This is a genomic window from Bradyrhizobium sp. USDA 241, from assembly GCF_049739505.1.
Lineage (GTDB): Bacteria > Pseudomonadota > Alphaproteobacteria > Rhizobiales > Xanthobacteraceae > Bradyrhizobium > Bradyrhizobium liaoningense.
The window spans coordinates 1,594,184-1,650,857 of sequence record NZ_JBMGPZ010000005.1 but is presented as its reverse complement, the minus strand read 5'-3'; the positions used below and the strand labels follow the sequence as shown (position 1 = coordinate 1,650,857).

Genomic DNA, 56,674 nt, shown 5'->3' with positions numbered 1-56,674 from the left:
TTGAACGGTTCGAGCTCGCTTGCGAGCTGGAGGATCGCTCGCTTCAGGTCACCGCCATATTCGGCCAGCAACAAGCGGCCTGCATGCGCGCATTGTGACATTGCCAGATGGGCGGCCGTCCTGTCTTCGGCAGAGATCATCTGCTGGAGACCGGCGAGAATACCGAGTAGCGTGTCCGACGGGCGCGAGAAATAGTTGACGCCGAGGTACCGACCGCGTCCCGCCGGGACGATGGTCGTCGTGACGACGCCGGCACGAACCGCCTCCAGCAACAAACGGACGCTCTTTTCGAGCAACCGAACCCGCCGCACCGCATCCTGCGGATCCATGATGGTTTCGGGGTCAAGAATGTCGGGATAGAACCACGCGAAGTCTCGCGGATAATAAGCGGAGGCGTGCGGGGCGCCTGTGACGAGGAAAGCCTCGGTCACCGAGAACGCGCTGTCCATCGAGTGCCGATAGAGGTCCTCGATAACCGACAACGAATGATGCGACTTTCTCAGGAACCGATCACCGAGAAAATTGACCGCCTGAAGAGCGTTGGCGACAAGGGTCGCAACCCCGCCCTGGTAAAACCGGTTTCCGCGATGTGACGGCAGGGGAATATCGCTCTTCATGTGCACCTGATGTCTCGCGATCCCGGCGATGGCCGCTCACCATTCCAAGCGTGACTGATTCGTGTCTCGCCACGATGACGAGCGGGAAGCCGGCTGTTCAGCTCGCGGCGGCGCGGCTCTCCCGCGTCTGAAAATTCTCGATCACCCGCAGCAGCACCCGCGCGCCGGCATCGGCATCGGCGAGCTCGACATGCTCATCCGGGTGATGGCTGATGCCGCCGCGGCAGCGAACGAAGATCATGCCGACGTCGGCAATGTCGATCATCGCCATGCCGTCGTGCCCTGCCCCGCTCGGCAGCTCGAACACGGAGAAGCCTTCGGCTCCGATCGCCTGCGCGATCTGCTCCTTGAGCCACGGCGCGCACGGCGCGGTGCGGTTCTCGTGGGTGACGTCAAGCTGAAGGGCCAGCTGCCGGCGCTTGGCGATCGCCTCGATCCGGCGGACGATATCGGCCACCGCACGCTTGCGGTGAATATCGGTGGGGGCGCGCATATCGATGGTGAAGGATACTTCGCCCGGAATGACATTGGTCGCGCCGGGCCTCGCCTGGATGTAGCCGACGGTGCCGACCAGGCCGCCCTCGTCGGTGCGGCAGAATTGTTCGATCGCACCAATGCATTCGGCCGCCCCGGCGAGCGCGTCGCGCCGGAGCTCCATCGGTACGGTGCCGGCGTGACCGGCCATGCCCGTCAGCCGTGCGGCGAGGCGTGTGGCGCCAGCAATCGCGGTGACGACTCCCACGGGCAGGTTCTGCGCTTCCAGCACGGGCCCCTGCTCGATGTGCAATTCGAGGTAGGCGAGCAGCTCACGCCGCGCTCGCGCGGCCGCGCCGACATGGTCGGGGTCGAGCCCGAACTGCACGAGCGCATCGCGCATCGACACCCCATCGCGATCGCGCGTGCTCAGCACATTCTCGTCAAAGGTGCCGGCCACCGCACGGCTGCCGAGCAAGGTCGAAGCGAAGCGCACCCCCTCCTCATCGGCAAAACCGACCACCTCGATCGCAAACGGCAGGCGCCTGCCGCGGCGGTTGAGATCGGCGACGCAAGAGATCGCCGTGATCACACCCAGCGGTCCATCCCATTTGCCGGCATCGCGCACGGTGTCGTAGTGCGAACCGAGCATCAGGCAGGGCGCGCCTGGCCGGTCGCCTTCGTAGCGGCCGCAGACGTTGCCGATCGCGTCGATGCGCGCGCTCATGCCGGCCTCTCGCATCCAGCTCAGGATGAGGTCCGCTGCGTCGCGCAACTCCTTGGTGAGATAGATGCGGGTGAGTTTGTCACCCTCTTCCGAGATCGCGGCCAGATCGTTGATCCGACGCACGATCACTTCGCCGAGCGATGCATTTTGAACGGCGTTAACTGACCCCATCTCGACAAACTTCCTCTTCTCTGGACCGCGGCGACGGCCGTCCTGGCGATCGGCACGAGCTCGGTCCCAGCGAAAAATCACGTACCGGCGCCTGCCCCAACAAGCGCGTGATTAGCATGAATGCGAGTACGCGCCACGCTGCCTCGCGCCGGTCATGCGCGCGGGCGCCCCAACGCCTGCAATTGCGTCTGGCATTTCTTCCCAATCAGGTATCTGACGGGCCGCATTACCGATATTTTTCAATCGGTTATCCGGAAACCGCCGTCGTCAGCAACCGTCCGGCCGGCTGGTGATGTTTCACGGCAAATTGTGTATGAAGCACGGATGAGCGAAGCCGACATTCATCGTGGTCGGCCGGCGCATGGCGGGCATTGACCGCGGAGTAGCGATGGACGCCGCGTCCGAACGTGACGAACACTTCCTGCGCATGTCGTTCGCGGTCGCCCGCCGCTCGCTTAGCCATGGCAATCATCCCTTCGGCTGCATCGTTGTCGCGGCCGACGGCCAGGTTCTCATCGAGAGCGAGAATGGCTACATGCCGGATCATGACGGCACCGCGCATGCCGAACGGCTCGCGGCCACCCAGGCCTGCCGCACGCTCGGGCGCGAAGTGCTGGCGAAGGCCACGCTCTATTCGTCGGCCGAGCCCTGCGCGATGTGTGCCGGTGCGATCTACTGGGCCGGCATCGGCCGCGTCGTCTTTGGCCTCAGCGAGCATCGCCTGCGCCGCCTCACCGGCAACCATCCGGAGAACCCGACCCTCGACCTGCCGTGCCGCGAGGTCTTTGCCCGCGGCCAGCGCCCGACGGCGGTCATCGGCCCCCTGCTCGAAAAGGAGGCTGAATCGCTGCACGACGGCGCTTGGACGAAGTAGCAGCACACCCAAAGGGAGATGACGCCGTTTTTCTGATCGCGCCCTATGCGACTGCCGAGTTGGAGCAGCTGTCGCGACCTGGTCGCTCAGCACGGTTGACGCCCCACTGGACCGATCGCCCGCCGAAACGTTGAGCAAGGGATGATGCTTTTTCACATCTTTCAGCGCGGTTCAAACTGGCCCACTATCGAAACACGGCACGAATGCAAGCGCATCAGCGAATGTTAGATCCGACGCCCAACGGCCGGCAGTCCGGCGATTCCCCGCTCCTGAGGACGATCGGCCTCACCAAGCGTTATGGCGATTTCCTCGCCAACGATTCCATCGACATCGACATCTGGCCGAGTGAAATTCACGCCCTGCTCGGCGAGAACGGCGCCGGCAAGTCGACGCTGGTCAAGGCCATCTACGGGCTGATCCAGCCCAGCGCCGGCGAGATCCGCTGGCAAGGCCAGCCAATCGTGCTTTCCGGTCCCTCGGAAGCACGCCGCCTTGGCATCGGTATGGTATTCCAGCATTTCTCGCTGTTCGACAATCTTACCGTCGCCGAGAACGTCGCGCTCGGCCTCGACGGCAAAGAGTCCTTCAAGAACATGTCGGCGCGGCTGGAGCAGGTGTCGAAGACCTATGGACTGCCGCTCGATCCCAAGCGCGAAGTCTGGCAACTGTCCGTCGGCGAGCGCCAGCGCATCGAGATCGTCCGCGCCTTGATGCAGGATCCGAAATTCCTGATCCTGGACGAGCCCACCGCGGTGCTGACGCCGCAGGAGGCAGATCAGCTCTTCGTCGTGCTGGAGCGGCTCAAGGCCGAAGGCCGCGCCATCCTCTATATCAGCCACAAGCTGGAGGAGGTGAAGCGCCTCTGTGACACCGCGACTATCCTGCGCGGCGGCAGGAAGGTCGAGACCTGCAACCCGCGGCTCGAGACCGCGGCCTCGCTCGCACGGATGATGGTCGGCGGAGAGATCAAGGAAGTGAAGGCCGCATCCGGCCGCAAGACCACAGTGCCGCGGCTCGTGGTCGATGATCTTTCGCTGGCCCCCGCAGACGCGCATGGTGTGCGGCTTGAGCACATCTCGTTCGAGCTGAAGGGCGGCGAGATCCTCGGCATCGCCGGCGTCGCGGGCAACGGGCAGGACGAATTGTTCGCCGCGCTCTCCGGCGAGCGCCTCTCGAAGGACCCTAGTACCCGGAATCAGAGCTGAGTGATACGGCGGCCTTTGAAACGGCGTTGACGGACCTTTTTCTTGGTCCAGACGAAGGGCTCGGCTCTGTCGTTGTATGCGTTGACGTAGGCATCGATGTGTTCCTGAAGCTGCTTGAGGCTCGTGAAGGAGGTGCCGCTGAGCGACTGCCCCTGCAAGATGGAAAACCATACTTCGACCTGATTGAGCCATGACGCACTTGTCGGCGTGAAATGAAATTGCACGTTGGGGTGGGCCTTGAGCCAGTCCTCGTTCTTTTTATGGGTGTTGAGGTTGTCGAGGATGACGTGAAGCTTGCGGTTCGGAAAAGCCGCGGTGACGCTGTTCATGAAATCGAGAAACTCGACGCGGCGCCGGCGTTTTGAATGGGTCGCGATGATCTTTCCGGTGGCGACTTCGAGCGCCGCAAACAATGTTGTGGTGCCATGCCGCTTGTAATCGTGGCTTTGGCCGGTCAAGGCGCGGCCATTGGGCAACTTCAGATAACCCTGCGCTCGCTCCAAAGCCTGGATCGAGGGCTTCTCGTCCACGCACAGCACAATGGCCTTCGCCGGCGGCGCGACATAGAGGCCGACAACATCGGCGGCTTTGGCCGTAAAGTTCGGGTCGTTGCTCTCGCACCAGGACTTGCGAGCCACCAGGTCAATCTTGTGGCTGCGCAGGAACCGCCAGACATATTGGACATCGACATCGCCCAGCGCCTCGGCCAGCAGGGGGCCGGTCCAGCGCGCAAACCCTTGCGGTGGCGGCTTATCCAGCAGCTTCAGAATCCGCTTGTCGGTCGTCTTCGTATAGATCGGCTGCTTGCCAGGCCGCGGCTTGTCTTGCAGCCCTTCAAGGCCATGGTCGGCATAGCGATGCCGCCAAAGGCTGACAATCCGCGGCTGGACCCCAACTTCCTTGGCGATCGACCGGGTGCTGCGCCCATCCGCCGCCAACAGAACTATCCGCGCCCGCTTCAAATCGCGCTGCAACGTCACCGGTGAGCGACAGCACGCCTCAAGCACCTTGCGATCTTTCCTCGAAAGGTGGACTTCTCTTGCTTCGGGTATCATCCCGACCTTGAATCACGACTCACGTTCCAAGAAAAGTGGGTACTAGCACGGTGGTGATCGAAGGCATCGCCGCCGGCCATCTCTCGATCACCCGGCGGCGCAGGCTGGGCGCTGCTTTCGTGCCCGAGGAGCGGCTCGGCCACGGCACCGCGCCGCGCATGAAGCTGTCGGAGAACGCGCTGCTCACCGGGCACGCCGCCAGCGGCATGGTCCGTCGCGGCTTCATCGATACCGCGGCCACGCTGAAGGCGGTCGACCGCGCGACCGAGACGTTCGACGTCCGCAAGGCCAAACGCGATCCGGAAGCCGCGAGCCTGTCCGGCGGCAATCTGCAGAAGTTCATCGTGGGACGCGAGATCCTGCGCTCCCCCGCGGTGCTGGTGGTGAGCCAGCCGACCTGGGGCGTCGATGCCGGCGCCGCCGCCGTCATCCGGCAGGCACTGCTCGATCTCGCAACCGCAGGCGCCGCCGTCCTCGTGACCAGCCAGGATCTCGACGAGCTCGCGGAGATCGCCGACCGCATCGCCGTGATGTTCCACGGCAGGCTTTCGGCTCCGCTCGCAGCCAGCGAAGCGAGCCGCGAAAAGCTCGGCCTCCTGATGGGCGGCAGCAGCCTGGAGCCGGAGGAGGTCGCGCATGCAGCTGGTGCTTGAAAAGCGCGTCGAGCGCTCCAACACGATAGCGCTGGTCTCGCCGCTGATCGCGATTGGCCTCACGATCCTGACCATGGTCATCCTGTTCGCGATCCTGGGCAAGAATCCGCTGCTCGCCCTGCACGCCTATTTCGTTGCACCTTTGACCGACAGCTATTCGCTCCAGGAGATCGCGGTGAAGGCAACGCCGCTGGTGATGATCGCGATCGGGCTGTCGCTCTGCTATCTCGCCAATGCCTGGAACATCGGTGCCGAGGGACAATTCCTGATCGGCGCCGTCGCCGGAAGCTGGATCGCGGTGAAGACGCAAGGCACCGATGCCGGCGCCTGGGTGCTGCCGGCCATGCTCGTCCTCGCCGCCGCAGCGGGCGCGCTCTATGCGCTGATCCCGGCGATCTGCAAAGTCAAGTTCGGCGCCAGCGAGATCCTGACCAGCCTGATGCTGGTCTATGTCGCCGACCTCTTCCTCGACTATCTCGTGCGCGGCCCATGGCGCGACCCGCCGGGCTTCAATTTTCCGACCACGGCGGAATTCGATCCGGTGGCGACCGTCCCCCTGCTGATCGAAGGCGGCCGGCTGCATCTCGGCTCGATCATCGCCCTGCTCATCGTCGCAGCGGCGGCGATCCTGCTGGGGCGCACCATCAAAGGCTTTGAGATCCGCGTGGTTGGAGCTGCCCCCCGTGCGGCACGGTTCGGCGGCTTCAATGCCAATCAGCTGATCATCCTGACCTTTGCGGTATCAGGCGCACTGGCGGGCCTTGCCGGGATCATCGAGGTTGCGGGTCCGATCGGGCATCTCCAGCCCGGCATCTCGCCTGGTTACGGCTTTACCGCGATCATCGTGGCCTTCCTCGGCCGTCTGAACCCGCTTGGAATACTCATCGCAGGCCTTTTCCTGGCATTGACCTTTATCGGCGGCGAGCAGGCGCAGATCGCGATGAAGATCCCGTTGGACGTCACCAAGGTCTTTCAGGGCATCCTTCTGTTCTACGTGCTCGCCTGCGATTCTCTCATCCTCTACCGCTTCAAGCTGGTCTTCCCGAACCGACAGGTGACTCGTGGAGCTGGTTGAGGCCATCATCCTCGCGGTGCTCGCCGCGTCGACGCCGCTGCTGATCGCGGCGACCGGCGAGCTCGTGACCGAGCGCTGCGGCGTGCTCAACCTCGGCGTCGAGGGCATGATGATCGTCGGCGCGGCCTGCGGCTTTGCCGGCGCCTGGCTGACCGGATCGGTCTTCATCGGCGCGCTGTTCGGCGTGGTCGCGGGCACACTGATGTCGCTCGTCTTCGCGCTGATGGCGCTCGGGCTTGCCGTCAACCAGGTTGCGACCGGGCTCGCGCTGACCATCCTCGGCGTCGGGCTCTCCGGCCTGATCGGCGCCGGCTTCGTCGGCGAGCGCATCACGCCGGCAATGCACCTCTATATTCCCGTCTTGACGGACATTCCGCTGATCGGCCGCGTGCTGTTCGGCGAGGACGGCTTCGTCTATTTCTCGGTCGCGCTGATCGCCGGCGTCTGGTGGTTCCTGTACCGCACGCGGGCGGGGTTGATCCTGCGCGCCTGCGGCGACAATCATGTCTCCGCACATGCGCTCGGCTATCCCGTGCTGCGCATCCGCACCTTCGCCGTGATGTTCGGCGGTGCCTGCGCCGGGCTTGCCGGCGCTTATTTGCCGCTCGCCTATACGCCGTTCTTCATCCCAGGCATGACCGCCGGCCGCGGCTGGATCGCGCTGGCGCTGGTGGTGTTCTCATCCTGGCGGCCCGGCCGGCTCGTGGTCGGCGCCTATCTGTTCGGTGCGGTGACGATCCTCCAACTGCACGCGCAAGGCTGGGGCGTCGGCATTCCCTCGCAATTCATGTCGGCACTGCCTTATCTGGCGACAGTCATCGTCCTGGTCCTGCTCTCCCGTGCACGCGGCGGTGGCTCGACCGCGCCGGCCGCGCTCGGCACGGTGTTCGTGCCTGACCGTTGAACTCATTCCACGGCGGGCGCGATGGGGCGCGCGCGTTGCGGATCGTGGCTTTCCCCTGATGTTGGAGATCGATGATGAGGAAATCACTTCTTGCGCTGACTGCCGGGCTTTTGCTTGCCGGGAATGTCAGTGCAGCCTCCGCCGCCGACAAGCTGAAGGTCGGCTTCGTCTATGTGGGTCCGATCGGAGACCTCGGCTGGACCTATCAGCACGACCTCGGTCGTCAGGCGCTGGTGAAGGAACTGGGCGACAAGATCGAGACCACCTACCTCGAAAACGTGCCCGAAGGCCCCGACGCCGAGCGCTCGATCGAGCAGCTGGTCCGCGCCGGCAACAAGCTGATTTTCACCACGTCCTTCGGCTACATGGACTCGACGCTGAAGGTCGCCAAGAAATACCCGAACGTGCATTTCGAGCACGCCACCGGTTACAAGCGCAACCCGAACATGTCGACCTATTCGGCGAAATGGTATCAGGGCCGCTACATTCAAGGTCTGATCGCAGCCAAGATGTCGAAGTCCGGCGTGCTCGGCTACATCGGCTCGTTCCCGATTCCGGAGGTCGTCTCCGGCATCAACGCGACGATGCTGGCGGCGCAGACCATCAACCCGAACATCAAGGTCAAGATCATCTGGGCCAACACCTGGTTCGATCCCGGCAAGGAAGCCGACGCCGCCAAGGCGCTGATCGACCAGGGCGCCGACGTCATCATGCAGCACACGGATTCGCCCGCCGCCATGCAGATCGCCAGCGAACGCGGCAAGCTCGCCTTCGGTCAGGATTCCGAGATGATCAAGTTCGGGCCCAAGACCCAGCTCACCTCGATCCTGGATACCTGGAGCCCCTACTACATCGAGCGCGTCAAGGCCGAGCTCGCCGGAACCTGGAAGTCCGAAAACACCTGGGGCGGCCTCGACAGCCACATGTTCGCGATGGCGCCCTACACCAACATGCCTGACGATGTGAAAAAGATGGCCGAGGATGCCCAGGCCGCGATCACTGCGGGCAAGCTGCATCCGTTCAAATGCCCGATCGTTGGGCAGGACGGCAAGCCGGTCGAGTGCAAGGGCGGCGATCACCTCGACGACGGCCAGATCCTTGGCATGAATTTCTACGTGAAAGGCATCGACGACAAGCTGCCGGGCAAGTAGCACGCTTCTTGCATTCCCCAATTCACCTGCTCCTCCCGGAGGAGGTTCGGAGGGGGTGGCCAGAAGCACCCGGCACTTGTGGCTGCCCCCTCTTTCCATCTTGCCTGGCCTAGCCCGCCCGCATGGCCCGCGCCGCGGAACTGTGGCGGCGGATGAGGTCTGCCACGTCCAGGCCCGGAATCGCGCCGTCGATCACCGTCCATTTTCCGGCCACCATCACCCGATCGGCCCGATGCGCCCCGCACAGCACCAAGGCAGCCAGCGGATCGCCGTGACCGGAGAAGCGCAGCTCGTCGAGCCTGAACAGCGCGAGATCGGCGGCCTTGCCGACGGCGATCGCACCGAGTTCCGGCCGCCCGACACAGGCCGCCGAGCCCTTGGTCGCCCAGCGCAGCGCATCCTTGTGGCTGACTTTCGCTACCCCGTAGCGCGCCCGTTGCAGCAGGAAGGCGGCGCGTACCTCCTGCATCAGGTTTGAGCCGTCGTTCGACGCCGAACCGTCGACGCCGATCCCGATCCCGACGCCGGCCTCCTCCATCTCGCAGACGGGACAGCAGCCGGACGCCAGCAGCTGGTTGCTGCAGGCGCAATGGCTGATGGTCGTCTTCGCCTTGGCGAGGCGCTTGATCTCGCCGTCGTCGAAAAAGATGCCATGTGCGAGCCAGGTTCGCGCACTGAGCCAGCCGCATTGCTCGAGATAGTCGAGCGGGCGGCAGCCATACATCTGCTGACAGAATTTGTTCTCGTCCTCGGTCTCGGCGAGGTGGGTGTGCAGCCGCACGTCGAGCTTGTCGGCGAGATCGGCGGTCGCGCGCATCAGCGACGTCGTCACCGAGAACGGCGAGCACGGCGCGAGCGCGATCTGCACCATCGCATCCGCACCGCGCTGGTGATGCTTTGCGACCACGCGCGCGCTGTCGGCGAGAATCGTATCCTCGTCCTGCACGACGCTGTCAGGCGGCAGGCCGCCGTCGCGCTGCGACAGGTTCATCGAGCCCCGGGTCAGCAGCACCCGCACACCCAGTCGCTGTGCCACCGCCACCTCGATATCGACGGCGTCCTCGAGCCCTGCCGGGAAAACATAGTGGTGATCGGTCGTGGTGGTGCAGCCGGAGAGCACCAGCTCGGACATCGCCACCGTGACGCCGAGCTCGAGCGCCTCAGGCGTCAGCCTCGCCCAGACCGGATACAGCGCCTGGAGCCAGGGAAACAGCTGCCGGTCCATTGCAGCCGGCAGCGCCCGCGTCAGCGTCTGGTAAAAATGATGATGGGTATTGATCAGGCCCGGCAGCACGACATGCTCGCCTGCATCGAACACTGCGACATCCGCGGTTGCAGGCGCACCGCCGGCCGGCACCAGCTCGACGATCAGGCCGTCCTTCAATACGATGCCGCGTTCGGCACCATCGGCAAGGATGGCGAGGGGATCCTTGATCCAGATGGGCTTCGCATCGCTCATGATCCTGCTTCTCCACACCGAATGACGACCAGCCTGCAAGGGGAACGCCAGCCCAAACACGATATTGCTACGACTTGTTTGTTGCGGCTTGGCTCCGGTCTTGCAAGACTCGTCTGCACGATTCACCCGCAGAAGCGCGGGCGCAGCCATGGATTTGAATACCATCACGACGGTGGCCCACCCGCAAACGCGCGCGCAACTGCCTGCCTGGACGACAGGTGATGCCTGGCTTGCAGGGGGCACCTGGCTGTACTCGGAGCCGCAGGACCACCTGAGGCGACTGATCGATCTCACCGATCTGAGATGGCCGGCGCTGACGATCACGGACAGCCATCTCTCCATTGCCGCCACCTGCACGGTTGCACAGCTGGACGGTCTATCCTGCCCGCCCGACTGGCTCGCAGCGCCATTGATCGGCCAGTGTTGCCGGGCCTTCCTCGCCTCCTTCAAGATCTGGAAGACAGCCACGGTCGGCGGCAATCTCTGCATGTCGCTGCCGGCGGGGCCGATGATCTCGCTCACATCGGCGCTCGACGGCGTCTGCACCATCTGGAAGGCCGGCGGCGGCGAGCAGAACATTCCCGTCGTCGATTTCGTCACCGGCAACCAGAGCAACCGTCTCATGCCCGGCGACCTGCTGCGCCAGATCGATATCCCGATAGCGGCGTTGCGCCGCCGCACGGCCTTTCGCCAGATTTCGCTGGCCCCCGTCGGCCGCTCGGCAGCGCTTCTGATCGGCAGCCTCGATCCGGATGGCAAACTGACATTGACGATCACCGCATCAACGGTGCGGCCGGTCCAGCTCTCGTTTGCCAAGGCGCCGGACGCCGCTGCGCTCCGCGCCGCCGTCTCGGAAGGGGTCACTGAGGAGTTGTACAGCACCGACATCCACGGCAAGCCGATCTGGCGCAAGCACATGACGCTGCGGCTCGCCGAGGAAATTCGCGGTGAGCTCCTGGGAGCAACGCGGCCATGAGCTTCGAGGTCAACGGCAAGGCATTTTCTCAGGAGCCGCGCGCCGGCCAGTGTCTGCGCACGTTCCTGCGCGAGCTCGGCCATTTCGGCGTCAAAAAGGGCTGCGATGCCGGCGATTGCGGCGCCTGCACCGTGCTGCTCGACGGGGAGCCGGTGCACAGCTGCCTGATCCCGGCGTTCCGTGCCGAGGGACGCGCCGTCACCACGATTGAAGGTCTTGGCGGAGATGACGGCACGCATCCGATGCAGCGGGCCTTCCTCGATGCGCAGGGCTTTCAATGCGGCTTCTGCACCGCCGGCATGATCCTGACCTGTGCCTCGCTGAACCAGGCCCAGCGGACCGATCTCGGCGCAGCGCTGAAGGGCAATATCTGCCGCTGCACCGGTTATCGCTCGATCGAGGATGCGATCCTCGGCATGACCAATGTCGAGGCGAGCGTCGAGGCCGGCGCCGCGTTCGGCCGTAGCCTGCCGGCGCCGGCGGGCCCCGACATCGTGCGCGGAAAGGCGCGCTACACCTTCGATACCGCCATCGACGGACTGCTGCACATCAAGCTGCTGCGTTCGCCGCATGCTCACGCCAGGATCCTCACGATCGACAGGTCGGAAGCCCTTCGCGTAGCCGGCGTGCATGCGGTGCTGACGCATGAGGATGCGCCATCCGTGCTGATGTCGACCGCGCGGCACGAGAAGGACTGGATGGACCCCGAGGACACCCGAATCCTCGACGATGTCGTGCGTTTCATCGGCCAAAAGGTTGCCGCCGTCGTCGCCGAGACCGAAGCCGCCGCCGAGGAGGCATGCCGCAGGCTGAAAGTCAGCTACGAGATTCTGCCCGCGCTGATCGATCCGGAGCAGGCGATGGAGCCGGGCGCGCCAATCATTCATCCTGACCGCACCATTGCGAACCGCGTCGCGGACGCGCAGCGCAATCTCGTCGCGGAAACGCACGGCGAGTTCGGCGATGTCGCGGCCGCGCTCGCCACGTCCGCCGTGACCTACGAGGCCACTTTCCACAGTCACCGTGTACAGCATGCGGCACTGGAGACCCATGGCGGCCTCGCCTGGCTCGATGACGCAGGCATACTCAATGTCCGCACCTCGACCCAGGTCCCATTCCTGACCCGCCGCGCGCTGTCGGACATCTTCCAGCTTCCCATGGACAAGGTCCGCGTATTCTGCGAGCGCGTCGGCGGCGGCTTCGGCGGCAAGCAGGAGATGTTCGTCGAGGACATCCTGGCGCTTGCTGCGCTGAGGACCGGGCGGCCCGTGAAATTGGAGCTCACCCGCGAGGAGCAGTTCATCGCGACCTCGACGCGGCATCCGATGCGGGTCCACATCAAGGCGGGCGCCGATGCCGACGGCAAGCTCACCGCGCTCCAGCTCGACGTGCTCTCCAACACCGGCGCCTACGGCAATCATGCCGGCCCCGTGATGTTCCAAGCGCTGGGCGAGTCCATCAGCGTCTACAATTGTCCGAACAAGCGGGTGGACGGCGTCGCCGTCTACACCAACACGGTGCCGGCGGGCGCGTTTCGCGGCTACGGCCTGCCGCAGACACTGATCGCGGTGGAAGCCACGATCGACGAACTCGCCAGGCAACTCGGCATCAGTCCCTACGAGATGCGCCGGCGCAATATCGTCAAGCCTGGCGATCCCATGCTGTCGCCGCCGCCGTCCGAATATCACGACGTGCTCTACGGATCCTACGGGCTCGACCAGTGCCTCGACCTCGTCGAGCGCGGAATGCAGGCTGATGGCCCGCACCCGGACCTGTCGCCAGAATGGCTGATCGGCGAGGGCATCGCGCTGGCCATGATCGATACGGTGCCACCGGCCGGCCACATCGCCGACGCGACGATCGCGCTCAACGACGACGGCGGCTTCGACCTCACCGTCGGCACGGCCGAGTTCGGCAACGGCACCAGCACCGTGCACCTCCAGATCGCCGCGACCACGCTGGCGACCACGGTCGAGAGAATCCGCCTGCGCCAGTCCGACACCGCCCATGGCGGCCACGACACCGGCGCCTATGGCAGCGCCGGCACCTTCGTCGCGGGCAAGGCCACGCATGCGGCGGCCATGCAGCTTGCGACCGAGCTGAAGGCGGCGGCCGCCGGCGCGTGGCTGTGCGACGTGAAAACCTGCGTGCTCGATGGGGACGCCGTCGTCAGCGGCGTACGGCGCATGCCCTATACGGAACTTGCAAAGCTCGCGCACGACCGCGGACGCCCGTTCGCAGGCACCGGGAATTCCACCGGCACGCCGCGTTCGGTCGGCTTCAACGTGCAGGGTTTTCGTGTCGCCGTGAACAAGGGCACCGGCGAGCTCAGGATTCTCAGGAGCGTGCACGCCGCCGACGCGGGCGTCGTCGCCAATCCCACGCAATGCCGCGGCCAGGTCGAAGGCGGCGTGGCGCAGGCGCTCGGCGCTGCGCTCTACGAGGAGATGGTGATCGATGCGAACGGCCGCGTCATCAACCCGAAATTTCGCGACTACCACCTGCCCTCCTTCGCCGATGTTCCGCGCACGGAGGTGCACTTCGCCGAGACGTCCGACACGATCGGACCGCTCGGCGCAAAGTCGATGAGCGAGAGCCCGTACAATCCGGTCGCCGCTGCACTCGGCAACGCAATTGCGGATGCCACCGGCATTCGCTTCACCGCACCGCCCTTCAAGCCGGATCGGCTGTTTCCGGCGCTGCACGAGAAGTTCGGCGACTAGAGTGGGTTCGGTTCACCTCTCCCGTAGGGAGAGGTGAACCAGCCCGCCCGACCTACGTGCTTTAGCTGCCGCGATAGGTCGAATAGCTCCAGGGCGTGACCAGCAGCGGCACGTGGTAATGGCTTTCCGGCTCGCTGACCGCAAAGCGGAGCGGGATTTCGTCGAGAAACGGCGGATCGGACAGCGGCACATTGCGCTCGGCGTAATATTTGGCAACGCGGAATCTGAGCTCGTAGCGGCCGATCGGCAGCGGCCGACCGCCTATCAGCGGCTGGTCGGTGCGTCCGTCCGCATTGGTCACCGCGCGCGCGATGACGCGGTTCTCGCCAAGACTCGCAAGCTCCACGAGCTCGACCGGCACGCCCGGCGCAGGCTTGCCAATGTGATTGTCCAGCACATGGGTCGAGAGCCGGCCGTGCACCTTCAGCCTGTCATCGGCAACGACGAGCTGATCCAGCCGCAGCGCGGAGATGCGGCCAATTTCTTCGATCGCACGTCGCGTCTCGGTCTTGGCGATATTGAGCAGTCGCGTCTCGAAGTCGCGCAGCACGGAATCCCTGGTGTGTCTGCGCACGCAGACGATATAGGGAAAGCCGAACTTGTCGCGGTAGGCGTTGTTGGCACGCTCGAACGCCGCATATTCGGCCTCCGATAGCCGGTCGAGCCCGGCGCTGTTCTGCTCGTCGGTCGATTCCGCGGTGAGGCCGGCGGCGCGCTGCGTCTTGTCGGCGAGATCGGGATGCGCCCGGATCAGCGTCAACTGGACATCAGGCTCGGCACCCTGGATCGCCGCCATCAGCGCGGCGTGCAGCTGATTGATGCCGGCGAACGGCCGCCTTGCCGCGAGTTGCTCGGCGATCCATGGCGAATATTCGACGACATTGGCGAGCGCGGCGACGAAGTCGGCCCTGCTTGCGGCGTTGAGGTCGGTGAGCGAGATCTGCGACATAGCCCCTCTCACCCGATCTCGAAGGCGTCGGCGGCGAGATGGGCGTGCTTGTCGTGCCAATGCTGCGCGATCTGCAACCGCGTCGGCACCCAGACGCGCTCATGCTTGCCGACATAGTCGAGGAAGCGCATCAGTCCCGCCGCGCGGCCGGGCCGGCCGGCAAGGCGGCAGTGCAGGCCCACCGACATCATCTTCGGCGCGGTCTCGCCCTCGGCGTAGAGCACGTCGAAGGCGTCCTTCAGATAGGTGAAGAACTGCTCGCCTTCCGCGAACCCCTGTGGGTTGATGAAGCGCATGTCGTTGGCGTCCAACGTATAGGGAATGATGAGCTGCTTGCCGCCCGGACCCTTCACCCAATAGGGCAGATCATCGGCATAGGAGTCGCAGAGATAGAGGAAGCCGCCCTCCTCCATCAACAGCCGGTTGGTGTTGATCGAGGAGCGCCCGGTGTACCAGCCGAGCGGCCGCGAGCCGGTCGCCTCGAGGTGGACGCGGACCGCTTCGGCGATCTCGGCACGCTCCTGCGCTTCCGTCATGTCCTTGTGCTCGATCCACTTCAGGCTGTGGCTCGCGATGTCCCAGCCTGCCTCCTTCATCGCCGCGACGATCTCGGGATTGCGCTTGAGCGCAGTGGCGACGCCGAACACGGTGGTCGGCCAGTTGCGCGCGGTGAACATCCCCCACAGCCGCCAGAAGCCGGCGCGCGAGCCATATTCGAACATCGATTCGATATTGGCGTGGCGCCGGCCCGGCCAGGGCTGCGCGCCGAGCACGTCCGACAGAAACGCCTCCGAGGCGGCGTCGCCGTGCAGGATGTTGTTCTCGCCGCCCTCCTCGAAATTGACGACGAACTGCACCGCGATCCGCGCGTTGTCGGGCCATTGCGGATGCGGCGGATTGCGGCCGTAACCGCGGAGATCGCGAGGGTAGCTTGTGTCAGTCACTCAGACTTCCTCGAACCGGATCGGCAGGGCGCCCTTCCACAGCACGCTCTTGCCCAGTGTCGCCAGATTCTCCAGGCCCGAGGTCAGCGTGATGAAATGGTTGCCGGCGAGCTGGCCCATCTTGCTCGCGAAATGCACGCCGCCATAGGCGAGCAGGATCTCGGTCTCGCTGATGCCGCCCGGGTAAAGGATGATCTGGCCAGGCGCGGGATAGCTGGTGTGGTTCTCGTAGCCGACGCCGAAATCGAGGTCGCCGAGCGGCATCCATACGGCCTCACCGCTCCAGCGCACATGGATGATGTGGCTTTCGAACGGCAGTGCCTTGCGGAACGCGGCGACGGTCTTCGGCGCCAATTGCTCTTCGAAGCGGGCATCGAAGGTGAAATCGCCGGCGCTGATAACGAGTTTGCTCATCTCATCTCTCTGAATCGGGGCCGGTGGCCCCACGGATAACGCTCAAGCAAAGAGCATTCCCGACAGTTTCACGCAAGTGGTGGGGTCCATCACCTGCGATCGCAGGACCCGCCGAAAATGTCGCTCCGGCGTGTCTGGCTCCGGCCCGGCGGCTGGCGGAGGCACCCCTTTGGGTCTCGCATGTCATGGCGCCATCGCTGTCGCCCGGGAAACTCAAACTGGCTCCATTGAACCGGATTGTGGCGGGCAAGTCCACCGGCGCCGCCGGCGGAATTGCCGAATAGCTGGCCGGCGCCAAGCGACGTCTGCGGGGGGCGAGCTCGAGCGCGGCAATGCAGCTGAAGGAGCGCTGCGCTGCGTCCGGGGCACGAGAGCAGAGTATGGCGCAGGCTTTCTCCTCCTCGTCATTGCAAGGAGCTCTTGCGACGAAGCAATCCAGGCTGCCGCTGCGGAAAGATTCTGGATTGCTTCCGCCTTCGCCGAAGGCTTCGGCGGACAAGTCGCTGCGCTCGCAATGTCGGAGCAAGGGGCGGCATCGCCGCTCTTCCAACACGCATTTCAAATGGCAGGCACTGCTTCGCGTTCTCGCGGCTGAATTCGCCCGAGCTTTGCTTCGTCGCTCACCCTCTCGAGCCAAGAGGGCGCAGGGAAGACCGGGTGCTGACCTCGCACCCGCGGTCCGCTGCGCGAAAGTGTAGCGCAAAGAGACCGCACAGCAGCATACAGGTGGTGCCAATCACTCGGCCTTCCCTGCGCGATGGTCGGACGGCTTATGCCGTGCTCTCCCGGGAGCCGAGTTCGTTCTGGCCTCCCTCACTCCCGCGGAATTCACCGGCGCCGCGCCGGTTGACGCGACTGCCGCCTCCGCGAGGGCTTGACCGTAGCAACGACGGCCAGGACCACACGGTTTTGCCGTACGCGCGGCCCGCCATTTCGCCGCAGTTTTCCCAGCCCTGTCGACGGAGCCGGAAACTTACAGGCGAGACGAAGCCTAGCAGCGCCGCTCGTCCGCACGCAGCTTCGGGCTCACGGAGAGCAATCCGCCCTGCCCTTCACCTCTCGTGCACGACGCTGCCGCGTCCACCGCAAGCCCGGCTCGCGACGATGACGACCTCATGATCGCCCCACTTGGATGAGCCGGGATGGGCGACACATACGCCATTTCCGAATTTCGGTAAAGTAGAATATTTTCGCGCGATAGGATTGACAGAGTAGCAAAACACCCCAATCGCCAGCGAAGCCCATTGAAGCCTGATGGGATGAGGCTTGATCGCTGCAACGAGGGAGGTGCACTCCCTCTCCCGCTTGCGGGAGAGGGCTGGGGAGAGGATGTATCCCCAAAGGGACAATCCCCAAGAGGAGAAAGCCCTCTCCCGCAAACGGGAGAGGTGAACGACCCGCGGCACTCGATTCGAGCTAAGCCATTCGGCTTTAGCTGCGTTCGGACCTCCGGTTCGCAGGTTGGCAGAGGGAAACGATGCCAAAATCAAAAAGGGGCGGTGCAAAGCACCGCCCCTTGGCTAACGCGACCGCTCAATACGGCGCGTAACCATAGCCCGGACCGTAATAATTAGGACCGCCGCCGTAGTAACCCGGACCGCCGTAATAGCCCGGGCCGCCATAGTATGGACGCGGGCCATAATAGTAGCGGTTCTCATAGTACTCGCGGCGGCGGCTCTCGGCGATCGCGCCTCCGATCAGACCTGCCGCCATGCCCATGAAGGCGAGACCTGCGGCGTTCGGCCCACGTCGGTGGTAATGGCGACGCCGGGCTGCGCTGAAATCAGTGACGTCGGACACGGCCTGGCCGGCAACGGCCGCCTTCACGGCCGGTGTCCCGGCCGAGGCGGCCGTTGACGGGGATGCGGAGGCTGCGATCAGGGCGAGGCTTGCGAACGCGGCCACGACCGTGTTGCGGCCGGCTGCGGAAATCATCGGTCCAATACTCATTTCGACCTTCCTCTGTTCTCGCCAAAAAGACATAAGCAAACCTCCGACAACGCGCAAACCATTGAAGTAGTTTCATGATCGCGGCGATCTGCCACGCTTTGAAGATTGTAAACCGAACGATCAGGTCCAGCTTGAACCATCCAACCTGAGCGGTTAATGAACAGCCGCGCCGTTTCTCGGTCGCCGTAAGCGTTTCACGTGAACCAACGCATCAACCGACGCCGTCGGGATCGATGCAATTTTCAAGGTTTCAACGTGATCGACGCGTCCTTTTCCTCGAAAGAAGTTCAGATGATTGCGGTTCGCAAACTGCCGGCGCGCTATGCGCCGATCGTCATGCCATTCGTGCTGTCCATCCTCATGACCGCGGTGGTCTCGGTCATATCGACGCTGCGAAGCCTCGGCGCAACGCCGGCGTTCCTGGCGACCTGGCCAGGCGCCTGGGCGCTGTCCTGGCTCGTCGCGTTTCCGACGCTGCTCATGGTCCTGCCACTGGTCCGCCGGATCGTGGCCTACCTCGTCGCAGCACCACCCGGCCGATAGCCGATCCTTACGAGAGCGCCCCAAGCACGCCCCTCGTCGCCTTGTCGATCTCCTCGACATAGCGGCGACGGGCGAAGCTCTCGGTGAGGAAGCCGACCACCTTGCGGCTGTCGGTGGAATCGACCACCGCCAGCATCTCGGCCTCGGCCTCGTCGAACACCGCCATCGCCGATTTCACGTTCATTTCCGGGATCAGCACGATGTCGATCAGGCGGGCGAGCTCGATCACCTGGATGTCGTCGGCGATGCTGTCGAGATCATTGGAAAACAGGTCGGGCAGCATGACCAGCCCGACATATTCGTCCGCATTGTTGACGATCACGATTCCGGGCCGCGAGCCCAGCGCGAACTCGCGGCGGACCGCGGCGATCGTCGTGGTCGACGGCACCTTGCCGACGTCGGAGCGCATCAGCCGTTCGACCGTCAGGTTGCGCAGCCAGCCGACGTCGTTGGCGCTTCGGATGGTCTCGCCGCGCAGATGCAGCCGCCAGGTCGAGAAGGAGTGGCCGAACATGAAGCGGACGCAGATCGAGGTGACGATGCAACCGGCGAGCACCACGGCGGTGACGTCGACATTGCGGGTCATCTCGAGCACGAGGAACGACATCGTCAGGGGACCGCCGACGATGGCGACACCGAGCGTTGCCATGCCCGTCAGCATCGCGACCAGCGGATCGATCGCGAAGTTCGGGCTGATCAGGAGCAACACCGCGGCGAAGAACTTTCCGATCAGGCTGCCGACGAACAGCGAGGCGAAGAACAGGCCGCCGCGGAAACCCGAGGCGAGCGAGATCAGGCAGGCCGTCACCTTCAAGGCGATGACCAGCGCGATCAGGCCGATCGTCATCTCGTGAAAGAGATCGAGCACCATGGCACCGTGGCCGGCTGCCAGCACCTGCGGCGTGATGATCGCGAAGCCGCCGACGATGAGGCCGCCGATCACCGGACGCAGCCAGACCGGCATCCAGGCGAACAGGCGCTCGAACATCGGCGAGGAGCGCATCACGGCGATGCCGACGCCGCTGGTGATGAGGGCGAGCCCGATCAGGGCCAGGTACTGCTCGACGCCGACGGCGCTGACCTTCGGGATCTCCAGCGAATAGGGTGCGCCGCCCAGCCATTGCGCGGTCAGGGCGCCCGCCAGCGAGGCCGCCAGGATCGGCGCGGCGCTGCCGACCGAATAGACGCCGACGATCAGCTCGCAGGCGTAGAAGGCGCCGGTGATCGGCGCGCCGAACGCCGCCGCGATCGCGGCCGCCGCGCCGCAACCGACCATCAGACGCAGATCGTTGCGGCGAAGATTGAAGAACTTGCCGAGCAGCGAAGCGATTCCCGAACCGATCTGGGTATAGCCGGCCTCGAGGCCGACCGAGGCGCCGCAGCCGTTGGAGATCAGCGTCTGGCTCGACACCACCACGCTGTCGCGCATCGACAGATTGCCGCCGCGTAGCGCATTGGCCTCGATCGGGTCCACCGCGTTCGAGATCTTCATGCGCCGCCGCGACCATTCCATGATGCCGAGCGAGAGCCCTCCGAGCGCAGGTGCGATCAGCGCCGCCAACGGGCTGACGCTCTCGTGAGCCGACAGGTGAACATCAATGGGAATGCCGTAGATTACCACATGCGCGAGCTGGGCAATCTGGGCCATCAACGTCACGACCGAGCCCGCGAGCGTGCCGATCACGAGCGCAAGCGGGATCAGGTAGAACTCGTTGCTGCGCAGCAGGGCGCGCAGCCGAACCATGGTGCGGTTCGTCCCCTTGCGATCGACGAGATGCTTGATCCGCACGAACACCTTCTGCCCGCCCCTACCCTTCCGCCAGTCCGTAGCCGGCCATGCGCTGGCGGACCCGCTCGATCTCGTCGCTGGAGAGCAGCGGCGGCCGTCCGATCTGGAGGCAGCCGTGATATTGCCGCGCCAGCGTCTCGACCTCGACGGCGAGCCACATCGCCTTGTCCAGCGTCTTGCCGATCGCGATCATACCGTGGTGGTCGAGCAGGCAGGCAAGCCGGCCTTCCAGCGCCCGCACCGCATGTTCGGACAGCTCCGCCGTTCCGAACGTCGCATAGGGCGCGCAGCGGATGCTGTCGCCGCCGGCCGCCGCGATCATGTAGTGCACGGGCGGGATCTCCATGCCCATGATCGCCAGAATGGTGCAATAGGTCGGATGGGCGTGCACCACGGCATTGACGTCGGGCCGCGACTTCAGGATGTCGCGATGAAAGCGCCACTCGCTGGACGGTTTCTGATCGGGCGCGTGTGTGCCGTCCATGGCCATGAAGACGATCTGGTCCGGCGACATGGCGTCATAGGGCACGCTGGTCGGCGTGACCAGGAGCCCGTCCACATGCCGGACACTGATATTGCCCGAGGTGCCCTGGTTGATGCCGAGCGCGTTCATGCGCCGGCAGGCGTCGACAATGGCCTGTCTCTTGGCGAGTTCGTCTGCTCTCATCGACATTGCGATTTCCTGACGAAGGGCTTGCTGGACCGGAAGTACGTCAAAGCAACATGGCAGCGCAAGCGAAAGAGTCCCGGATCCTCTCCGTCTCGGCGACGCCCCTGCCAAACCACGAAACGGACGGAAATATGAAAGAATCTAAGGATTGTCGCGGCCAATGGCAGGGTCGTTCGGGCCGCAGCAATCCCGGTGATCACGAACCACACTGAGGAGACCGCGAGCAGCATCCGAGAACGCGCGCGAGCACGGCACTTCCAGTGCGACCAAGGGTGCGCGCGATCACCGTCAGGATCGAGGCGGCAATCAGCGGCGCGCGCAGCGCGATCTGGCTCCATCGGCCTTGTCGCGGCTGGGCATCGAAGACGATATCCGGGGCAGCGAGCCCAAGGGTGCGCCGGTCCAGCCACCGCTTGCGGATCTGGTCCGACGCCGCAGGCGCATGGAACGAGGTTTCGGCCGCCGACTTAGCTCAGCATGACCACAATGGACATCGATGGAGACCAATCATGAGCGACAGCGGAATTGGCATGCTGCTGGGCCATGCCTCGGCCCAGATGCTTTGGCTCTGGTTCATCGGCGCGTTCGTGCTCGGCGGAGCCCTCGTTTACGGGGTGATGAAGGCCGGCCATCTGCGCGGCAGCGAGCGGGCACGCCTCGATCGCGCGACGGAAGAACGGCAGCGCCAGGAAGACCCGTACAAGCGCCCGACCTGAGCGATCCGCGAACGCGGGGTTGCAGTTTGGAACTTTCGTTCTCCGAAGGTTTTGATCGCCCGAGGATTGAGGAAGGCGACGCCTTCCCGTGTCACCTCAAGAGGAGGACGTATGGCTAAACGAGCAAAGAAGCGCGCGACCAGGAAGACAGCGGCGCGGCGACCGCGTCAGGCGCCGAAGATGCTCAGCGACCTGTTTCTGGAGACGCTGAAGGACATCTATTTCGCCGAGAACAAGATCATCAAGACCTTGCCCAAGATGGCGAAGGCAGCGCAGTCGAAGGAGCTGACCGCCGCCTTCAACAAACATCTGAAGGAGACCCAGGGCCAGGTCAAGCGGCTGGACCAGATCTTCAGGATGCTGGGCAAGCCAGCACGCGGCAAGCCCTGCGAGGCGATCAACGGCATTACCGACGAAGGCGCCGAGATCATGAAGGAGTTCAAGGGCGCGCCGGCGCTGGATGCCGGATTGCTCGCGGCCGCCCAGGCTGTCGAGCACTACGAGATCTCCCGCTACGGCACGCTCCGCACCTGGGCCGAGGAGCTCGGCATGCAGGACGCAGCAAGGCTGCTCCAGGCGACGCTGGACGAGGAAGAGGCGACCGATCACATACTGACGGAGCTCGCCACCTCCGTGATCAACCTGGAAGCGGAAGAAGAGTACCGCGCCGCGGCCTGACCCGCGCCGGCCAATGACGAAACGCCGCGGCCCGTGCCGCGGCGTTTTCTCGTTCGACGCTTTCTTGTTCGATGGCACGACGGCGCATGGCACACCGGCGCCACCGCACTGGATTTCCCGGGAACCAGCCCCATATGCAGGCTTTCCCACCCCCGAGCCCGCATCATGCAACCCAAAAATCCCCTCAACTGGATGCTGTCCGAAGCCCTGGACTCGCTGACCCGCGCCGACCGGCTGCGCCAGCAGTTCGGCCGCCAGGAAGCCTGCTGGGAGCCGCCGATCGACGTGCTCGAAACCGAGCGCGAGCTCCTGATCCTGGTGGCGCTTCCCGGCGTCAATCCGGACAATGTCGAGACGGTCATCCATGACGGCGTTCTCGTCATCTCCGGTCAGCGCACCCTTCCGCCCGAGCTTCGCAACGCCCGCATCCATCGGCTCGAGCTGCCGCAGGGCCGCTTCGAGCGGCGCATCGCGCTCCCCCTTGGCCGCTACGCCATCAGCCGCTTCGTGATGGACGGCTGCGTCGCGCTGCGCCTCGCCAAATCCTGAGGTCGATCATGGCCAACGAACAGATGAACAACGAACAGACCAATAACGACGTGAAGATCCCCGAGGACGCGCTGATCATCATCCCCGTGCGCGAGATGGTGCTGTTTCCCGGCGCCATCGCGCCGATCACGATCGGCCGGGCGAAGTCCATCGCCGCCGCGCAGCAGGCGCTGCGCGAGCAGCGCCCGATCGGCATCGTCCTGCAACGCAGCCCCGAGACCGAGGAGCCCGGGCCGGACGACCTCTACAGGGTCGCCACCATCGCCAACATCGTGCGCTACATCACCGCGCCCGACGGCACCAACCACATCGTCTGCCAGGGCGTGCAGCGCGCGCGCATCCTCGACTTCCTGCCGGGGACGCCGTTCCCGGCCGCCCGCTTCCAGCAGATCCCCGAGCCGACCACGACCTCGCCCGAGATCGAGGCGCGCGCGCTGAACCTGCAGCGTCAGGCGATCGAGGCGATCGAGCTGCTGCCGCAGGCGCCGCCCGAGCTGGCCGCGGTCTTCCAGGGCACCAGCGCGCCCGGCGCGCTGGCGGATCTGGCGACCTCGTTCATGGACATCAAGCCGCAGGACAAGCAGGAGGTGCTGGAGACCATCGACCTCGCTCTCCGCGTGGAGAAGGTGTCGAAGCACCTGGCCGAGCGGCTGGAGGTGCTGCGCATCAGCAAGGAGATCGGGCAGCAGACCAAGGCCTCCTTCGACGAGCGGCAGCGCGAGGCGATCCTGCGCGAGCAGATGGCGACCATCCAGCGCCAGCTCGGCGAAGGCGACGGCAAGGCGGCCGAGGTCACCGAGCTGACGGCGGCGATCGCCAAGGCCAACATGCCGCCGGAGGCGGAGGCGCACGCCAAGAAGGAGCTGCGCCGCTACGAGCGCATGCCGGAAGCCGCCGGCGAAGCCGGCATGGTCCGCACCTATCTCGACTGGCTGATCGAGCTGCCCTGGGCGCTGCCCGCGGAGAAGCCGATCGACATCAAGGAGGCGCGCCGCATCCTGGACGCGGATCATTTCGGCCTGGAGAAGATCAAGAGCCGGATCATCGAATATCTGGCGGTGCGCAAGCTCGCCCCGCAGGGCAAGGCCCCGATCCTCTGCTTCGTCGGCCCGCCCGGCGTCGGCAAGACTTCGCTCGGCCAATCCATCGCACGCGCGATGGATCGCCCCTTCGTGCGCGTCAGCCTGGGCGGCGTGCATGACGAGGCCGAGATCCGCGGTCACCGGCGCACCTATATCGGCGCGCTGCCCGGCAACATCATCCAGGGCATCAAGAAGGCCGGCGCGCGGAACTGCGTCATGATGCTGGACGAGATCGACAAGATGGGCCGTGGCGTGCAGGGCGACCCTTCCGCCGCCATGCTGGAGGTGCTCGACCCCGAGCAGAACGGGACGTTCCGGGACAATTACCTGGGCGTGCCCTTCGACCTGTCGCGCGTGGTGTTCATCGCGACCGCCAACATGCTGGACCAGATTCCGGGTCCGCTGCTGGACCGCATGGAGCTGATCAGCCTCGCCGGCTACACCGAGGACGAGAAGCTGGAGATCGCGCAGCGCTATCTGGTGCGGCGACAGCTCGAGGCCAATGGCCTTTCGGCCGATCAGGCCGAGATCGAGCCGGAGGCGCTGAAGCTGGTGGTCAAGGGCTATACCCGCGAGGCCGGCGTGCGCAACCTCGAGCGCGAGATCGGCAAGCTGTTCCGCCACGCCGCGGTGCAGGTCGCCGAAGGCACGGCCACGAAGGTCGTGATCACGCCGAAGGACATCGCCACCGTGCTCGGCCAGCCGCGCTTCGAAGGCGAGATCGCACTGCGCACCAGCGTTCCCGGCGTGGCCACCGGCCTTGCCTGGACGCCGGTCGGCGGCGACATCCTGTTCATCGAGGCGACGCGCGTGCCGGGAAAGGGCGCTCTGATCCTGACCGGCCAGCTCGGCGACGTCATGCGCGAGAGCGTGCAGGCCGCGATGACGCTGGTGAAGAGCCGAGCCGCCCAGCTCGGCATTGATCCCCAGCTGTTCGAGAAGAGCGACATCCACGTTCACGTCCCCGCGGGCGCAACCCCGAAGGACGGGCCGAGCGCCGGCGTCGCGATGTTCACGGCGCTGACGTCCCTGCTCAGCAATCGCACGGTGCGCAGCGACACCGCGATGACCGGCGAGATCTCGCTGCGCGGCCTGGTGCTGCCGGTCGGCGGCATCAAGGAGAAGGTGGTGGCTGCAGCCGCCGCCGGATTGAAGCGGGTGATGCTGCCGGCACGCAACAAGCGGGATTATGATGACATCCCGAAGAGCGCGCGGGACAACCTTGAATTCATCTGGCTGGAGCGCGTCGACGAGGCCATCGCCGCGGCGCTCGAGCCGACCGAGTTCAAGGTCGAAGCTGCGGAGTGAATGCGATGAAGAAACTGCTGGAGAAAGCGAAGAGATCGCGGAAGACGCAGCGGCTGCGCCAGTTGCTCGATCGCGCGATCGACCGGGTTCGCGATGCGCTTGCGGCGCCTGAGCCGCGGCTTCAGCCAGTCCCGGTCCGGGTGAAGCGCCGCAAGGGTTGAGCCCTCCGTCTCAAGCCCCCGCGGCTGCCCCAAACAAAAGGCCCCCTCCTTGAAGGGGGTCTTTGCGTTCTTAGGACACGGCGTCCTTGGCGGCCTTGACCGGGCGGGCGCGGACGATCTTCCGGGCCGGCTTGGCCTTGAACATCATCTCTTCACCCGTGAACGGGTTGGTGCCCTTGCGCGCCTTGGTCGCGGGCTTCTTGATGACCACGAACTTGGCGAAGCCCGGCACCAGGAACAGGCCGTTCTTCTTGAGCTCCTTGTGGCCGACGTCGGTCAGCGTCTCCATGACGTTCTTGACGTCGCGCTTGGAAAGCTCGGTGGCGGTCGCAATCTTTTCGATCAACTGCGATTTGGACATTTGGGTTGGCATCGTGTCTCCTCTGATTCGTTGCCGGTTGCATATTAGACCAACCGTTGAAGGCCTATAGCCTTCTGCACAGTTTTGTCGCGAATTTACGGGCTTTTCTGTCCCCCTGTGGCAAAAAACCCTGCTTTTTAGCTACTTCCGGAGCGGGAAAAGCCTCGAGCAGCGGTTTTTGCCTTGTTTCAAAGGCCCGTACGCCATCTTGCTAGAACTGATTCGCGGCTTTCGACAAGCGACGACCGGCCTCTTTGTCGGAGACCGGTCGCGTTTCACCCTGAAAAATAAGGACTGGATCGCACCGCAATGCCCTCCCTCTCCCCGCTTCTCACCAGAGCTTTCGTGCGGCGAGAGGGGAAGAGGAGGCCGGCTAGACGCGCTCGATGATGATGGCGGGCGCCATGCCGCCTGCGGCGCACATGGTGACGAGTCCACGCCTGAGGTCGCGCCGCTCGAGCTCGTCGAGCACGGTGCCGATCAGGATCGAGCCGGTGGCGCCGATGGGATGGCCGAGGGCGATCGAGCCGCCATTGACGTTGACCTTGGCGCGGTCGAGCTTGAGGTCGCGGATGTATTTTTCCGTCACCACCGCAAAGGCCTCGTTGATCTCGAACAGGTCGATGTCGTCGATGGTGAGGCCCGCCTTCGCAAGCACCTTGCGCGTCGCCGGCACCGGCGCGTTCAGCATCAAGGTCGGCGAGTCCCCCATGTTGGCCATCGCGACCACGCGGGCGCGCGGCTTCAGGCCATGCGTCTTGGCGTAGGCGGGCGAAGCCAGAAGGATCGCGGCGGCGCCGTCGACGACGCCGGAGGAATTGCCGGCGTGATGCACGAAGTCGATGTTCAGATCGGGATATTTTTGCAGGATCAGGCCGCGATAGGTCGTGCCCTTGTCGTCGAGCGCGTAGTCCGCAATCGCGGGGAATGCCGGTTTCAGGCTACTGAGCCCTTCCATCGTGGTCTGCGGCCGCGGATACTCCTCGTGGTCGAGCGCGAGGCTGCCGTCCTCGCGGTGGACGGGCACGAGGCTCTTCTTGAAGTGGCCGTTCGCGATCGCATGCGCGGCGCGCTTCTGGCTCTCCAGCCCGAGCGCGTCGACATCCCTTCGCGTGATGCCTTCCATGGTCGCGATCGCATCGGCGCAGACGCCCTGATGCGACTGCGGATGCCGCGCGCGCAGACGGAGATTGCCGCCGTCCATCATCATCGGACCGCCGCCACGGCGTCCGTCCATCGACATCATCTCGCAGCCGCCGGCGATGACGAGGTCTTCGGCGCCGGCCATGATCGAACTTGCGGCCATGTTGACGCTGGTGATGCCGCTTCCGCAGAAGCGGTCGAGCGTCACCGCGCTGGCGCGCACGTCATAGCCGGCATCGAGCGCGGACATGCGGCCGAGATCGCCGCTTTGCGTTGCGACCTGCGCGCTGCAACCCCAGACGATGTCGTCGACGTCGGCCGTATCGATGCCGGTGCGATTGGCAAGCGCGCGCAGCACGGTTGCGCCCAGTTGCTGCGGATGAATGCCGGAGAGCGCTCCCTTGCCGGCCTTGCCGATGCCGCGTGGGGTCCGGCAGGCATCGATGATCAGCGCGTCAGCCATTGGCGTTGTCCTCTCGTTTATGGATGTTGAGGGCGTTGTGAATCAGGGGAGGAGTGGAGTCAATGCGCGGCGTTTGCGCCCTCACCCGATTTTCCGCCGCGCGTAAAATCGAACCGACCGCACGATGCCGCCGCAACGTCATGCCCGGGCTTGACGGACCCCGCGCGCGATCGGGCTTCGAAAGAGAGGAGAGCTACACGCCCGCCGCGTTCTTCGCGATCACGTTGCGATAGAAGCTGGCGCTGAGTTTGGGCGTGCGAACCTGGGTGTCGAAATTGACGTGGTAGAGCCCGAAGCGCTTGTTCAGGCCATAGACCCACTCGAAATTGTCCATCAGGCTCCAGAGAAAATAGCCGCGCACCGGCACGCCCTCGCTGGTGGCGCGCTGGAGCTGGGCGAGATAATTGCGCAGATACATGATGCGGTCGGTGTCGTAGATCTTGCCGTCGGGCGTCACCGCATCGTCGCCGGATGCACCGTTCTCGCTGATATAGATCGCATCCGTCTTCCAGATCTTTGCCGCCAGCTTCGGCACCCAGTAGATCGTCTCGGGCCCGACGCGCAGCCAATCCGAATTCATGTGCGGAAACGATTTCGGGATCGGCAGCGGCATGAAGCCCGCGCCCTGGTCGGAGGCCACGACGTAATTCTGTGGCGCATAGATGTTGAGGCCGAGGAAGTCGACCGGCGAGGAGATGATCTTGAGCTCCGCATCGGTGAATTTCGGCGCGTTGGGCCCGGCGAATTTCAGGAAGGCGTCGGTATAGCGCCCCGTCATGATGACGTTGAGATAGCCGGCATTCATCTCGCGCAGCGCGATCTCCGCGGCGCGAACGTTCTCCGGCGTGTCGATCGCGGGGGCGCAGGCATCGACGTTCTCGGCCGGCCCCACCCTGGTGCCGCGGCGGCCATGGGCGCGCACCGCCTGCACCGCGAGCCCGTGCGCCAGCGCGCTGTTGTGCCTGATCTGGTTGACATCGGCCTGCGGCAGCGTCAGGCCCGGCGCGTCGATGCCGATGCCGTAACCGAAATAGACGAAGCGGCCGCTCTCGTTCAGCGTGAACACGTTCCTGACCCGGTCGGTCAGTCGCTCGGCGACATAGGCCGCGTAATCGCCAAAGATCTTGCAGGTTTCCGTCGAACGCCAGCCGCCGAAACGGTCCTGGAGCGATTGGGGCAGGTCCCAATGATAGAGCGTCAGCCACGGCTCGATGCCGTTCTTCAGGAGCTCGTCGACGAGACGATTGTAGAAGTCGAGCCCCTTCGGGTTGGGCTTGCCGTCGCCGTCCGGAAACAGCCGCGGCCAGGCCACCGAGAAGCGATAGGCCCTGCAGCCGAGCTCCTTGATGAGCGCGATGTCCTCCTTGTAGCGGTGATAGTGCTCATTTGCGCGGTCGCCCGTGGTGCCGTCCTCGATCTTGCCGGGAATGCGCACGAACTTGTCCCAGATCGACGGCCCTCGCCCGTCCTCGTCGACCGCGCCTTCCACCTGGTAGGACGAGGTCGCCGTGCCCCAGACGAAGCCCGACGGAAAGCTGCTTCCACCGCGCAGCGGCCGGGCCGGCTTGGCTTCGGCTGCGTCGAGCGCGCCAGTCATCCCGGCTGCGGACAGCCCCGCGATCTTCGCAAGCTGGCGACGCGAGACCTTGTCCGTCATGGATGCTTCTCCGCTTCCGGTGGTTGCGGACGCACAATGGCGAGTCGCGGGCCGTTTGAAAAGCAAGCTTTGGCGAAGGCCGGATGCAGAAACTGGCGGCCTTGGCGCGACATATGGATGCGGGCCAGCCGACGCGGCTGCTGTCCGATCAGCGCGAGCGCTTCGGTAATTTTCGCAGCTTGTCGGGATTGAACGCCGGCACCTGCTCGGCTTGTTCGCGTGCAGGCGGCTGCTGTTCCGTCAGGATGAGCGTGCCATGAAGGATCATTCCCGGCACCTGTTGTGCCGTCGCGGTGTAGCTCGCGATCTTGCCGGGGCAGCGTCCCTCGATGTCCAGCGTGAGCTCATCCTCAACGCCAAAGACCGTTGAACGCCCATCGGTATGACGCTTCGTCGATACGGTCGCGGTGAAGCGCTCGCCGTCGACCGAGCACGAGCCGTGATATGTCATCAGGCTGTCACGGCCCCAAATCTGGCCGTCTGCGACATGGACGATCCCGGTACCCTGGTCGAGGGGCGTCCTGTACCACGCCGCGTAGGTGCCGTCCTTCAGCATGGGAGCAGTCTCTCCTGGTATTCCCACGCGGACCATTGGCACGATTTAATGCCAAGAAACCGTTAATGGCCGTGCCCGTGCCAATCCGGTCTTTCCTTACGCAGCTCGGCCTCAAGCTCCTCGATGATGCTGTGAAGCAGATGCGCGGCAAGCGGGTCGGTGACTTCGCGCTCCAAATGCCGGTAACGCGCGATCAGGAATTCCTGCTCTCTCAACTGGCGTTCTGTCATCAGACGGGCCCTCCGGCAAACCGACGCGCAGAAGACCGAGCAGTTTCATTACAATTTTCAGATCATTTTCCATGGTTTCTGATCGGTTAAGGGCGGCGCCAAGCCCGCGGCGCCGGGCGACAGCTCAACGTCGCTCATCGTGCATTCGTGCAACCGCACGATTGCCCGGAGCAGGATCGGGCAAAACAGAACCGTTCCAGGCAAGACCCGGAGCCTCTGCGCCGCATAGAACTCGCGCCGACCCGTAAAAGCACGGGCACCTGATCTGAAGCAGCAAGCGATCAGAAGGAGCCACGACATGACCGGGAGCACCGCACTCATGCGCAATCACCCGTCCAGGGGCCAGCCACCCCTGCCCAGCGCACAACCCGTCGACATCGCCATGTCCGAGCGACGCACCGCCGAGGCGGAGATGGCGCGGGTGCTCGGGACTGAACCGACCCGCATGGCGCTGGACGCCTCCGGCGCCGGGATCGCGCACTGGAAACACGATCCATTGCATGACGTCGTCGAACCCATGAGCCACCACGTGATCATGGCCTATAACGGCGTGATGCAGCGCATGGAGCGCCGGTCGGGAAAATCGGTTTCGATCGGCACGTTTCGTCCTGGAGTCGTGATCATCATCCCGGAAGGATCGAGCTCACGATGGGACATTCCGAAGCCCGTTGATGTCGTTCAGCTCTACCTTCCGAATGCGACACTGAAGCGCGTTGCCGGCGAAGCCGGGATCACAGGAGCGACCGACCTGCTGGAGCGGACCGCGCACCCTGACCCCATTACGTCCCGACTGCTCTTGAGCGCAGCGGATGCGCTCGAAGGCAATGGGGTCCTCGACACCCTGTTCCGGCACCAGGTGACGGATCTTCTTGCCACGCGCGTCCTGGCTGCGCACACGGGTGCTCCGGCCACGTTCCAACCGACCATGGGCGGGCTGTCGCCGAAGGTCCTGCTCCGCGCGATCGAACGGTTGCGCTCGGACAGCGATGCGGACGTCTCCCTCGATGCGCTGGCGTCCGATGCCGGCCTCTCGCGCTTTCACTTCTGCCGCGCCTTCAAGGAGAGCACCGGGCTCTCGCCGCATGCCTGGCTGCGCCAACACCGGCTCGAGCAGGCCATGAACATGCTACGGGAGAGCGACGACCCGGTCGTCTCGATCGCTGCGGCACTTGGCTATTCCTCGCAGACGGCGTTCGCCGCGGCCTTCAGGAAGCTCACCGGCGAAACGCCGAGCGAATGGCGCAGGCGCATGCGTTAGCAGCAATCGCTCGATGGCAACAGCAATCGCTCTGGGGCAGCGGCACGCCTGATCGGTTAGACCGTCACCATGTCCAATCCCATGACGGAGGCAAATGATGATCGGGAAAGACTTTGTCCACCGGTTGGCCATCACCTCATCACGCAAGGGTCTCGCCACCGCGGTCGTGTACGGACTTACGCTGACTGTTCGCCTCACTTCAGCAACAGGTGACGACATCCCGCCGCAATCCGCACAACACGCCCACCCGGTGATTTCGGTGATCAGCGGGGACAGCTTCCGCCTTCCCTACCAGGACTGGAGCCGCAAGTCCGCGCGGTCGATCGTCTTTCGTCAGGACTGGCCGACCGGCTGCCCGCTCCAATAGGCGTCAGCAAGCTCGCTTCAATCATTCGCGTCGTCGCTGACCGCGACAGGACTTGCCGCAAACCCGCGGCGGCAGCGGCAACGCGCCTGTGCCCAGGAAGATCAACCAAAGGAGACCGTCAATGCGACTAGTCATCATCGGCGCCGGCTTCGCCGGCATGAGCTATCGCCAAATTTTGGTGACGGCCGGGCCGGTCAGGCGGCGGCGGTTTTGGGCTCACGGTCAGCCGTGCTTGGCGATGACCTCAATCCCGTCGTTGAATGTCACACCGAGCACGAGTTTTGGCAACTGGTTGTGACCATCGAGTCGACGCCAACTTTTCTGCGCGGCCTCGGCCAGTTTGAAGACCATCGCGAGCGCCGTCCTGTTGGACAGGCAACCCTTCGATCGGATCGAGCGGTGGCGCACGGTGGCGAAGGTGCTTTCAATGGGATTGGTCGTCCGCAGGTGTTTCCAGTGCTCGGCGGGGAAGTCGTAGAAAGCCAGCAGCGTGTCCCGATCCTTGCCGAGGCAGTCGGCCGCCTTTTCGTATTTGAGTGTGTAGCTCTCGATGAAGGCGTCGAATGCCAGCTCGGCGGTGGCCTTGGACTCCGCCATCCAAATCTCCTGCAGCGCGCGTTTGGCTTTCGGCTGCTGGCTCTTTGGCAGCTTGGCGAGCACGTTGGTGGTCTTGTGCACCCAGCAGCGCTGCTCGCGCGTTGTCGGCCAGACCTCACCGGCGGCCTTCCAGAACCCGAGCGCGCCGTCGGCAATGACGAGCCGCGGCGACACGTCGAGCCCACGCCGCTTCAGATCGAGCAGCAGATCGCGCCAATCGTGCGCGCTCTCGCGGGCGCCATCGGTGAAGCCGACCAGTTCCTTGCGGCCTTCCGGCGTCGCGCCGATCAGCACCAGGATGCACTGCTTCTCGTCCTCGAGGCGAGCTTCGAGATGGATGCCATCGGCCCAGATGTAGACATAGCGCCTGGCCGAAAGATCGCGCTTTTGCCACGCGGCGTACTCGTCGAGCCAGCCGTCCTTCAGGCGACCAACGGCGGATGCCGACAACCCGGCAGCATCCTTGCCGAGCAGCGCCGCCAGCGCCTCGGAGAAGTCGCCGGTCGAGATCCCCTTCAAATAGAGGATCGGCAGCAGCGTCTCGATCGACTTCGACCGCCGCATGTAGGGCGGCACGACCGATGGCGAGAACCGGATACGGTCGGGATCGGCGGCGGCGGCCTCGCGATCGCGCACACGCGGCTGGCGGACGGAGACTGGACCGATCCCGGTCATCACCTCGCGCTCCGGCAGGTGACCGTGGCGGACCACACGCTGCTGGCCGTCCTCGGTCTTCACATCGGCATGCTTGCCGAGAAAGTCCGCGACCTCGGCCTCGACCGCCTGCGCCAACAGAGCGCGGGCCCCGTTACGCAAGATTTCGGTGAGTTGGTCGTCGAACACTCCTGGCTGAATCAGCTTGGTGACGTTATCGTTGGACACGGCATATCGCTCCTTCGGTGGAGAAGTGGAGGCGTCAAGCACCCCCACGATATGCCGCCTTCCCGATTCCCGCCGTCACCAACTTTCAGCGATAGCTCCCGGCATGTACGCCGCCCTTTCCGCCGCCCGCCTGCGCGAGATCCAGGGCGTCTCGCCCGACGAACTCGAGATCACGCTGGTCGCACCCGAACCGACGCTGGTCGTCCGGCCGCGGCTCTACGAGAAGAATCCGGAGACCTTGACGGCACCGCTCCTCGATGTGCTCGAGGCGATCGACGTCACCTATGTTCAGGGCAGCGTCGAGACGGTTGGAACCCAATCCCGCATGGTGAGGATCGCCACGGCGCAGGGAACCAAGAAGACGCTCTCAGAGCTGGCCCCGGTTGTTTGGACAGCGCCCCGCTGGATTTAAGTGGATTCCTGCCGGGTTATGCTGAACGCGGGGCTTTACGGTTTTGTCGTTGCGTCGGGAGGGCGTAGCCCGACCAGAGCGACGACAAAACCGTCGGCGACGGTCATGCGGCCATCACCATAGCTTGCGTGCCGAAGTAAGCCTCGTCGGGCGTGCGCCCGTCAAGGCTCGAGTGAGGGCGTCCCTGATTGTAGAAGGCCAGATACTTGGCAATTGACGCTCGCGCCTCGGACACGCTGTCGTAGGCGCGGAGATATACTTCTTCGTATTTGACCGTGCGCCAGAGCCGCTCGACAAACACGTTGTCGCGCCAGGCGCCCTTGCCGTCCATGCTGATGGCGATCTTCGCGTCCAGCAGCACATCGGTGAACTCGAGGCTGGTGAACTGGCTGCCCTGATCCGTGTTGAAAATCTCGGGCCTGCCGTGCTTCGCCAACGCCTCCTGGACCGCTTCGACGCAGAAGGCCGCCTCCATTGTGATCGAGACGCGATGGGCCAGGACCCGTCGGCTGAACACATCGACGACCGCCGCGAGATAGACGAAGCCACGCCGCATCGGAATGTAGGTGATGTCCATTGCCCACGCATGGTCGGGCCGCTCGATCTTCAATCCGCGCAACAGGTACGGGTAGATCTTGTGACCCGGAGCCGGCTTGCTCGTGTTCGGGCGACGATAGACCGCCTCGATCCCCATGCGCTTCATCAGCGTCGCGATGTGGCGGCGACCGGCGTATACGCCCTCCCGCCGCAGCAACGATCGCAGCATACGCGCTCCCGCGAAGGGATAATCGAGATGCAGCTCATCGAGCCGACGCATCAAGGCAAGGTCCTCGGCCGAAACTGGCCGAGGTTCATAGTAGACCGTGCTGCGAGCCAGCTTCAGGACCTTCGCCTGGCGCACGATAGAAAGATCATGATCGCGGTCGATCATCGCTTTGCGCTCAGCAGGCCCGCCTTGGTGAGCGCGCCGGACAAAAAATCGTTTTCCAACGCCAGCTCGCCGATCTTGGCATGTAACGCCTTCAAATCGACCGGCGTCTCGGCCGATGTCTTGTCATGCCCAAACACGCCGGCGGCGCCTTCCAGGAGCTGGTTTTTCCAGATCGTGATCTGGTTCGGATGAACATCAAACAGTTGCGCCAGCTCCGCCAGTGTCTTGTCGCCTTTGACCGCAGCCAAAGCAACCTTCGCCTTGAATGCCGGAGAATGCGTCCGGCGGCTCTTCTTCGTCATCTTCGCTCCTGATTCGCAGCAAGAATCCTCGCCGCTGTCAGGCAGAAAATCCACTCAAGCTACTGTCCGAATTTGCGGGGCCAGCTCTCTCCTACGATCGGCTCGTGGTCGCCACCGGCAGCCGGCTGTTCCGCCCGAACATCCCGGGTCTTGCCGAGCACGGGTTCAGCGTCGACTCGCTCGGCGATGCGATCGCGCTCGACAGGCACCTGCATGGCCTTGCCAAGCGGCCGGCCGCGAACGGACGCGACACGGTCGTCGTCGCCGGCGGCGGCTTCACCGGCATCGAGGCGGCCACCGAAATGCCGGCGCGGCTCCGCGCAATCCTCGGCCCGAATGCCAGGACTCGCGTCATCATCGTCGAGCGCAACAGCGCGATCGCACCCGACATGGGCACAGGTCCGCGGCCGGTCATCGAGAGCGCCCTCCACAAGCTCGGCGTGGAGACCCGCCTCGGTGCCGGCGTCGCCTCGCTCGACGAGTCCGGCGTCACGCTGTCCAGCGGCGAACACATCGAAGCCGAAACCGTGATCTGGGCGGCGGGTATTCGTGCCGCCCCTCTGACGGCGCAAATCCCCGCCGAGCGCGACAATTTCGGCCGGCTGCTGGTCGATCGCTGTCTGCGGGTGCCAGGCGTCGAGGGCGTCTTCGCGACCGGCGATGCGGCCCGCGCCGCCTGCGACGACGAGGGCAATTACGCACTGATGTCGTGCCAGCACGCCACGCGCATGGGCGCCTTTGCGGGCAACAATGCCGCCGCCGAACTGCTCGGCGTTCCGACCAGGCCCTACCACCAGAAGGCCTACGTCACCTGTCTCGATCTCGGCGAAGCCGGCGCCCTGTTCACCCGCGGCTGGGATCGCAAGGTCGAGATGGTCGGTGATGTCGCCAAGAAGACGAAGCAGGAGATCAACACGGTCTGGATCTACCCGCCGAAGGCCGAACGCGCCGCTGCGCTCGCGTCTGCCGATCCGGAACGCGTGACCAGCCTCTAACGCACGACGCGATGACGGCCGCGCTCGCTGGCTGCGCGACCGGATCGACCAAGACCAGCCAGAAGCATTGAAACAGGAGATCAACATGAACCTGCACAACACCTCCTACCCCGCGACATCGAAGCCCGAAGAGCTTGTCCCGTCGCGCTATGCATTGAAGGTCGGCGACATCGACGTGCTGGTGGTCAGCGACGGCGTGCTGCCGCTGCCCGCCGAGATGATGGCGCACAATGCCGACCCCGCGGTCCGCGCGGCCTGGCTGGATGACATGTTCCTGCCGCCGGACGCGTTCGACTGGGCGTTGAACGTGGTCGTGGTGCGCAGTGGAGAGCAGACCATTCTGATCGACGCCGGGCTCGGATTGGACCCGGACCTGCACCTCCCGCGAGCCGGGCAACTGGTCAAGCGACTGGAGGCCGCCGGGATCGATCTGGCATCCGTGACCGACGTGGTGCTGACCCACATGCACATGGACCATGTCGGCGGGCTGCTCGTCGAAGGCGTGAAAGACCGGCTGCGTCCGGACCTGCGGATCCATGTGGCAGCCGCCGAAGTCAAGTTCTGGGAGTCGCCCGATTTCTCCCGCGTCTCCATGCCACCGGGATTCCCCGACGCACTTCGACAGACGGCCAAGCGGTTCGCGCACGAATATCACAACCAGCTCCGGACGTTTGAAGCCGAATTCGAGGTCGCGCCGGGGGTGGCGGTCTGCCGCACCGGCGGTCACACCCCCGGGCACAGCGTGGTCCGCCTGACCTCCGGCGGCGAGCGACTGACATTCGCCGGCGACCTCGTGTTCACCGTCGGGTTCGAACACCCTGACTGGCACAACGGCTTCGAACACGATCCCGAGGAAGCCGCCCGCGTCAGAGTGAACCTTTTGCGGGAGCTTGCGGCGAACCGCGAGCTGCTGGTGGCCACGCATATGCCGTTCCCGTCGGTCGGTCATGTCGCGGTCGCCGGCGACGCTTTCCGCTGGGTGCCCGTGTCCTGGGACTATTGAGCGCTTGCCGGACCGAATCCAAACCGGGGCGCGCGCTCATCGCGATGAGTTTGCGCCCTGGGACTCCACATGCACTGAGCCGTCGAAGCCGAAGCGTTGGTCTACGGTCGCTCCGGCGATTTCGAACGGCGCAACCACGCGAACGAACATGCAAGAAAACAAAGTCGTGATCATCACGGGCGGCAGTTCCGGCATCGGTCGAGCCGCAGCTCTCCGTTTCGCCAACCAGGGCGACAAGGTGCTCATCACCGGCCGTCGTGCCGGGCCTATTGAGAATACGATGGCGGAGCATCAGAACATCGCGGGCCTGATTGCGGATACCGCTTCCGCAGAAGACGCCGAGCGGACCATCGCCGAGGCGATCGGCAGATGGGGCCGGCTGGACACGCTCGTCAACAACGCCGGCGCCGGAGCCATCCTTCCGTTGTCGGATGTCGCGGCCGAGCGGATCGCGGACATATTTTCCGTCAATGTGGTCGGTCCGAGCCTGCTGGCCCGCGCCGCCCTTCCTCACCTGCAGTCTACGCGGGGCACCATCATCAACATCTCCTCGACGTTTGGTCACCGGCCGGCCGCGGGACTGTCCCACTACGCCGCGAGCAAGGCGGCGCTGGAACACCTGACCCGCTGCTGGGCACTCGAGCTAGCCCGTCCTATTCGTGAGAGTGCGGCTTTTGGGCCCGATTGATGCGGCCGCACATCTTGTCTGACGAGGCGCACAGGATTGCCTTCGGCTTTTCGCCGCCTGACGACCGGTACTTTGCAACGCGCTTGAGGGATGGGTTGGGCGAACGGGGGCGGACGCCCCGCCGGTCAAGGACCGAGCGGCAGCAGCGCGCCGGGCAAGCCGCAGATCAGGTCGGCTTCGGGACATGCCGCGGCAAACGCAAGGCGAATGCGGCTCGTGGTCTCGACGACACGGGCGGCGATTTTCAAGAGCCGAAGACGCAGCGTCGCGAACTCGGCAGCGGCCAATTCCCGGGCTTTGGGAATGGCGTCGCGCACGGTCAGCATCAGCCAATAAGCGGCCGTATGGAGCACGAGACGGACCTGGTTGGCGAGCGCCGAACGGCAGCTGGTGCGATCGGAGGCGAGCTGCGTCTTATGCAGCTTGATCAGATTCTCGGCTTGGCCGCGCGCGCAATACAGGCTGTCGTAGATCCACTCGGCCGAGCCGACATCGAGGCTGGTGACGACGAAGCGGATGTCGAGGCCGAGCATCGTCGCCTCAATACGGGCGACAGTGCGCCGTTCGCGATCCCAGGACTTTGCCTTGTGGCGCGTCTCGGTATAGCCACGCAGAACCGGCAGGTTCTCGATGGCGCGTCGCGTGCGGATGTCGTCGGCGACCTCGTCGACTTTTCTGGCGAGAGGCTTGGTGCCGGACAGACCGAAGATGTAGTCGATGCCGTTGGTCTCGCACCACGCCATTGCCTCCGGCCGGGCATAGTGCCCGTCGCCACGGAACGTAATTTGCGTGTTGTGCCATCGCGTCCGGATATGCCGTACCAGGCGGCGCAGATGGGCACGCACCTCGACGCCGCCCGGCGTCTTGCCGGGCCGCAGCACGACGGCCACGGGCCGGCTCTTCTCCGTGTCGTAGACGTGGATCGGCAGGAAGCAGCGTTCGTCATAATGAGCGTTGAACAGCGAGAGCTGCTGATGGCCGTGGACGACGTCGCAGGTATCATCGATGTCGAGCGTGACGGATGCCGGCTCGCGCGGGTAGCTATCCATCCATGCGTCGACCAAAGTGTAGGTCAGCCGGATCACGTCGCGCAGGCGCGGAGCATTCTCCAGCCGCGACAGCGTCGGCTGGGAACACAAATCCCGGCCCGTGTCCGGTAGGCGACCGCAGGCCAGTTTGAATGCCGGATCGGACCTCAGATGATCGAGGTCGTCGGCGTCCTCGTAGCCGCAGCAGATCGCGAACATGCGAGCGCGGAACATATCGACCAGGCTGTGCACGACCCGCGTCGGATCGCGCCGATCCGGGAACACCCGGGCCAGATTGTTGGCCAAACCGAGACGCCGCTCGGCCATCGCCAGAAGCATCACGCCCCCGTTCGAGGTTAGGCGCCCACCATCGAAGGCAGCTGTGACTTTCTTGGCGTGAACGGCTGGAAACGAGAAGGGCGGAATCGTATCGTCGGTCATGGCGGGCGTGGCGTTCGCGGTTGGAGGTGATGGGGTTGGCTTCGCAACCGAATCCTACGCCGCATCAGCGCTTTACCCCTCAGGCGCACTCTTACGAATAAGACGGGTTAAGTTGAAGAAAGATTGAGTGACTCCCGATCATTTCTGTGCCGAAACGTGGAGTCGCGGTCGTGCCGCGTCCAAAGAAACCGGCGCGAGCGGCCTATTAGACGCGGTAGGTGCTCAGCCTCCGAAACGAGACTATCAAGCATGAAGAGATCGAGCGCGAGGCAGAGGTTTTATTTGTGTTGAATTCTTGCTTCTCGATAGTGGTCTGAAATCGTATCATCGGTCATGGCGGGCGTGGCGTTCGCGGTTGAAGGTGATGGGGTGGCTTCGCAACCGAATCCTACGCCGCATCAGCGCTTTACACCACGCTCGCCAGCCTCTCAGGCGCCCTCTCGCGAATAAGACGGGCTAGTACCCGGAATCAGAGCTGAGTGATACGGCGGCCTTTGAAACGGCGTTGACGGACCTTTTTCTTGGTCCAGACGAAGGGCTCGGCTCTGTCGTTGTATGCGTTGACGTAGGCATCGATGTGTTCCTGAAGCTGCTTGAGGCTCGTGAAGGAGGTGCCGCTGAGCGACTGCCCCTGCAAGATGGAAAACCATACTCCGACCTGATTGAGCCATGACGCACTTGTCGGCGTGAAATGAAATTGCACGTTGGGGTGGGCCTTGAGCCAGTCCTCGTTCTTTTTATGGGTGTTGAGGTTGTCGAGGATGACGTGAAGCTTGCGGTTCGGAAAAGCCGCGGTGACGCTGTTCATGAAATCGAGAAACTCGACGCGGCGCCGGCGTTTTGAATGGGTCGCGATGATCTTTCCGGTGGCGACTTCGAGCGCCGCAAACAATGTTGTGGTGCCATGCCGCTTGTAATCGTGGCTTTGGCCGGTCAAGGCGCGGCCATTGGGCAACTTCAGATAACCCTGCGCTCGCTCCAAAGCCTGGATCGAGGGCTTCTCGTCCACGCACAGCACAATGGCCTTCGCCGGCGGCGCGACATAGAGACCGACAACATCGGCGGCTTTGGCCGTAAAGTTCGGGTCGTTGCTCTCGCACCAGGACTTGCGAGCCACCAGGTCAATCTTGTGGCTGCGCAGGAACCGCCAGACATATTGGACATCGACATCGCCCAGCGCCTCGGCCAGCAGGGGGCCGGTCCAGCGCGCAAACCCTTGCGGTGGCGGCTTATCCAGCAGCTTCAGAATCCGCTTGTCGGTCGTCTTCGTATAGATCGGCTGCTTGCCAGGCCGCGGCTTGTCTTGCAGCCCTTCAAGGCCATGGTCGGCATAGCGATGCCGCCAAAGGCTGACAATCCGGGCTGGACCCCAACTTCCTTGGCGATCGACCGGGTGCTGCGCCCATCCGCCGCCAACAGAACTATCCGCGCCCGCTTCAAATCGCGCTGCAACGTCACCGGTGAGCGACAGCACGCCTCAAGCACCTTGCGATCTTTCCTCGAAAGGTGGACTTCTCTTGCTTCGGGTATCATCCCGACCTTGAATCACGACTCACGTTCCAAGAAAAGTGGGTACTAGCGCCACTTGGAATAAGGGTGAATGCGATCGCGGCCGGTCCGACCGAATCCGGCGCCTTGACCGGAATGATGGGGCTGTCCGCGGAAGCTGCAGAAGCCGTCAAGGACGAAGAGCGCGCGCGAATTCCGCTCGGTCGTCGCGGCGTTCCCGACGACATTGCGCGATGGATCGTGCAGCTTGCAGGTCCCGCCTCGCAATGGATGACGGGCCAAGTTCTCGCAGTCGATGGTGGCCTGGGATTGGCCTAGTTTAGATCATGATCGGGAAAGGTGAGCTGCCTTCCGAAAAGGTCATGCTCGAAGAATAACCCAAAGCGCGACAACGAATCATCCAGTCGCACCGCGCTTTGAGTCCTGCGGCGATATTGAATCCGCCGCGCTTCGTATGCGCCTAAAGCGCGATGCGATTAGGACTAATCGTCATCGCGCTTTAAGTTGTTGTTTAGGCGTGATCTTTTCGGAAAACCGCTGCGCACTTTTCCGGATCACGCTTTAGAACGTCACGCGCATGCCCGCATAGAACGCGCGCGGCCTCGCCGGGCTCAGCGAGCGCGGGTCGACGAACTCCGCGCCGCCATTGGTAAAGTTGGGCAGGGCCTCGCGGTCGAAGAACTGGCCGTAAGTGGCGTAGCGCTTGTCGAACACGTTGTCGACGCGGCCGTAGAGCTGGATGTTCTTCGTCACCTGGTAAGACGTGTGGAGATTGAACACCGTATAGGACGGCAGCTTCGCGAACTGGTTCGACTCGTCGCCAACGATGTATTGGCTGGAGACGTATAGCGCGTTGCCGCCGACCTTCCAGACATCGGTCACGGCGTAGTCGACGCCGACCTTGACGCGGTGGCGCGGGATCGCGGGGATCTGGTTGCCGGGTCTGACCTGGATGGTCTCGGGGGCGTCATCGGCGAACGGGCTTTCCGAGCCGAGTTCGAGCGGATCAAGGAAGCGCGCATCGACGAAGGCGTAGCTCGCCTGGAATTGAAGCGTGGGCGACTTGATGTTGACCTCCGCTTCCAACCCTTGCCGCCGTGTCCGGCCGACATTGGTGAAATAGCCAAAGCCCGTCCGCCCGACGGCGGGCACCGCTACGATGTCGTCATGGTTGGTGGCGCGAAAGCCGCCGATTTTCCATCCGAGAGTGCCGATATTCAGCTCCCTGGTGCCGCGGAAGCCGGCCTCCACGGTCTTGGAGACGACCTGCTTCAACGGCGGATCTGCAACCAGGAAGGCCGCGATGAGGCAGGGCCGGGCGGGATCCGCGCAGCCGAGCTCGAGCGGCGTCGGCACGCGGTTGGCCTCGGAATAGCCGGCATAGGCGGTCAAACCCGGCGTGATCTTGTAGGTGCCGCCGATCATCGGATTGAATCGGGTATAGGTGTGATCGCCGTTCAGCGCGGTCCCGAGCTGGTCTTCGAGCGTGATCCGCGCCGCGTTGAAGCGGCCGCCGCCCGTGATCGCGAAGGCGTCCGTGACGTTGAACGTATCCATCGCGTAGAGGCCGTTGTATTGATTGACGGTCCGCAACGAGACGGGGCCGGCAACGGGATCTGCCGTGGGAGTCGCCCCCAGGAAGACACCGCTACCGCTGACGACGTAGTTCTCTCCCATCGAGCCGATCTCGGAGCTGGCGTTGTAGCGCGTGGTACTGGCGTCATAGGTTGCGCCCATCACGAAGCGGTTGTCGTGGCCGAACAGTTGATCGGTGTTGGTGGCCTGCCCCGACACGCCGAACGTAGTCGAACGGGTCGAGCTCCGGTCGATCGCGCCCAAAATTGTTCCCGGTGCGAAGGGGTTGGCGAGTTGCACGCCGCCCGCGCCGTTGGCAGGTGTGGTGTCGTCGCCGAAGCAGAGCAGCGCCGCATCTGCAGCGCACTCCTCCACGTCGGTTGGATTGCCGTCGACGATGTTCTGCTCGAACCTGCGCACATGGGCAGTGCCCTCGAGCGTCCAGGTCGGCGTCGCGTCGACCTTTCCGGTCAGGTTGAGATAGCCGACGCGGTTTGCGGTGGTCTGCGGTGTGGTGTAGGTCGCGCCCCAATATTTATCCAGCAACTCGGCCGGGACGGTGGCGCTGGCGCCGAAATTGTTCTTGGCGACCCCCATGTTGGCGTGGAATTCGCTGTCGCCGGCCTTGTAACCGACGTCGCCGTAGAAGCGCCGTACGTCCGATTGAGAGAAATTACGAAAGCCGTTGTCGTGCAAGCCTTCGAGCGCGGCATAGACGGCGTAGTTCTTGTCGACCTGCTTGCCCCATTGGGCCGAGCCCTGGATGCGGCCCGAACGAGCCACCCATCATGTCGATCTCGGCGCCCTGATAGGTGAAGCCGTCATTCATTTGCAGGTTGATCGCGCCGCCCAGCGCGTTGAGACCGAAGGCGGGGTTGTTGGTCACCAGCGTCACCGACCTGATCGCAGCAGTGGGGATCAGATCCCAATTGACGGCGTCCGAGAACGCCTCGTTGATGCGGACGCCGTTCTGGTAGACGGCAAGGCCCTGCGGGGTGCCGGTCACGGGGGAGGCTACGAAGCCGCGGAACTCGACATCGGGCGTGAACGGATTGCCGGTGACTTCGCTGATGTTGACGCCCGGCACGTAGTCGCGCAGCGCATCTGTGACGTTCAGCGAACCCGTCCGCTTGATCTGGCTGGCATCAACAGCATTGATCGCCGACGGGACTTTGTCGACGTCGAGACCCCTGCCCGTGCCCGGCGCGGTGGGGTAGACGTAAAGGCGTGTCCTGGGGCTGGCTGACCCCGGCGCCCCTATGCGCGCGACCGGTCGCGCCGGTGCGACGCGCCTCGCCGCCGCAGGCGGCGGCGCCGCCACCTCGACCGGCGGCAGGTTCTGGATGTTGGTCTCCTCGTCCTGCGCAGCCATCGCGCTGGTCGCAACAACCATTCCCGTGGAAACTGAAATGATGACCAGACCACGAACGCCCATTCTTGCCCGCCTCCACCCGTATCGTCCGGCTCTCTCGGTTCCCCGCCGGTTACGCGAACGATACAGGCCAACAGCCGAAGAGCACCAGCCGTAAAAGGTCCGCCCGGTCCGGCGCACGAATTCCCGACCAAATCGGGAATTATTCCCGACCCGTCCAACGGCGTAGGCGAGCCTCATCGGGCGCGACCGGGAACTATTCCCGGCCGCCGCGAGACTTTTTGCCGAACCTCGCGAAAGACCTTCGTGCAATCCTTGGCTCGACATCGCGATCTGATCGCGAGTCATTCATCCGTAGCCTGGCACTATCAGGAGACGCCCGGCGATCACTGGGACTACACCTCGACCCAGCCGATGATACTCGCCGACATCAGCATCGATGGCGCGCCGCGCAAGGTCATCCTGCACGCGCCCAAGAACGGCTTCTTCTTCGTGATCGACCGCACCAACGGCAAGTTCATCTCGGCGAAGAATTTCGTCGATGTGAACTGGGCCACCGGCTACGACGCCAACGGCCGCCCGGTCGAGGTGCCGGCCGCGCGCGGCGACGCGGCCTATGACTCGATCCCGGGACCCTACGGCGCCCACAACTGGCACCCGATGTCGTTCAACCCGCAAACCGGGCTGGTCTATCTGCCGGCGCAGAACGTGCCGCTGAACCTCATTCCGGAAAAGAAGTTCAAGCAGAATGCCGCAACGCCGGGCAAATTCGGCGGCGCCACCGGCTGGAATGTCGGCTTCGTGCTCAACGGAGAGCCGCCCAAGAGTCTTCCGTTCGGACGCCTCGTCGCATGGGATCCGGTCAAGCAGAAGGAAGCCTGGCGCGTCGAATACCCCTCGCCATGGAACGGCGGCACGCTGACCACGGCCGGAAACCTGGTGTTCCAGGGCACCGCGGATGGACGCTTCGTCGCCTATGACGCCACGACGGGCAAGACGCTGTGGGAAACACCGACCGGCACCGGCGTCGTCGCCGCGGCTTCGACCTACATGCTCGATGGCGTGCAGTATGTCTCGATTGCCGTCGGCTGGGGCGGAGTCTATGGCATGGCGCAACGGGCGACCGAGCGGCAAAGTCCCGGGACGGTCTACACGTTCGCGCTCAACGGCAAGGCCCCGCTGCCGGAGTTCGTGAAGTACCAGACCGAAGGCCTGCTCCAGGGCGTGAAGTACGATCCGAAGGACGTGCCCGAAGGAACGGCGCTCTATGTCGCCGCCTGCGCCACCTGCCATGGCGTACCCGGCGTCGACAAGGGCGGCAACGTCCGCAACCTCGGCTACGTGCCGGCGGAGGAAATCGCCAACCTCAAGAACATCGTGTTCAAGGGACCGTTCCGCGACAAGGGCATGCCGGACTTCACGGGCAAGCTGACGGAAGCCGATGTCGTGAAGATTCAAGCTTTCATCCAGGGCACGGCCGACGCAATACGGCCGAAGAAGTGACGCGGCGATACGGCTGCGGCAGGCATTGCCGCAGCCGGCTCACCCGACGCTCGCCACACGCCTCAATCCTTTGAAACATCATGCCTTTCAGAGATATCCCTTGAGCCCCATACTCGTCGTCGACGACCATCCCATCATTGCCGAAGCCTGTCGCATCGTGCTGGGGGACGTCGAGGACGTAGTCGCTGCGCGCGATGTGCCGAGCGGCTATGAAGCATTTCTGGAGCACCGGCCCGGAGTCGTCATCCTCGATTTGACCTTTCCCGGGGAAGCACTCGGCGGCGTCGACTTGCTGCACCGCATCTCCTCGGATGCGCCGCTCGCCCGCATCCTGGTTTTCAGCATGCATGCGGACGCAAATATCGTGGCGTCCGCGATCAAGGCGGGAGCCATCGGATATCTGCTGAAGGACTCTCCGCCGGACGAACTGCCAAAGGCGGTGCGTCAGGTCAGGCTCGGCCATCGCTATGTCGACGAGCGGATCAATTTGCGCGGCGTGCCCCTGCCCGATCACGTCGACTCCGGCAAGGTCGCCACACTGACGCGCAGAGAACGAGAGGCGCTCAGCCTGCTTGGCCAGGGAAATTCCTATTCTGCTATCGCCGAAGAGCTGGTCATCACGCCCCGGGCCGTCGCCCGGCTGATCAAGCAGGCGAGGACCAAGCTCGGTATCCGACGCACGAGCGACCTGCTCCGCCGGGCGCGCGATCTTGCCGGCGGCGCAGACAGGTCGAACTGACGCGCGACCACCTGGTCTATTGCAGCAGCCGAAGCAGCGCGCGCCCCGCAGACGTCTTCAATTCTCTCCCATCCAGCGTTCCGTCGTGATCCGGATCGGCTGCGTCGAAGCGCTGCGAGACGACGGCGAGATATTCATTCACCGAGAGCGTTCCATCGTGGTCGGGATCTGCTGCCGCTATCTCTTTGGCGGATAATCTGCCCCGCAACTCCCGCACGTCTAGCGTGCCGTCGTGATCCGGGTCGAGCCTGGCGAAAAGCGCCGTCGCCGCCTTCCTGACCTCGATATGGTCCAGCGTCCCGTCGCTGTCGGTATCGAACTTCTTGACCGGATCACCGCGGGAAGCCGCCAGCGCAGATCCCGACACCATCCCGACAGCCAGAATTGAGACCATCCATCGGCCAAATTTCGGCATTTCGAGCTCTCCCCGAGGTCGTAGACGTCACATTCAGATCAGGACGAGGCAGTTGGAACCAAGGCCTCCACGGTCAGGCCGGCATCGCCGGAGACGACGTTGAGCGTGCCGCCCAGCGCCAGGATCCGCTCGCGCATGCCGACGAGGCCGAAGCCGAGCTTCTGCCCCGGCTCCATACCGCGGCCGTTGTCGCTGACCCGCACCCGGGCGCAGCCGCGGCCGTCGTGAGTCATCTGCTCCACCGGCTCGATGACGACATTGACCGCGGTCGCACCGGCGTGGCGGAATACGTTGGTGAGCGCCTCCTGCACGATACGATAGATGGTGAGATCGGCCGTCTCGCCGGTCGGCCCGAGCGCCGGCGAGATCACGGTCTCGATCGCGACGTCAGGATGCGACTGCCGCCATAGCCGCGACAGGGATTCGAGCGCCTTGCGCAAGCCGAGCTCGGCAAGGCCCACGGGCCGAAGGCGCTCCAGCACGCGGCGGTTGAATTGCTGCAGTGCATTGATCTGCTCCAGCATGGCGCTGCCATGTTTTCGCACGGCATCCGCACTCGGGTCGCGTCCGTCCGCCAGCTTCGCCAGCGCGCTCGCATGCGCGCGCAGCGAGAACAGGTAGGGCCCGAATTCGTCATGGAGCTCGCGGGCAATCTCCTTGCGCTCCATATCCTGAAGCGACACCGCGCGCTCGGCAAGACGCCGCTTGTCCTCGACCGCCTCACCAAGCGTCGCAGCAAGGTGGTTGAGCTTGGTGCAGATCGCGGCGAGCTCCGGCGCGCCGCCCGGCGCGACACGGGCATCGTAATGTCCGCCCTCGAGCTTCCCCATTGCCTCCGCCAGAGACTGGAGCGGTGCCAGCGCCCGGCCGACCACGTTCATCATCAGGAAGAACAGCGCGACCGCGATCACCGAGCCGACCTCGAGCTGGGTCACGATCCCGTCCCAGATCTCGGCGATCTCGTCGTCGGGATGCGAGGTGATCACGAGCGAGGCGGGCTTGCCACGGATCGAGACCGGCACGCTGACGGCGGTCTGCTCGGGATGAACCAGGGCGACGAACCAGGCCGGCGGCGCGCGCGTGTCGGCGTCGGCGTCAAGCCGGGCGGGCGTCAGCGGATGGCCGCCGGCGTCCCGAAGCGTGATGCTGACGTGGCGCAGGCGGCTGAGATCGCGCGCGATCTGGTTGAGCCTGGCATCCGGGTCGGGGGCCTCGTTGAGATCCGCCACGATCATCTCGATGAACTCTCGGGCAAGGCGGATCACGCTCTGGTCCTCGGCCTGCACGCGCGGCCCGGCCTCTGCGACCTGCCGGCCGATATTGACGGCGAGCCCGAGCGCCAGCAGCAGCGCCAGCAAGAGGTTGATGCGCCCGCGCAAGGATAAATTTTGCCACATTGGTATCGCCTGTGCCTCGCGAAGGATGCCCGCGCCTGTCCGATAACGTTGACAGAGGCGAAGCGCCGGATATCTAATCGGAAGCGTACAGCAATCCCAGCCGGGTTGCATGAGGCCACATGAGACGCGCAGCTCCTCATGCCGGCAGCGTGCGGCGCAAAACAGGCACATTCCAACACGGGAAACGCGCTGTCGCGGGGAACGCCTATGCGCATTCTGATCGTCGACGATCATCCCATTGTCGCCTCCGGCTGCCGTGCCGTGCTGGCCGACGAGGGTGAGATCGAGATTTTGGAGGCCGCCGACGCCGAAGACGGCGAGTGCGTCTTCATCGTCGAACGCCCCGAGCTCTGCATCATCGACATCAACCTGCCGACCGTCTCCGGATTCGAGCTCGCGCGCCGTATCCTCGAGCGCGCGCCCGAGGCCCGCATCATCATGTTCAGCATGAACGACGATCCCGCGTTCGCCGCGCGGGCGATCGAGTGCGGCGCCAAGGGCTATGTCTCCAAGACCGGCGATCCCGACGATCTGGTCGAGGCAATCCGCGCCGTCGGCGGCGGCGGCACGTACCTTCCGACCGCGATCGCGCGCAGCATCGCCTTTGCGGGGCCGACGCTGGCGCAAAGCCCGCTGTCGAAGCTGAATGCGCGCGAGATGGAGATCCTGCGGCTGCTCAGCGCCGGCAAGAGCCTGTCCGAGATCGCCTGGCTGGTGCAATCGTCCTACAAGACGGTTGCCAATACCTCGTCCATCATGCGCCAGAAGCTCGGGGTGAAAACCTCCGTCGAGCTGGTGCGGCTGGCGATCGACAGCGGCGTCGCCTGACGGCGCCACAGATTTCGGTCACACAAGCGCTGCAATGTTGATGTGGTGAGATGCCACGGAGTTTCAGGCATGACGATCCAGACCGTCTCGACGAATAAATCCTATGGCGGTGTGCAAGGCGTCTACCGTCATGCAAGCCTGGCGACCGGAACCGACATGGTGTTCTCGGTCTACGTTCCGCCGCACGCGAGCGACGCCAGACTACCCGTGGTCTGGTACCTCTCCGGGCTCACCTGCACGCATGCAAATGTCACGGAGAAGGGCGAATTCCGTAGAGCCTGCGCCGAGCTCGGCCTGATCTTCGTCGCGCCGGACACCTCACCGCGCGGGCCGGACGTGCCGGGTGATGCCAACAACGCCTATGATTTCGGCTTAGGGGCCGGCTTCTATGTCGATGCGACGCAAGAGCCGTTCGCGCGCAACTATCGGATGTGGAGCTATGTCACCGACGAGTTGCCCAAGCTGATCGCGGAAAACTTTCCGGTCGACGTCAAGCGGCAATCGGTGATGGGTCACTCGATGGGCGGCCATGGTGCGCTGACGGTTGCGCTGCGCAACCCGCACCGGTTTCGCGCGGCAAGCGCTTTCGCGCCGATCGTGGCGCCTTCGCAGGTGCCCTGGGGCATCAAGGCCCTGACCGGCTATCTCGGGCCGAACAGGGATACCTGGCGCAACCACGATACGGTGGCGCTGATCGAGGACGGTGCGAAATTTTCGGGCTTCCTGGTCGACTATGGCGATGCCGACAATTTCTTGAAGGAGCAGCTCAAGCCGGAGCTGCTGCAGGAGGCCTGCACCAAGACCAACATCCCGCTGACGCTGCGCCGGCAGGTGGGCTACGACCACAGCTATTACTTCATCTCGACCTTCATGGGCGATCATCTGCACTGGCATGCGGCAAGATTGACGGCGTGATCTCTGCGCGCCACACGGGCACGCAGCCTCCTCCCTTCTTATGGGAGAAGGTAGCGCGCCCATAGAGGCCGCCCACTCGCCTCGCCGCTGCGCGGCGAGCCACCCTCCCGCAAGGGAAGTGGGTGCAGCGGCGCTCGCGGGGAGAAGACCCTACTCCGGCCTCCCGTAATTCGGCGCCAGCAGGCGGTTGCGGACCAGATAGCTCATCGTGCGCGACCAGGATTCGTCGGTGTTGCCGCGCATGTCGGCGCTGGCGACGGTGATCATGTTGCCGGTCTTCACGTCGCGCAAATAGATGTTGAGATTGATGATCAGGTTCGAGACCTTCTGCACCAGGCCAGTGATCTCCAGGTCGGCGCCGAGCTGGCCGGCGAGCTTGAGGTCGCACCCGCCGCAGGCCTGCAGATTCGCGTGACGGGCGGCATCCCGAACCGGCGCGATGTCGAGCATCTGGAACTTGCCTGAATCGGCCAGTTCCTTGCGCAGCTGCTCGCTGATGCGCTCGAGCCGCGCCTGCTCGGGCTTCGAGCCGTAGAACTCGCCGGGCAGGCTGGTGTCGATCAGCTCGAAATCGAACACCGCGAGTTTCGGCGGATCTGCGAGCGCGACCGAGCCCGTCAACAGCAAAGCCGAGAAACAAATCAGTGCTCGCATAATCGTGATTCCCGGTCTCGCGCGCGCGAGGACGAAATGCGGGGTTGCAAGGCGGGCCAAATCGGTCATGCTTGAAGCAGAAACAATTCTCCACCGGCGGTCAAGCCGGGGAGAACACCTGGAGGAAACATGATCCGATGGTTGGTCGGCCTGATCGGCTGGAGTCTTGCCGCAACGAGCGCGCTCGCGGCCGACCCCATCACGATCGGCGTCGGCTATCTCGGCATCGCCGGCACCAGATCGACGCTGTCCCTGGTCGAGCAGCCGGCCGAGAATGACGGCGTTGCCGGCGCGCGCCTCGCCATCGAAGACAACAACACCACCGGGAAATTCCTCAACCAGCGCTTTACGCTGGAGGAGCGCCGCATCAAGGAAGGCGAGGACGTTGTGCAGGCGGCGTCCGCGCTCGCCGAGAAGAACGGCTTCATCGTCGCCGACCTGCCGGCCGATGCGTTGCTAAAGGTCTCGGACGCCCTACGCGACCGCGGCACGCTGCTGTTCAACGTCGGCGCCATCGACGAACGGCTGCGCGAGGCCGATTGCCGCGCCAACGTCATCCATACCGCCCCGACCCGGGCAATGCTCGCCGACGCGCTCGGGCAATACCTGGTGTGGAAGCAGTGGAAGCGCTGGCTGCTCGTGGTCGGCTCCCATGACGAGGACAAGCTGTTCGCCGATGCGCTCCGGCGCACCGCCACGCGGTTCGGCGCCAAGATCGTGCAGGAGCGCACCTTCGAAGACAAAGGCGGCGCACGCCGTACCGATAGCGGCGTGACGCTGATACAGCGTCAGATGCCTGTCTTCACTCAGCAGGCGCCGGCCTATGACGTGCTGGTCGCCGCCGACGAGAGCGAGGTGTTCGGCGCCTATTTGCCCTATCGCACCTGGGATCCGCGGCCCGTCGCGGGCTCGGCCGGGCTGGTGCCGCGCAGCTGGGACGCCGCGCAGGACCAATGGGGCGCGATCCAGATGCAGAACCGCTTCTTCAAGCTGAATTCGCGGCGCATGACCGCGCTCGACATGCAGGCCTGGACCGCGGTGCGCATGATCGGCGAAGCCACCTCGCGCACCAATTCCGGCGACGTCAAGAAGGTGACCGATTTCATCAAGGCCCCGGATTTCTCGGTCGCCGCGTTCAAGGGCACACGGCTCACCTTGCGCGACTGGAACTTGCAGCTGCGCCAACCGATCCTGCTGGTCGACGGCCGCATGGTGGTGTCGGTGTCGCCGCAGGAGGGATTCCTGCACCAGGTCTCCGAGCTCGACACGCTCGGCTACGATCGTCCGGAGAGCAAATGCAAGCTGAAGTGAGCGAAGTGATGCGACGGAGCCTCCGCAGAGATGGTGCGCTCCCTCTCCCGCGTGCGGGAGAGGGTTGGGGAGAGGGTGTCTCCACAAGCGATAGCCCCCAGGACGAGAGAGCCCTCTCCCGTATCGCATCTTTCGATGCGATACGACCTCCCCCGCAAGCGGGGGAGGTGAGGACCGCCCGCGGACGGAGATCGCACCTGTTAAGAGCAGCGTTGCTGATGGTTCTGGCGACCGCCGCAGCGCCCGCACACGCGTTCATCGCCTACGTCTCGAACGAGAAGAGCAACACGGTCTCGGTGATCGACACCGACAGCTGGACGGTGACCAAGACCATCAAAGTCGGCCAGCGCCCGCGCGGCATCGATTTCACGCGCGACGGCAAGTTCGTGCTGGTCGCGGTCGGCGACGACGACACCATCCAGGTCATCGACGCCAAGACGCAAAGCGTGGTGGACAGCTTGCCCTCCGGGCCCGATCCCGAGCTGTTCGCGCAGGATGCCGCCGGCAAGATCCTTTATGTCGCCAACGAGAACGACAACACGGTGACCGTGATCGATCTCGAGAAGCGCGCACGCATCGGCGACATCCAGGTCGGCGTCGAGCCCGAGGGCATGACCATCAGCCCCGACGGCAAGACGCTGATCAACACGTCCGAGACGACCAACATGGCGCACTTCATCGACACCGCCTCGCGGCAGATCGTCGCCAACGTGCTGGTCGACGCCCGCCCGCGCTTCGCCGAGTTCAAGCATGACAGTTCGGAAGTCTGGGTATCCTCGGAGATCGGCGGGACCGTGTCGATCATCGATCCCAAAAAGCACGAGGTGATCGGCAAGGTCACCTTCGAGATCCCGGGCCTGCGGAAAGAGGCGATCCAGCCCGTCGGCATCGGCATGACCAAGGACGACAAGACCGCCTTCATCGCGCTCGGCCCCGCCAATCGCATCGCCGTGGTCGACGTCGCTTCGCGCAAGGTGACGAAATACCTGCTGGTCGGGCAGCGCGTCTGGCACGTGGCGTTCACGCCGGATGAAAAGTACCTGCTCACCACCAATGGCGTGTCGAACGACGTCTCGGTCATCGACGTCGCCGCGCAAAAAGTGATCAAGACCATTCAGGTGGGCGAACTGCCCTGGGGCGTCACGATCGCGCCATGACCAGCCCTGCCCCGATCGCCGAACCACACGACGCCGCGCCAGGGCCTGATCCCGCCGCCGTGCCGGCGCTGGCGATCGACGGCGTCAGCCACGCCTATGGGCCGCGCCGCGCGCTGATGGACGTCTCCTTCAATGTCCAGCCCGCGAGCTTCACTGCGCTGCTTGGGCTGAACGGTGCCGGCAAGAGCACGCTGTTCTCGCTCGTCACGCGCCTGTTCGGCATCCAGTCCGGCCGTGTCGCCATCTTCGGTCATGACATCAGCAAGAGCCCCGGCGAGGCGCTGCGGTTGCTCGGCGTCGTGTTCCAGCCGCGTACGCTCGATCTCGATTTGTCGCTGACGCAGAACCTGCTCTATCACGCCGCGCTGCACGGCATCAGCCGCCGCGAGGCCGCCGCGCGCAGCGCCGAACTGCTCGGCCGCATCGGGCTCGAAGAGCGCGCCGGCAGCAAGGTCCGCGATCTCTCGGGCGGCCAGATGCGGCGGCTGGAGATTGCGCGGGCGCTGCTGCACCGGCCGCGGCTGCTGTTGCTGGACGAGCCTACGGTCGGCCTGGACGTCAAGGCGCGCGCCGACATCATCAGCCATGTTCGCCAGCTCGTGACCGAGCAGGGCATCGGGGTGCTCTGGGCCACGCACCTGTTCGACGAGATCAATCCCGGTGACGATCTCGTGGTGCTGCACCAGGGCAAGGTGCTGGCGAAGGGGCCGATGAGCCGCGTCATCGCGGAGGCCGGCGCGCAGGACGTCAACACCGCCTTCATGCGCCTGACCGGCGCGCAAGTGATGCCGGGAGGCGGCGCATGAGCAGCATCACCACGCGTGACACCCCGCGCGGCTTCTCGGTCCAGGAGTACCTGACCTGCCTCACCGGCATCGTCTGGCGCGAGGGGCTGCGCTTCCTGCACCAGCGCGAACGCTTCGTCTCGGCGCTGGTGCGCCCGCTGGTGTGGCTGTTCATCTTTGCCGCCGGCTTCCGCCAGGTGCTCGGCATCTCCATCATCCCGCCCTACGAGACCTACATCCTCTACGAGGTCTATATCGCGCCTGGGCTGATGGCGATGATCCAGCTCTTCAATGGCATGCAATCCTCGCTCTCGATGGTCTATGATCGCGAGATGGGCAACATGCGCACGCTCCTGGTGAGCCCGCTGCCGCGCGGATTCCTGTTGTTCTGCAAGCTGCTCGCAGGCACCGCGGTGTCGCTGCTCCAGGTCTACGCATTCCTGCTGATCGCCTGGCTCTGGGACATCACCCCGCCGGCCTCGGGCTATCTCACCGTGCTGCCGGCGCTGATCCTGTCCGGGCTGATGCTGGGCTCGCTCGGCATGCTGATCTCCTCGGGCATCAAGCAGCTGGAGAACTTCGCCGGCGTGATGAACTTCGTGATCTTCCCGATGTTCTTCGCCTCCTCCGCGCTCTACCCGCTCTGGCGGGTGCAGGAGGGCAGCCCTTATCTGTACTATCTCTGCGAGGCCAATCCGTTCACCCATGCAGTCGAGCTGATCCGCTTCGCGCTGTACGGGCAGATCAACTGGATCTCGCTGGCGGTGGTGGCAAGCTGCACAATCGTCTTCATGGTCGGAGCGATTTTGGCCTATGATCCCTCGCGCGGGCTGGCGCGACGCGGGCCTGTGGGAGGCGAAGGATGAAGGTCTGGCTCCTGGCTGCCCTGGTGATCGCGCTGTCCGGCACGACCGCGCGCGCGGCCGATCCGCGCTATCCGGACTGGCCCTGTACCCAGGCCAAGGTGCCGGAGATCTCGCTGGCCGCCGTGTGGGCCGGCCCGCCGCTCGACGATGTCCAGAACAAATGGAAGGACGACGCCAGGGTCAGCGCGCTGGTCGCAAAATTGGCGGCGCGCAAGACGCCGCTGGACGAGGCCGAGAAATCGGTGAAGGAGTTTCTGGCCGCCTCCGGTTCCGACAAGACGGCGAATGCGAAGCTGCTATTTGCCGGTCTGTTCGACACGCTCAATGCTCAGCGCTCGCAGGTCATGAACGGGCTCGAACGCGTCAGCCGGAAGCAGCGCGAGGCCGCCGACAAGATTCGCGAGGAAACGCTCCAACTCCACACCCTGCAAGGGGCGACACCCCGCGACGAGGCCAAGGTCGAGGCGCTCAGCAACGAGCTGATCTGGAAGACCCGTATCTTCGAGGACCGCACCAAGGTGGTGCGCTTCGTCTGCGAGGTTCCAACCACGATCGACCAGCGCCTGTTCGCGCTCGGCCGCGTGATCCAGCAGGAAATGGAATAGCGGCAGCCTCGCTGACGGCTTTCGCGAAAGTTCCGCAATCGTTAACCTTTTTCTCGAGCTATCTGCCGGAACCAAATCGATCCGGGATGCCTTGTCGAAGTGAACCCCATACGTCGGGAGGCCTCGATGGGAACAACAAGATTCATCTTCGCGGGCGCTGCGGCCCTTAGCTTGCTCACATCCAGCGCATTTGCCGAAGACATGACCGGAACGATCACGCGGATCGACCGTCTCAACGGCACGATCTCGATCCAGCAGATGCAGAAGGGTACGGTCGGCGCCAGCGCTGGCAGCGCCGGCGCGCTCCAGGAGTACAAAACCAAGGATGCCGCGATGCTGGATGCCGTTCATGCCGGCGACAGGGTGAACTATACGGCCACCGAGACGAACGGTACCGGCACGCTGACGAAGCTGCAAAAGCAGAAATAGCAGCACTGCGCTTGCCCCCTCTCCGCTTGCGGAGAGAGGAAGCGCATCTTCGCTGATCAATGTTGCTCGGGCCGCGGCTCCGGCTGCGCCTCATCGGTCGGAAGCTTCGCGCGCTCCCAGCCGTCGGTGCCGTCGGGGTACCAGGCGACGCTGGAATAGCCGTAGGCCAGCGCACGCTTGGCGGCGTTCCAGGACATCCAGCAATCGGCGAGGCAATAGATCACGAGCAATACGGCTTTGTTGCCGCGCGAGGCGCGCGCGAGGCCGCGCTGGAGATAGTCATCCATCGCCGGCGGCAGCGTGCCGTAGCCGGTGTCAGGCAGCCAGATGCTGCCCGGAATGTTCCGGCGCGGCGCATCGCGCCAAACCGTGCCCTCGGGAAGGTTTTTCGGTTTCGGTGGGCGCGGCATCACGTCGACGAACGCGCCGCTGTTTGCGCGCCATATCGCCTCCGCCTCCTCGGTCGTCAGCACGCGCGCGCCGGCAAGCGTCGCCGGCACCGGCGCGCGATAATTGTCGGTGCGATAGCCCTTGGGCTCGAACGGCTCCTGCTGCTGCGCCAACGCCGGTGCCACGAGCAGAGCAACGACGATCACAGCGGCAAGCGGCCGTCTCATGGCGTCTTCTTGGCCGCCTCCGCGCCGAGCGGCCGGTCGCTCTCGTCCAGCAGCGGTACGCCGAAATCGAGCAGGATCTTGTTGATCTCGCCCTGGTTCTCCTGGATCACCTTGTTGAGCTGCCGCTTCCAGTTCTGGTCCGCAGGGCGCACGCCCATGCCGATGCGATAGACCAGCTTCGGCCCGGTGGTTTCTTTCACGAGCGGCGTGACATGGAGCGAAGAGCCGGCCTTCTTCGCATGGTAGCCGGCCATCGGCCCCCACAACACGCCGGCGTCGATCTTGCCGGCGGCGAGGTCATCGATCATCGCTTTCGCCGAATTGTCGAAGCGCGTGTCGATCATCAGCGGATAGGGCTTTGCATCGCCCATCAGGCCGGCCAGCGCCATGTTGGTCGCCGGCGGCGTGCCGGCGACGATGCCGACATGCTTGCCCTTCAACCTGGGGTCCTCGAGCGTATCGACCTCCTCGAGCCCACTGCCGGCCTTCGAAACCAGCGCATAGCTCGTGCGGTAGTAGGGATTGGTACCCTGCACGAGGTCGTCGCCTTGCGGGAAACCCATGATGACGTCGCAGCGATGCGCACCCAGCGTCATCCGCACGAAACCGGTGGCCTGCGGAAAGAACACGTAGTCGAGCTTCTTCTGGAGCTTGTCCGCAAGAAACTCGGCGAGCTTGTTCTCAAACCCCTCGCCCTTCTCGTTGGAGAACGGCAGATTGCGCGGATCGGCGCAGACACGCAGCACCTTGGGATCGACCAGCTCGAATGAGAGATCGCCGGTCTCGCTGGTCTGCGCGACGGCGGCGTCGCCGAACGCACAGGATGCGACCACGACCCACAGTGAAAGCAACCAGCGACGATGTCG

The 56,674-nt window shown here is 64.5% G+C and carries 48 protein-coding genes and 8 pseudogenes (2 of these 56 cut by a window edge); 31 read left to right on the top strand and 25 right to left on the bottom strand.

Features of this window, described 5'->3' with window-relative positions:
• Window positions 1-617 carry the beginning of a hypothetical protein gene (locus tag ABIF91_RS29705; protein WP_028178900.1) on the bottom strand. 769 nt of this gene lie to the left of the window's left edge, so the window shows 617 of its 1,386 coding nt (coding positions 1-617); it begins with the start codon at window positions 615-617; its stop codon lies beyond the left edge, outside the window.
• 97 nt (window positions 618-714) lie between these two features.
• Window positions 715-1,989 carry an allantoate amidohydrolase gene (locus ABIF91_RS29700; protein ID WP_028178899.1) on the bottom strand — a complete coding sequence of 425 codons (1,275 nt, stop codon included), beginning with the start codon at window positions 1,987-1,989 and terminating at the stop codon, window positions 715-717.
• A gap of 388 nt (window positions 1,990-2,377) precedes the next feature.
• Between ABIF91_RS29700 and ABIF91_RS29695 the strand changes: the two genes are divergently transcribed.
• Window positions 2,378-2,863 (top strand): nucleoside deaminase, encoded by a 486-nt coding sequence (locus ABIF91_RS29695; RefSeq protein WP_028178898.1) that lies wholly within the window; start codon window positions 2,378-2,380, stop codon window positions 2,861-2,863.
• Window positions 2,864-3,084: 221 nt separating this feature from the next.
• Window positions 3,085-4,053 (top strand): annotated as a pseudogene (locus ABIF91_RS29690) (ABC transporter ATP-binding protein); the annotation flags it as partial.
• Between the two features lie 5 nt (window positions 4,054-4,058).
• Here ABIF91_RS29690 and ABIF91_RS29685 read toward each other — a convergent pair.
• Complete coding sequence (locus tag ABIF91_RS29685; protein WP_026192128.1) at window positions 4,059-5,123, bottom strand: IS630-like element ISRj1 family transposase; 1,065 nt, start codon at window positions 5,121-5,123, stop codon at window positions 4,059-4,061.
• A gap of 47 nt (window positions 5,124-5,170) precedes the next feature.
• Here ABIF91_RS29685 and ABIF91_RS29680 point away from each other — a divergent pair.
• The 4 genes and pseudogenes from ABIF91_RS29680 to ABIF91_RS29665 all read left to right on the top strand — a co-directional run.
• Window positions 5,171-5,776, top strand: a pseudogene (locus tag ABIF91_RS29680) (ABC transporter ATP-binding protein); the annotation flags it as partial.
• On the top strand, window positions 5,760-6,851 hold the full coding sequence (locus ABIF91_RS29675; protein ID WP_424579547.1) for an ABC transporter permease: 1,092 nt from the start codon (window positions 5,760-5,762) through the stop codon (window positions 6,849-6,851). The pseudogene ABIF91_RS29680 and the gene ABIF91_RS29675, both read left to right, overlap by 17 nt.
• Window positions 6,838-7,755, top strand: a complete 918-nt coding sequence (locus tag ABIF91_RS29670) for an ABC transporter permease (RefSeq protein WP_028181031.1) — start codon at window positions 6,838-6,840, stop codon at window positions 7,753-7,755. Before ABIF91_RS29675 ends, ABIF91_RS29670 begins: the two co-directional genes overlap by 14 nt.
• A 74-nt stretch (window positions 7,756-7,829) precedes the next feature.
• Window positions 7,830-8,906, top strand: a complete 1,077-nt coding sequence (locus tag ABIF91_RS29665; protein WP_424579546.1) for a BMP family ABC transporter substrate-binding protein — start codon at window positions 7,830-7,832, stop codon at window positions 8,904-8,906.
• A 109-nt stretch (window positions 8,907-9,015) separates the two neighbouring features.
• Here ABIF91_RS29665 and ABIF91_RS29660 read toward each other — a convergent pair whose 3' ends face one another.
• Window positions 9,016-10,365, bottom strand: a complete 1,350-nt coding sequence (locus ABIF91_RS29660; RefSeq protein WP_028181033.1) for an 8-oxoguanine deaminase — start codon at window positions 10,363-10,365, stop codon at window positions 9,016-9,018.
• Between the two features lie 148 nt (window positions 10,366-10,513).
• Between ABIF91_RS29660 and ABIF91_RS29655 the strand changes: the two genes are divergently transcribed.
• Window positions 10,514-11,341, top strand: a complete 828-nt coding sequence (locus tag ABIF91_RS29655; RefSeq protein WP_028181034.1) for an FAD binding domain-containing protein — start codon at window positions 10,514-10,516, stop codon at window positions 11,339-11,341.
• Window positions 11,338-14,064 (top strand): molybdopterin-dependent oxidoreductase, encoded by a 2,727-nt coding sequence (locus ABIF91_RS29650; RefSeq protein ID WP_028181035.1) that lies wholly within the window; start codon window positions 11,338-11,340, stop codon window positions 14,062-14,064. The genes ABIF91_RS29655 and ABIF91_RS29650 overlap by 4 nt, the downstream gene beginning before the upstream one ends.
• Window positions 14,065-14,125: 61 nt before the next feature.
• On the opposite strand, the gene uraD is transcribed toward ABIF91_RS29650, so the two are convergent.
• The 4 genes from uraD to ABIF91_RS29630 all read right to left on the bottom strand — a co-directional run bounded on the left by uraD (window position 14,126) and on the right by ABIF91_RS29630 (window position 18,321).
• Window positions 14,126-15,013: a 2-oxo-4-hydroxy-4-carboxy-5-ureidoimidazoline decarboxylase gene (uraD, locus tag ABIF91_RS29645; RefSeq protein WP_028181036.1), complete on the bottom strand. Its 888-nt coding sequence runs from the start codon at window positions 15,011-15,013 to the stop codon at window positions 14,126-14,128.
• 8 nt (window positions 15,014-15,021) lie between these two features.
• Entirely contained in the window at window positions 15,022-15,957 is a 936-nt protein-coding gene (puuE, locus tag ABIF91_RS29640) for an allantoinase PuuE (RefSeq protein ID WP_028181037.1), read from the bottom strand.
• Window positions 15,958-16,371, bottom strand: a complete 414-nt coding sequence (locus tag ABIF91_RS29635) for a DUF3830 family protein (protein ID WP_028181038.1) — start codon at window positions 16,369-16,371, stop codon at window positions 15,958-15,960. It abuts the gene before it with no gap.
• A gap of 1,533 nt (window positions 16,372-17,904) precedes the next feature.
• Complete coding sequence (locus tag ABIF91_RS29630; protein ID WP_028180884.1) at window positions 17,905-18,321, bottom strand: hypothetical protein; 417 nt, start codon at window positions 18,319-18,321, stop codon at window positions 17,905-17,907.
• A 291-nt stretch (window positions 18,322-18,612) separates the two neighbouring features.
• Here ABIF91_RS29630 and ABIF91_RS29625 point away from each other — a divergent pair, with 291 nt between their 5' ends.
• Window positions 18,613-18,864 carry a DUF2798 domain-containing protein gene (locus ABIF91_RS29625; protein WP_035676975.1) on the top strand — a complete coding sequence of 84 codons (252 nt, stop codon included), beginning with the start codon at window positions 18,613-18,615 and terminating at the stop codon, window positions 18,862-18,864.
• Between the two features lie 7 nt (window positions 18,865-18,871).
• On the opposite strand, the gene ABIF91_RS29620 is transcribed toward ABIF91_RS29625, so the two are convergent.
• Both ABIF91_RS29620 and ABIF91_RS29615 read right to left on the bottom strand, forming a co-directional pair.
• Complete coding sequence (locus ABIF91_RS29620) at window positions 18,872-20,659, bottom strand: chloride channel protein (protein ID WP_028180882.1); 1,788 nt, start codon at window positions 20,657-20,659, stop codon at window positions 18,872-18,874.
• Window positions 20,660-20,672: 13 nt separating this feature from the next.
• Window positions 20,673-21,326 carry an L-fuculose-phosphate aldolase gene (locus tag ABIF91_RS29615; protein WP_028180881.1) on the bottom strand — a complete coding sequence of 218 codons (654 nt, stop codon included), beginning with the start codon at window positions 21,324-21,326 and terminating at the stop codon, window positions 20,673-20,675.
• Window positions 21,327-21,832: 506 nt separating this feature from the next.
• Here ABIF91_RS29615 and ABIF91_RS29610 point away from each other — a divergent pair.
• The 5 genes from ABIF91_RS29610 (at window position 21,833) to ABIF91_RS29590 (ending at window position 25,817) form a co-directional block, all read left to right on the top strand.
• Window positions 21,833-22,039: a hypothetical protein gene (locus tag ABIF91_RS29610; protein WP_028180880.1), complete on the top strand. Its 207-nt coding sequence runs from the start codon at window positions 21,833-21,835 to the stop codon at window positions 22,037-22,039.
• Between the two features lie 111 nt (window positions 22,040-22,150).
• Window positions 22,151-22,717 (top strand): ferritin-like domain-containing protein, encoded by a 567-nt coding sequence (locus ABIF91_RS29605; protein ID WP_028180879.1) that lies wholly within the window; start codon window positions 22,151-22,153, stop codon window positions 22,715-22,717.
• A gap of 165 nt (window positions 22,718-22,882) precedes the next feature.
• Window positions 22,883-23,266, top strand: coding sequence for an Hsp20/alpha crystallin family protein (locus ABIF91_RS29600; RefSeq protein WP_028180878.1), 384 nt, complete (start codon window positions 22,883-22,885; stop codon window positions 23,264-23,266).
• Window positions 23,267-23,274: 8 nt separating this feature from the next.
• A complete protein-coding gene (gene lon, locus ABIF91_RS29595; protein ID WP_028180877.1) occupies window positions 23,275-25,656 on the top strand; it encodes an endopeptidase La in 2,382 nt (793 codons plus the stop codon).
• 5 nt (window positions 25,657-25,661) lie between these two features.
• Complete coding sequence (locus tag ABIF91_RS29590; RefSeq protein ID WP_162832024.1) at window positions 25,662-25,817, top strand: hypothetical protein; 156 nt, start codon at window positions 25,662-25,664, stop codon at window positions 25,815-25,817.
• Window positions 25,818-25,887: 70 nt separating this feature from the next.
• On the opposite strand, the gene ABIF91_RS29585 is transcribed toward ABIF91_RS29590, so the two are convergent.
• The 5 genes from ABIF91_RS29585 to ABIF91_RS29565 all read right to left on the bottom strand — a co-directional run bounded on the left by ABIF91_RS29585 (window position 25,888) and on the right by ABIF91_RS29565 (window position 30,227).
• Window positions 25,888-26,190, bottom strand: a complete 303-nt coding sequence (locus tag ABIF91_RS29585; RefSeq protein WP_027574583.1) for an HU family DNA-binding protein — start codon at window positions 26,188-26,190, stop codon at window positions 25,888-25,890.
• Between the two features lie 361 nt (window positions 26,191-26,551).
• The gene (locus ABIF91_RS29580; RefSeq protein WP_028180876.1) at window positions 26,552-27,784 is read right to left on the bottom strand and encodes an acetyl-CoA C-acetyltransferase; all 1,233 of its coding nucleotides are present in this window, start codon (window positions 27,782-27,784) and stop codon (window positions 26,552-26,554) included.
• Between the two features lie 193 nt (window positions 27,785-27,977).
• A complete protein-coding gene (locus ABIF91_RS29575; RefSeq protein WP_028180875.1) occupies window positions 27,978-29,441 on the bottom strand; it encodes a GH1 family beta-glucosidase in 1,464 nt (487 codons plus the stop codon).
• A gap of 148 nt (window positions 29,442-29,589) precedes the next feature.
• Window positions 29,590-29,997, bottom strand: a complete 408-nt coding sequence (locus ABIF91_RS29570; protein WP_028180874.1) for a hypothetical protein — start codon at window positions 29,995-29,997, stop codon at window positions 29,590-29,592.
• 62 nt (window positions 29,998-30,059) lie between these two features.
• The gene (locus ABIF91_RS29565; protein WP_162832023.1) at window positions 30,060-30,227 is read right to left on the bottom strand and encodes a hypothetical protein; all 168 of its coding nucleotides are present in this window, start codon (window positions 30,225-30,227) and stop codon (window positions 30,060-30,062) included.
• Window positions 30,228-30,609: 382 nt separating this feature from the next.
• Between ABIF91_RS29565 and ABIF91_RS29560 the strand changes: the two genes are divergently transcribed.
• Complete coding sequence (locus tag ABIF91_RS29560; protein ID WP_424579545.1) at window positions 30,610-31,485, top strand: helix-turn-helix domain-containing protein; 876 nt, start codon at window positions 30,610-30,612, stop codon at window positions 31,483-31,485.
• 97 nt (window positions 31,486-31,582) lie between these two features.
• Entirely contained in the window at window positions 31,583-31,852 is a 270-nt protein-coding gene (locus tag ABIF91_RS29555; RefSeq protein ID WP_035676972.1) for a hypothetical protein, read from the top strand.
• A gap of 194 nt (window positions 31,853-32,046) precedes the next feature.
• Here ABIF91_RS29555 and ABIF91_RS29550 read toward each other — a convergent pair.
• A pseudogene (locus tag ABIF91_RS29550) lies at window positions 32,047-33,331 on the bottom strand (IS256 family transposase).
• A 103-nt stretch (window positions 33,332-33,434) separates the two neighbouring features.
• Here ABIF91_RS29550 and ABIF91_RS29545 point away from each other — a divergent pair.
• A pseudogene (locus ABIF91_RS29545) lies at window positions 33,435-33,734 on the top strand (NAD(P)/FAD-dependent oxidoreductase); the annotation flags it as partial.
• A 112-nt stretch (window positions 33,735-33,846) separates the two neighbouring features.
• Here ABIF91_RS29545 and ABIF91_RS29540 read toward each other — a convergent pair.
• Window positions 33,847-34,976, bottom strand: a protein-coding gene (locus ABIF91_RS29540) for an IS3-like element ISRj2 family transposase (protein WP_129557670.1) whose coding sequence is annotated in 2 segments (ribosomal slippage) — window positions 33,847-34,724 and window positions 34,724-34,976 — 1,131 coding nt in all. Because the reading frame shifts where the segments join, the coding sequence is not laid out codon by codon here.
• 86 nt (window positions 34,977-35,062) lie between these two features.
• Between ABIF91_RS29540 and ABIF91_RS29535 the strand changes: the two are divergent.
• The 3 genes and pseudogenes from ABIF91_RS29535 to ABIF91_RS29525 form a co-directional block, all read left to right on the top strand.
• Window positions 35,063-35,971: pseudogene (locus ABIF91_RS29535) on the top strand (NAD(P)/FAD-dependent oxidoreductase); the annotation flags it as partial.
• Between the two features lie 85 nt (window positions 35,972-36,056).
• Entirely contained in the window at window positions 36,057-36,974 is a 918-nt protein-coding gene (locus ABIF91_RS29530; protein ID WP_051394064.1) for an MBL fold metallo-hydrolase, read from the top strand.
• Window positions 36,975-37,122: 148 nt separating this feature from the next.
• Entirely contained in the window at window positions 37,123-37,662 is a 540-nt protein-coding gene (locus ABIF91_RS29525) for an SDR family NAD(P)-dependent oxidoreductase (protein ID WP_080660130.1), read from the top strand.
• A 125-nt stretch (window positions 37,663-37,787) separates the two neighbouring features.
• Here ABIF91_RS29525 and ABIF91_RS29520 read toward each other — a convergent pair whose 3' ends face one another.
• Both ABIF91_RS29520 and ABIF91_RS29515 read right to left on the bottom strand, forming a co-directional pair.
• On the bottom strand, window positions 37,788-39,131 hold the full coding sequence (locus ABIF91_RS29520) for an IS1380-like element ISBdi2 family transposase (RefSeq protein ID WP_208086440.1): 1,344 nt from the start codon (window positions 39,129-39,131) through the stop codon (window positions 37,788-37,790).
• A gap of 469 nt (window positions 39,132-39,600) precedes the next feature.
• Window positions 39,601-40,664: pseudogene (locus tag ABIF91_RS29515) on the bottom strand (IS630-like element ISRj1 family transposase).
• Here ABIF91_RS29515 and ABIF91_RS29510 point away from each other — a divergent pair.
• Window positions 40,638-40,958: an SDR family NAD(P)-dependent oxidoreductase gene (locus tag ABIF91_RS29510; protein WP_283805411.1), complete on the top strand. Its 321-nt coding sequence runs from the start codon at window positions 40,638-40,640 to the stop codon at window positions 40,956-40,958. The pseudogene ABIF91_RS29515 and the gene ABIF91_RS29510 overlap by 27 nt on opposite strands.
• A gap of 243 nt (window positions 40,959-41,201) precedes the next feature.
• On the opposite strand, the pseudogene ABIF91_RS29505 reads toward ABIF91_RS29510, so the two are convergent.
• Window positions 41,202-43,650: pseudogene (locus ABIF91_RS29505) on the bottom strand (TonB-dependent receptor).
• A gap of 294 nt (window positions 43,651-43,944) precedes the next feature.
• Here ABIF91_RS29505 and ABIF91_RS29500 point away from each other — a divergent pair.
• Together ABIF91_RS29500 and ABIF91_RS29495 are read left to right on the top strand one after the other, a co-directional pair.
• A pseudogene (locus ABIF91_RS29500) lies at window positions 43,945-45,090 on the top strand (c-type cytochrome); the annotation flags it as partial.
• Between the two features lie 100 nt (window positions 45,091-45,190).
• On the top strand, window positions 45,191-45,829 hold the full coding sequence (locus ABIF91_RS29495; protein WP_028180676.1) for a response regulator transcription factor: 639 nt from the start codon (window positions 45,191-45,193) through the stop codon (window positions 45,827-45,829).
• A gap of 16 nt (window positions 45,830-45,845) precedes the next feature.
• On the opposite strand, the gene ABIF91_RS29490 is transcribed toward ABIF91_RS29495, so the two are convergent.
• Together ABIF91_RS29490 and ABIF91_RS29485 are read right to left on the bottom strand one after the other, a co-directional pair.
• Window positions 45,846-46,244, bottom strand: a complete 399-nt coding sequence (locus ABIF91_RS29490; protein WP_085966161.1) for a calcium-binding protein — start codon at window positions 46,242-46,244, stop codon at window positions 45,846-45,848.
• A gap of 38 nt (window positions 46,245-46,282) precedes the next feature.
• Window positions 46,283-47,641 carry a histidine kinase gene (locus tag ABIF91_RS29485; protein ID WP_028180674.1) on the bottom strand — a complete coding sequence of 453 codons (1,359 nt, stop codon included), beginning with the start codon at window positions 47,639-47,641 and terminating at the stop codon, window positions 46,283-46,285.
• Window positions 47,642-47,848: 207 nt separating this feature from the next.
• Here ABIF91_RS29485 and ABIF91_RS29480 point away from each other — a divergent pair, with 207 nt between their 5' ends.
• Window positions 47,849-48,469 carry a response regulator gene (locus ABIF91_RS29480; protein ID WP_028180673.1) on the top strand — a complete coding sequence of 207 codons (621 nt, stop codon included), beginning with the start codon at window positions 47,849-47,851 and terminating at the stop codon, window positions 48,467-48,469.
• Window positions 48,470-48,538: 69 nt separating this feature from the next.
• A complete protein-coding gene (gene fghA / locus ABIF91_RS29475; protein WP_028180672.1) occupies window positions 48,539-49,384 on the top strand; it encodes an S-formylglutathione hydrolase in 846 nt (281 codons plus the stop codon).
• 150 nt (window positions 49,385-49,534) lie between these two features.
• On the opposite strand, the gene ABIF91_RS29470 is transcribed toward fghA, so the two are convergent.
• Window positions 49,535-50,107, bottom strand: a complete 573-nt coding sequence (locus tag ABIF91_RS29470) for a DUF3280 domain-containing protein (RefSeq protein WP_028180671.1) — start codon at window positions 50,105-50,107, stop codon at window positions 49,535-49,537.
• Window positions 50,108-50,167: 60 nt separating this feature from the next.
• Here ABIF91_RS29470 and ABIF91_RS29465 point away from each other — a divergent pair, with 60 nt between their 5' ends.
• From ABIF91_RS29465 to ABIF91_RS29440, 6 genes are all read left to right on the top strand, one after another.
• Window positions 50,168-51,349: an ABC transporter substrate-binding protein gene (locus tag ABIF91_RS29465; RefSeq protein WP_028180670.1), complete on the top strand. Its 1,182-nt coding sequence runs from the start codon at window positions 50,168-50,170 to the stop codon at window positions 51,347-51,349.
• A 218-nt stretch (window positions 51,350-51,567) separates the two neighbouring features.
• The gene (locus tag ABIF91_RS29460) at window positions 51,568-52,506 is read left to right on the top strand and encodes a YVTN family beta-propeller repeat protein (protein ID WP_035670493.1); all 939 of its coding nucleotides are present in this window, start codon (window positions 51,568-51,570) and stop codon (window positions 52,504-52,506) included.
• Window positions 52,503-53,312: an ABC transporter ATP-binding protein gene (locus ABIF91_RS29455; RefSeq protein ID WP_028180668.1), complete on the top strand. Its 810-nt coding sequence runs from the start codon at window positions 52,503-52,505 to the stop codon at window positions 53,310-53,312. The genes ABIF91_RS29460 and ABIF91_RS29455 overlap by 4 nt, the downstream gene beginning before the upstream one ends.
• Complete coding sequence (locus tag ABIF91_RS29450; RefSeq protein ID WP_028180667.1) at window positions 53,309-54,157, top strand: ABC transporter permease; 849 nt, start codon at window positions 53,309-53,311, stop codon at window positions 54,155-54,157. Before ABIF91_RS29455 ends, ABIF91_RS29450 begins: the two co-directional genes overlap by 4 nt.
• Complete coding sequence (locus ABIF91_RS29445) at window positions 54,154-54,762, top strand: hypothetical protein (RefSeq protein WP_028180666.1); 609 nt, start codon at window positions 54,154-54,156, stop codon at window positions 54,760-54,762. The genes ABIF91_RS29450 and ABIF91_RS29445 overlap by 4 nt, the downstream gene beginning before the upstream one ends.
• Before the next feature lie 126 nt (window positions 54,763-54,888).
• Window positions 54,889-55,191, top strand: a complete 303-nt coding sequence (locus ABIF91_RS29440) for a copper-binding protein (protein WP_028180665.1) — start codon at window positions 54,889-54,891, stop codon at window positions 55,189-55,191.
• A gap of 56 nt (window positions 55,192-55,247) precedes the next feature.
• On the opposite strand, the gene ABIF91_RS29435 is transcribed toward ABIF91_RS29440, so the two are convergent.
• Window positions 55,248-55,808 carry a PQQ-dependent catabolism-associated CXXCW motif protein gene (locus ABIF91_RS29435; protein WP_028180664.1) on the bottom strand — a complete coding sequence of 187 codons (561 nt, stop codon included), beginning with the start codon at window positions 55,806-55,808 and terminating at the stop codon, window positions 55,248-55,250.
• A protein-coding gene (locus tag ABIF91_RS29430; protein WP_028180663.1) for a substrate-binding domain-containing protein crosses the window boundary here: on the bottom strand, window positions 55,805-56,674 show its 3' portion. 15 nt of this gene lie beyond the right edge of the window; only the last 870 of its 885 coding nucleotides appear in the window; the start codon falls outside the window, past its right edge — the gene reads right to left on this strand; it ends in the stop codon at window positions 55,805-55,807. Before ABIF91_RS29430 ends, ABIF91_RS29435 begins: the two co-directional genes overlap by 4 nt.

Bases quoted from the DNA above. Each gene is read 5' to 3' on its own strand.
- ABIF91_RS29700 (WP_028178899.1), bottom strand. From the start codon at position 1,989: ATGGGGTCAGTTAACGCCGTTCAAAATGCATCGCTCGGCGAAGTGATC.
- ABIF91_RS29695 (WP_028178898.1), top strand. From the start codon at position 2,378: ATGGACGCCGCGTCCGAACGTGACGAACACTTCCTGCGCATGTCGTTC.
- ABIF91_RS29685 (WP_026192128.1), bottom strand. From the start codon at position 5,123: ATGATACCCGAAGCAAGAGAAGTCCACCTTTCGAGGAAAGATCGCAAG.
- ABIF91_RS29675 (WP_424579547.1), top strand. From the start codon at position 5,760: ATGCAGCTGGTGCTTGAAAAGCGCGTCGAGCGCTCCAACACGATAGCG.
- ABIF91_RS29665 (WP_424579546.1), top strand. From the start codon at position 7,830: ATGAGGAAATCACTTCTTGCGCTGACTGCCGGGCTTTTGCTTGCCGGG.
- ABIF91_RS29660 (WP_028181033.1), bottom strand. From the start codon at position 10,365: ATGAGCGATGCGAAGCCCATCTGGATCAAGGATCCCCTCGCCATCCTT.
- ABIF91_RS29655 (WP_028181034.1), top strand. From the start codon at position 10,514: ATGGATTTGAATACCATCACGACGGTGGCCCACCCGCAAACGCGCGCG.
- ABIF91_RS29650 (WP_028181035.1), top strand. From the start codon at position 11,338: ATGAGCTTCGAGGTCAACGGCAAGGCATTTTCTCAGGAGCCGCGCGCC.
- uraD (WP_028181036.1), bottom strand. From the start codon at position 15,013: ATGTCGCAGATCTCGCTCACCGACCTCAACGCCGCAAGCAGGGCCGAC.
- ABIF91_RS29635 (WP_028181038.1), bottom strand. From the start codon at position 16,371: ATGAGCAAACTCGTTATCAGCGCCGGCGATTTCACCTTCGATGCCCGC.
- ABIF91_RS29630 (WP_028180884.1), bottom strand. From the start codon at position 18,321: ATGAGTATTGGACCGATGATTTCCGCAGCCGGCCGCAACACGGTCGTG.
- ABIF91_RS29625 (WP_035676975.1), top strand. From the start codon at position 18,613: ATGATTGCGGTTCGCAAACTGCCGGCGCGCTATGCGCCGATCGTCATG.
- ABIF91_RS29615 (WP_028180881.1), bottom strand. From the start codon at position 21,326: ATGTCGATGAGAGCAGACGAACTCGCCAAGAGACAGGCCATTGTCGAC.
- ABIF91_RS29610 (WP_028180880.1), top strand. From the start codon at position 21,833: ATGAGCGACAGCGGAATTGGCATGCTGCTGGGCCATGCCTCGGCCCAG.
- ABIF91_RS29605 (WP_028180879.1), top strand. From the start codon at position 22,151: ATGGCTAAACGAGCAAAGAAGCGCGCGACCAGGAAGACAGCGGCGCGG.
- ABIF91_RS29600 (WP_028180878.1), top strand. From the start codon at position 22,883: ATGCAACCCAAAAATCCCCTCAACTGGATGCTGTCCGAAGCCCTGGAC.
- lon (WP_028180877.1), top strand. From the start codon at position 23,275: ATGGCCAACGAACAGATGAACAACGAACAGACCAATAACGACGTGAAG.
- ABIF91_RS29590 (WP_162832024.1), top strand. From the start codon at position 25,662: ATGAAGAAACTGCTGGAGAAAGCGAAGAGATCGCGGAAGACGCAGCGG.
- ABIF91_RS29585 (WP_027574583.1), bottom strand. From the start codon at position 26,190: ATGCCAACCCAAATGTCCAAATCGCAGTTGATCGAAAAGATTGCGACC.
- ABIF91_RS29580 (WP_028180876.1), bottom strand. From the start codon at position 27,784: ATGGCTGACGCGCTGATCATCGATGCCTGCCGGACCCCACGCGGCATC.
- ABIF91_RS29575 (WP_028180875.1), bottom strand. From the start codon at position 29,441: ATGACGGACAAGGTCTCGCGTCGCCAGCTTGCGAAGATCGCGGGGCTG.
- ABIF91_RS29570 (WP_028180874.1), bottom strand. From the start codon at position 29,997: ATGCTGAAGGACGGCACCTACGCGGCGTGGTACAGGACGCCCCTCGAC.
- ABIF91_RS29565 (WP_162832023.1), bottom strand. From the start codon at position 30,227: ATGACAGAACGCCAGTTGAGAGAGCAGGAATTCCTGATCGCGCGTTAC.
- ABIF91_RS29560 (WP_424579545.1), top strand. From the start codon at position 30,610: ATGTCCGAGCGACGCACCGCCGAGGCGGAGATGGCGCGGGTGCTCGGG.
- ABIF91_RS29555 (WP_035676972.1), top strand. From the start codon at position 31,583: ATGATCGGGAAAGACTTTGTCCACCGGTTGGCCATCACCTCATCACGC.
- ABIF91_RS29530 (WP_051394064.1), top strand. From the start codon at position 36,057: ATGAACCTGCACAACACCTCCTACCCCGCGACATCGAAGCCCGAAGAG.
- ABIF91_RS29525 (WP_080660130.1), top strand. From the start codon at position 37,123: ATGCAAGAAAACAAAGTCGTGATCATCACGGGCGGCAGTTCCGGCATC.
- ABIF91_RS29520 (WP_208086440.1), bottom strand. From the start codon at position 39,131: ATGACCGACGATACGATTCCGCCCTTCTCGTTTCCAGCCGTTCACGCC.
- ABIF91_RS29490 (WP_085966161.1), bottom strand. From the start codon at position 46,244: ATGCCGAAATTTGGCCGATGGATGGTCTCAATTCTGGCTGTCGGGATG.
- ABIF91_RS29485 (WP_028180674.1), bottom strand. From the start codon at position 47,641: ATGTGGCAAAATTTATCCTTGCGCGGGCGCATCAACCTCTTGCTGGCG.
- ABIF91_RS29480 (WP_028180673.1), top strand. From the start codon at position 47,849: ATGCGCATTCTGATCGTCGACGATCATCCCATTGTCGCCTCCGGCTGC.
- fghA (WP_028180672.1), top strand. From the start codon at position 48,539: ATGACGATCCAGACCGTCTCGACGAATAAATCCTATGGCGGTGTGCAA.
- ABIF91_RS29470 (WP_028180671.1), bottom strand. From the start codon at position 50,107: ATGACCGATTTGGCCCGCCTTGCAACCCCGCATTTCGTCCTCGCGCGC.
- ABIF91_RS29465 (WP_028180670.1), top strand. From the start codon at position 50,168: ATGATCCGATGGTTGGTCGGCCTGATCGGCTGGAGTCTTGCCGCAACG.
- ABIF91_RS29460 (WP_035670493.1), top strand. From the start codon at position 51,568: ATGGTTCTGGCGACCGCCGCAGCGCCCGCACACGCGTTCATCGCCTAC.
- ABIF91_RS29455 (WP_028180668.1), top strand. From the start codon at position 52,503: ATGACCAGCCCTGCCCCGATCGCCGAACCACACGACGCCGCGCCAGGG.
- ABIF91_RS29450 (WP_028180667.1), top strand. From the start codon at position 53,309: ATGAGCAGCATCACCACGCGTGACACCCCGCGCGGCTTCTCGGTCCAG.
- ABIF91_RS29445 (WP_028180666.1), top strand. From the start codon at position 54,154: ATGAAGGTCTGGCTCCTGGCTGCCCTGGTGATCGCGCTGTCCGGCACG.
- ABIF91_RS29440 (WP_028180665.1), top strand. From the start codon at position 54,889: ATGGGAACAACAAGATTCATCTTCGCGGGCGCTGCGGCCCTTAGCTTG.
- ABIF91_RS29435 (WP_028180664.1), bottom strand. From the start codon at position 55,808: ATGAGACGGCCGCTTGCCGCTGTGATCGTCGTTGCTCTGCTCGTGGCA.